This is a genomic window from Undibacterium hunanense, assembly GCF_014284335.1.
Classification (GTDB): domain Bacteria; phylum Pseudomonadota; class Gammaproteobacteria; order Burkholderiales; family Burkholderiaceae_D; genus Undibacterium; species Undibacterium hunanense.
Map to the genome: position 1 here is coordinate 382,001 of NZ_JACOGF010000002.1, position 57,671 is coordinate 439,671.

Consider the following 57,671-nt stretch of genomic DNA (forward strand, 5'->3'; position numbering starts at 1 on the left):
ATGACGTTGGTTTCATGACCATGGAGCGTGAACAGCAAAGCTGGAAAGTCCAGGCCTGGAACAAGCAGGGCAAGCTGATCACTGAATGCCGCATGCAGGGCAAGAAAACCGAATGCAAGGCCATGCCGAAATAAATCATATGCATGATTTGGGATAATTGCCGGATTAATTATTTCCATAGAGAAAAAACGGAGCGAGATGCTCCGTTTTTTTGTTGTAGTGTCACAAAACCGTCATCTGCATTACACGCTCCTGTCACACGGTCTTTCTACACTTGCGGGCTTTCTACCCACCAAGTTCACTGGAAGGCAAATGATGAATCGCAAGCAACAACAGTTCTCCATGCAGGTCATGACAGCCCAGGTTTTACTGGCACTCAGTTGCATGGCGCAACACAGCGCACAGGCACAGACCACCAATGCAACGCCGGAAACTGCGTCGGAATCTTCTTCTGCACTGGATGCAGATGCGATCAAATCCAGAGTGGTGATTACTGGTAATGCCGTTGGTAACCGCGCTCCGGTGCAGACCTCACTGAAAGCCACCCAGCCTCAGTCTGTCATTACCGCCACCTTCATAGAACAATCCGTGACGCCACTGGCTGACTTCAATGCCGTGGCGCGGATTGCACCCAGCATAGGTTCCGGCGTTTCTGCGAATGGTCCTGGCCTGGCAGAAAGCAAGGTCACGCTGCGCGGTTTTCAGGATGGTGAATACAATATGACGTATGACGGTATTCCGTTTGGCGATACCAATAATCCCACCCATCATTCGACTTCCTATTTCCCGGCACGCATTATCGGCGGCATGGTGATAGAACGCGGCCCGGGCAATGCCAGCAATCTGGGACAGGCAACATTTGGCGGCTCCATCAATCTGTTTTCCAAAGAGTTGTCGCATGATTTCAATTTCACACCGTATGCAACTTTTGGTTCGTGGAATACCAAGATGCTGGGCGTACAACTGGATAGCGGCATCTCTTCCCATTTTGGTGATACCCGTTTCATGTTCAATGGCTCGCGTCTGACGACCGATGGCTACCTGACGTATAGCGGTGTTACAGAAGATAATTACCAGTTCAAGCTGCAGCGCAGTCTGGGCAAGGACACGGTGATTACCGTGTTTTCCACCTATAACAAAATCACCAGTTATACACCGGACAAAGGCGGTGTAACCTTGAGCCAGGTTGCCCAGTTCGGAAAAAACTATGCGCTGAACAATGACCCGACCAGCCAGAATTATTTCGGCTACAACTTCAATAACAAGAGCACCGATTTCGACTATATACGCCTGCAATCCAGACTGGCTGGCTGGAACATCGACAATACGGTCTACACCTATTCCTATACCAATGACACTTACTCTGGCCAGGATGCCAGTGGCGCAACGGCAAACGGCACCAAGTCCGGCATCACCGGCAACAAGAATGTACCTGGTTATAACAAGTTGAATGCCTATCGTGTCAATGGCGATATCTTCAAGGTGACCAATCAGTTTGACGCTGGGCTGCTGCGTGCCGGCGTCTGGCTGGAAAGCGCGAACACCAATCGCCATACCTATGACCTGGACTGGACACTGGGCGTGCCCAATCCCAAAGAATCCACCGCACCAAAGAATGTATCGTATGACCAGCGTTCATCCTGGAAGCAGTACCAGCCTTTCGTTGAATTTGAATGGGCACCCATGGCTGACTGGACCATCACACCTGGCCTGAAATACATGCACTTCAAGCGTGCGCTGGATGCGACTGTGAATCAGACCACCCGCATTCCGACGACGGCAGAACAGACCTATACCTCAACCCTGCCTTTTCTGACGGCGAATTACAGCATCAACAAGGAATGGTCTACCTATGCCCAGGTTGCCAGGGGTTTCCTGGTACCGGATCTGTCCATGTTTTATGTGAATAACCCTGGCCTGAGCACACCCAAGCCACAGACTTCCACCAATTACCAGTTGGGCACCGTCCATCAGTCACGCAACCTGACACTGGATGCCGATGTCTACTACATCGACTTCGACAACAAGATTGCTTCTACCGGCACCGGCAATGACCTGGTGTATTACAACCAGGGCGGCGTGGTCTACAAGGGCGTGGAAGCGGCAGTGACGTATTACGTTGGCAGTGGTTTCTCTGTGCATGCAAATGCATCACTGAATAGCGCCAAAGCCAAGGACACCGGCTTGCAGGTGGCCAAGGCACCAGACAGCACTTCTGCTTTCGGCGTGCTGTATAAAGCCAACGGTCTGTATGGTTCGCTGATTGCCAAGACTACCGGCACCCAGTATGCGAAAGATGGTGAACCAGCCGCGTATAAAATTCCTTCTTATACAACGGCAGATCTGACCCTGGGTTATCGCTGGAAGACACCGGCTGCGATGGTTAAAAATATCAAGCTGCAGATGGGCATCAACAATCTTTTCGACAAGCAGGATGTGACTTCGGTATCTGCCAATAGCAAGGGTGTAGCCTTCGATCAGTACACCTTCCAACCGGCGCGCAGCTGGAATTTTTCTTTGAGTGCAGACTTCTAAAGAGTGCACATAAAGACGCAACTAAAGACGCAAAAAAAACGCACCAAATTGACAACGGCACGCCTCAAAAGCGTGCCGTTTTTTATTTTTTGCCATGATAAATGTCGGCATTTCGCCACGATATTTGCAAGAAATGGTCAAATCCTGCATCGCAAGTTACCTGATCACCTAATTTGAAATGGCTGATCAAAATTTCTATTTCCAGCAGGAATCTCCTAGCAAGCGCGCAAAAATCTCGCACGCAACAGATGCGGTTCCATATTTTTCAGTAAAGATATTTTGGCATTTTAGCGAGGAAGTAGTCTAAATTTGCCTCCCAAATAAAAAGTTACAATGCGGAAACTTTCAAGGAGATAGCATGAAATTGAAACCTTTTATCACTTTATTGGCGATGACATCAGCAGTGTCCGCCGCCTGGGCAGACGATACTTCCCCGATCACCATCAGCGGATTCGGTACTGCGGCACTGACACGTAGCAATACATCCGACGCAGAATTTGCCCGCCCTAATCAACTCGCTGGTGTCACCAGCAGCGCCAAGACAGGTGTTGATTCCAACTTCGGCATACAGGCCACGGCAAAAATGAATGACTGGCTGTCCTTCACTGGCCAGGGTCTGGTGCGTAAAAATGTCACGGACAATTTTGGTGCAGAACTGACCTGGGCATTTGCCAAAGCCAAGGTCAATGACAATCTGAATCTGCGTGTCGGTCGTATCGGTTTGCCGGTCTACATGATTTCGGATTATCGCAATGTTGGCTATGCCAACACCATGTTGCGCCCACCGATAGAAATGTATTCGCAAGTTACGCTGGAAAGCGTGGACGGTGTGGATGCCGTCTACCAGACCAATCTGGGTGAAACTGCGATCACCGCACAACTGGCCTATGGCGTGACTGATGCAGAACAGCGTGGCAACTTTACTGCCAAGTTCAAGAACGTATCAGGCATCAATATTGTTGCTGAAAATGGTCCTTTCACTTTCCGTTTTGGCCGCGTTGATACCAAGGTCACAGTGGACAATTCAAGCAACCTGAATACCCTGGTGAGTGGTTTGACCAAGTTCGGTTTCAAATCTGCGGCAGACGCCATTGCGGTCAGCGATACCAAGGCTTCATTTACCTCTTTGGGCCTGGGTGTGGACTGGAAGAGTTTTGTGGTTCAGGCTGAATATGGCAAACGCAAATCTGCCAGTCTGTCGATAGCCAACACTACATCCTGGTACACCATGTTTGGTTACCGCATGGGCAGTTTCCTGCCTTACGTCGTACATGCATCGGCCACACAGGATAGCGCGCGTACCGTCGCCGGCTTGCCTGCTTCCGGCCCCCTGCTGCCGTACACCCTGGGTGCAAATGGCCTGGCATCAGCATCACCGATACAGACCAGCAACAGCGTAGGCGTGCGTTGGGATTTTTATAAATCGGCTGCACTGAAACTGCAACTCGACCGTATGTCACCAGACAATGGACCAGGCGTATTCGTTAACGCCAAACCAGGTTTCAAGGGACCGGTCACCGTGTTTGCAGCAGCAGTTGATTTCGTATTTTGATGGAGGAAGCGCGATGAGTAAGTATGGAAAACAAATATTGATCGCTGCGGCAATGCTGGTCAGCATGGGGTCCACCATGGCAGGTGAAATTGTGGTGGTGGTCAACCCGCAAAATCCGGCAACAGCCATGACAGCCGCGCAGGCTTCACAATTCTTCCTGGGTAAATCAGCCATGTTCACACCGGTGGACCAGTCTGAAAATGCACCTATCCGCGCAGAGTTTTACAAGAAGGCGGCTGAGAAGGATTTGTCCGAAGTAAAAAGTATCTGGTCAAAACTGGTGTTTACCGGCAAGGGTACCGCACCAAAAGAAGTGCATTCAAATGCAGAAGTGAAAAAAGCAGTGGCAGCCAATCCTACCGGTATTGGTTATATCGACAAGTCAGCTGTCGATGCGACTGTCAAGGTTGTGACGACTTTGCCCTGATCTGTAGAAACAGGTGTTTGACAAAAAGAAAGCTGCCAGTCAGCTTTCTTTTTTTTTTGCCTTGTCGATTTTTACAACACTGCCCCTTGTCTCATTCATGCTTGATCAAGGGTGAAACCTGGCTGATCAGGAATGATCGTCGCGTCAAGGTTGCACTGATCTTTCAGAAATTTGCATTCTGCAACAATTCCAACTACAACTACGTATATAGTCAAACTATCCTGCCGCATTTTCTGTTGTCTGATCTGATGTTCTTTGCATGGACGATGATCATGTCACTCTCTTTTTTTTTCAGCCTGCACCATAAATGGGCGCTGATTCTTTCCCGGTTCTGTATGTGTTGATTTTGTTGAATTTTCGTTTCTTCATGCATTGATGGATTTTTCAAAGGAATGATGATGAGCATGTTCTATAACCTGAGAATTTCAGCCAAGCTGTTCGTCGGCTTCGGTTTCCTTTTACTGCTGACAGTTTTTCTTGGCGTCTTTTCCATCGTCATGCTGGCCAGAGTGAACCAGAATGCTTATGAACTGGGAACTAACTGGATGCCGAGTGTGAATGCAGCAATGGGTATCAAGGAAAGGGTATCGCGCATACGCTCGCAGGAAGCGCAGATGGTTTCGGCAGAAAATCCAGAAGAAGTGGACAAATACCTGGCCCGTACCAAAGAAGCAATTACAGGTCTGAGGGAAAATGAAGCCGACTATGCCCGTCTGATTTCTGATCCGGAAGAAAAAAAACAGTTTGATGAATACAGCAAATCCATGACCGCCTATTTGCAGATCACCGACAAATTGGCCGCACTTGCACGCGAAGGCAATGGCAAGGACGCGCTGGCACTGATGCGTACCGATTCATCCAAAATCAATACCAGGGTAAGGGAGCTGGTGGACAGGATGGTCAAAATCAATGTCGATGGCGGGGTGAATGCCTACAAGTCAGGCATAGAGTCATATCAGACATCGCGCATACTGATTATTTCTGTACTGGTCGTCAGCATCTTGCTGGGTATGGTGCTGGCCTATGCGATTGCACGCATTGTGTCGCGCCCCTTGCAGGATGCACTCAAAGTCGCGCAGACCGTTGCTTCCGGTGACCTGACCAGTCGTATCGAGGTAGCTACGAAGGATGAAACTGGCCTGTTGCTACAGGCCCTGAAAGAAATGAATCAAAGCCTGTTGCAGGTCGTCACCGAAGTACGTCAGGGCACGGATGAAATTGCCGCCGCTTCTACCGAAATTGCCAATGGCAATATGGACCTGTCCAACCGTACTGAAAACCAGGCCAGTTCACTGGAAGAGACCGCATCGTCGATGGAAGAGATTACCTCTACCATCCAACACAATAGTGATAATGCGCGTCAGGCCAATCAGCTATCCCATTCAGCTTCGGCAGTGGCGCAAAAGGGTGGGGATGTGGTGTCGCAGGTGGTGGATACCATGGGTTCCATCAATGCTTCATCGAAAAAAATCGTCGATATCATTGCTGTCATCGATGGCATTGCCTTCCAGACCAATATCCTGGCACTGAATGCGGCGGTGGAAGCAGCGCGGGCAGGCGAGCAGGGACGTGGTTTTGCCGTCGTGGCATCTGAAGTGCGTAACCTGGCGCAACGCTCGGCCAGTGCGGCCAAGGAAATCAAGGAACTGATTAATGACTCGGTAGAAAAAGTCGGTGAGGGCACGCGTCTGGTCGACCAGGCTGGTTCCACCATGAAAGAAGTGGTGGAAAGCGTCAAACGTGTGAGTGACATCATCAGCGAAATTACAGCGGCAGGTGCCGAACAAAGCTCGGGCATACAGCAAATCAATGAAGCGGTGACGCAGATGGACCAGATGACCCAGCAAAATGCTGCTCTGGTAGAACAGGCTGCGGCGGCTGCCGGTGCCTTGCAGGATCAGGCAGCCAATCTCAGTCGTGTGGTCAGTGTGTTCAAACTCGAACAGTCTGGTGACCACGCCCGGTCAGCCCTTAGCCGGCCTCTCGCATCAAAGACACCAAAGGCAAGCAGCACGGTGCGTGCACTGCCCAAGCCGGTAACAAAACCTGCGGCGAGGGCCAGCGCGGCCAGTCGCCCATCCAGCCCCAAGTCCAATGCTGGCAGGAAAGAGCCGGTGACAGCCGGATCCAATGACGACTGGGAAGAGTTTTAGGACGGCCAGTCAGGAGGGCCGCTCCAGGCACGGCCAGTCCAGGCGCAGTCAGTTGGCACTACAAACAACGGCAATCCTCAGCTGATGCAGCGGATTGCCTGATGCTATTTCAGCTGTGCGACACGTCAGTGCCAGTTTCAGCATGTCAGTGGCGTCGCCAGCCTTGCCCATTTTTTTCAGACTTCCTCCGGCTTGACGTGTCAATTGTGCCAATTGCGCCAATTTGCATCAGATATTTGATTTTTGTAAAAATATCAACTAAAACAAAGTAAGCAGTTCATCTGTCCCGCCTCAACTTTCCACTTAATGCATCGTGTCGTTCTTTTTTTGAGGACTCGCCATGAAATTGTTTTACGACCTGAGGATTTCAGCCAAGCTGTTCGTTGGTTTTATTTTGTTGCTGATATTGACTGCCTTTCTCGGCAGTTTTTCGATCTTCCAGTTATCTCGTGTCAATGAGACTGCACTGGAACTGGGCACGAACTGGATGCCCAGCGTGAATGCTGCCATGGGTATCAAGGAAAGGATCTCACGCCTGCGTACCCAGGAAATGCAGATCGTGTTGTCGGCAGGTGATGCAGAGAACCTCAAAAAATATGAAAAGCGCTGGCAAGACTATGTAGCCGAGTTGAAGAAGTACGAGAGTGACTATGCCAAACTGATCAATTCCAATGATGAGCTAAAAGACTTTGCAGAATACGGCAAGCTGTGGAACCTGTATGCGGTCGAAGCCAAAAAACTGACGGAGCAGGCCAGAGCAGGCAATATGGATGAAGCCCGCAAGACCCTGCGTGGCGAATCCTCCAGACTGAATGCGGAAATACTCAAACTGGCAGACAAAATGGTACAGATCAATTCAAATGGTGGTATCGCTGCCTATCAATTGGGGGAAGCCATTTATTCCCATTCCAGAGCCCTGATACTGGGCTTGATCCTGGTCACCATCGCACTGGGTTTGTTACTGGCTTACTGGATAGCCAGGGTGGTGGCGCTGCCCTTGCAGGAGGCAGTCAGAGTGGCTAAAACAGTAGCATCCGGTGACCTGACCAGTGATATCGAAGTCAAAACCAAGGATGAAACAGGTGAGTTATTGCAGGCATTGAAAGAGATGAACGGCAATTTGCTGTCCGTTGTCAGCGAAGTGCGCACCGGTACTGACCTGATAGCGACGGCATCAACAGAAATTGCCAATGGCAATATGGACTTGTCAGCCCGTACCGAAAGCCAGGCCGGTTCACTGGAAGAAACTGCTTCGTCGATGGAAGAACTGACATCGACAGTCAAACAAAACAGTGACAATGCACGTCAGGCCAATCAGTTATCCCATTCAGCCTCGGCGGTAGCGCAAAAGGGTGGTGACGTGGTATCGCAGGTGGTGGATACCATGGGTTCTATCAATGCTTCATCGAAAAAAATCGTCGATATCATCGCTGTCATCGATGGCATTGCCTTCCAGACCAATATCCTGGCATTGAATGCAGCAGTGGAAGCAGCGCGGGCAGGCGAGCAGGGCCGCGGTTTTGCCGTCGTGGCATCTGAAGTGCGCAACCTGGCGCAACGCTCGGCCAGTGCCGCCAAGGAAATCAAGGAACTGATCAATGACTCGGTAGAAAAAGTCGATCAGGGTACACGTCTGGTCGACCAGGCTGGTTCCACCATGAAAGAAGTGGTGGAAAGCGTCAAACGTGTGAGTGACATCATCAGCGAAATCACGGCAGCGGGGTCAGAACAAAGTTCTGGCATAGACCAGATCAACACCGCGATCATACAGATGGATCATGTTACCCAGCAAAATGCCGCACTGGTGGAAGAGGCCGCTGCTGCTGCTGCAGCCTTGCAGGAACAGGCTGCCAATCTGAGCCAGGTCGTGAGTATTTTCAAGCTGGATCATTCCGGCAATCAGCCCCGGCAAGCCGCTGCCATGGCCCGCGTCGCGTCGTCAGCGCTGAAACCCGCAGTCCGCACCCGCCCATCCACTGTAGCGAATACCGCTGGTGTTGGACGGAAAGAGGCGCTGCTTAGTGGTAGTGACCGCGAGAGTGGTCGTGATCGTGGTCACGGTAAGCAACATGAATGGGAAGAGTTTTAGATGGCATAAAAAAACGATCCGCATGTCAGACATGCGGATCGTTCTTTGTCGTTCAGGCAGAACCAGTCTGCCTGGTGTAGCAAGTAGTCAGCTAAATTCAGCTCAATTCCGTCTGTTTGACGATAATGCGTGAAACCAGACCGTATTCGCTGGCTTCGGTAGCACTCATCCAGTAATCACGGTCGATATCGGCAGTGACTTTTTCCAGAGTCTGGCCAGATTCTTTGGCGATCAGGGCGGCGATGCGTTCGCGTACCTTGACGATTTCACGTGCCTGGATGGCGATATCAGTTGCCTGGCCACCGCAACCACCACTAGGCTGATGAATCAGAAAGCGTGTGTTCGGTAGGCAGACGCGGCGTTCTTTAGGTACGGACAGGAAGACATTCACTGCAGCACTACCCACCCAGCCGGTACCCACCATGTTGACCGGTGCATCGATGAACTTGACGATGTCATGGATGACATCACCGGATTCAACGTGACCGCCCGGGGACGAGACCAGGATGGTGATCGGGTCTTTTGATTCTGCTGCCAGGGCGATCAGGCGCTTGCTGACTTCTGCAGCCAGTTTGTCGTTGATGGTGCCAAATACCAGCACGGTACGGGATTTAAAGGCCTTTTCTTCAAGAAAAGGGCTACGTTGCACATCGTTGTTGTCTTTGTCGTCGGCCATGGAAGTCTTAAGTTGTGTTGGGCTTGAATGATTCGTTAATAATAATGATTCTGGTGGACTAAATGGCTGCCTGAGTCGCTTTTTTCAAGTGGGCTTCGGCCAGTCTGACCCAATAAGTTGCACCTATGGGTAGCAAATCGTCATTGAAGTCATAGCTGGGGTTGTGCAGATTGCAAGGTCCCAGGCCGTGACCCATGTCGCGGTGATCGCCATCGCCATTGCCAATAAAGGCATAGCAGCCCGGTTTGGCTTGCAGCATGAAGGCAAAATCTTCAGCGCCCATGGTGGGTTCTACCTGGGCGTCAACATTATCATTGCCTACCACGCTGCGCATGACTTCGGCTGCGAAAGCGGTTTCTTTGGCATGGTTGATCAGTGGCGGGTAATTGCGTTTGAACTGAAAATCTACCTGGGCATCAAACGCCGCTGCTGTGTGTTCGGCAATGGCCTTCATGCGTTTTTCTATCAGATCGATCATGGCGGTGCTGAACGCACGCACCGTGCCTATCAGCGTGGCATCGTCAGGGATGACGTTGGTGGCACTGCCCGAATGGATCTGTGTCACCGACAATACCGCCGATTCCAGCGGGCTGGCATTGCGGCTGACGATGGTTTGCCAGCTCTGGGCGATCTGTATCGCCACGATAATCGGGTCTATGCCCTTGTGTGGCTGGGCCGCATGGGCACCTTTGCCCCTGACCACGACTTCAAATTCATTCGATGACGCCATCATGGGGCCAGCGGTGACACCAAAGGTGCCGACTGCGACGCCAGGCCAGTTATGCATGCCAAACACGGCATCCATGGGGTATTTGTCGAACAGGCCATCTTCTATCATGCGGCGGGCACCGCCACCGCCTTCTTCGGCAGGCTGGAAAATCAGGTAGACGGTGCCGTCAAAGTCCTTGTATTGCGACAGATAACGCGCTGCACCCAGCAGCATGGCGGTATGGCCATCATGCCCGCAGGCATGCATTTTTCCTGCATGTTGCGAGGTATGGGCAAAGGTATTGATTTCCTGCATGGGCAGGGCATCCATGTCGGCCCGCAAGCCTATAGCACGTTCGCTGTTGCCATTCTTTAATATGCCCAGCACGCCGGTGCCGCCCAAACCGCGCACCACCGGGATACCCCAGGCTTGCAGTTTTTGCGCCACCACTTCGGAAGTCCGGTGTTCTTCATAGCACAGCTCGGGATGCGCATGAATATCACGTCGGATTTGCTGAATTTCAGCATGGAATTGCACTATGGGATCGATCAGTTTCATAATTGTCTCCGTATTGCGTATTGTCGCCATGGACAGGCGTATGGTCGGGAATACACAAACTATTCTTGTCAGGATATCATCCCGTTGATGAAAAAGCCTAGCCAGGACCCGATTCAGGGGTCTTTCAGGGGTCTGTTTGCATGTCTTTCTCCGTACAGAGAAAGATACCAGATTCCATGCAGGCTGGCAGGCACAGACCGCATATCCATACTACGAAAATGGGTTTGCCTGCCTGATCACAGTGGTAGTAGCATTCACGGTTGCAGGCAAGAACGCCGGGTGACACGATGTCATGGCAAAGCCTGTAAAATCCTGCAAAACATGCAAGCCACCTTCTCCCCATTTAGATGAATTATCGAAGACCAGGAAAGAATACAAACCAGCAATGAAGAAGATATCCAGCTATCAGAGTCCGACCCGGACAGTGCATGCGGCAATCGCTATGCGCCCGCAGTTGCAGTTGCATTTGCACGCAGAGCAGGTCTGACCGATGCTGGTGTTTATCCTGCGCCGCCTGCTGCAAAGCCTGGCTGTCTTGCTGGTAATGTCACTGCTGGTGTTTGCCGGTGTGTATGCGATAGGCAATCCGATTGACGTGCTGATCAGCCCGGACGCGGATCAGATCGAACGCGCGCGCATTATCGCCGCCTTTGGCCTGGACCAGAGTTTGCCGCAACAATACTGGCTGTTCCTGCGCAATGCCCTGGCTGGTGACATGGGGCAGTCTTTTGCCCATGCCACACCGGCACTGGTGCTGATACTGGAACGTATGCCGGCGACGTTGGAACTTGCCGTGCTTGCGATCCTGATTTCCATCCTGCTGGGTATACCATTGGGATTGCTGGCGGGTTTGCGACCTGACAGCCTGGCTGGCAAAAGCATCATGGCTATTTCCATACTCGGGTTTTCGCTGCCTACCTTTTGGGTGGGACTGATGATGATCATGGTATTTGCCGTGCAACTGGGCTGGCTGCCTTCCAGCGGGCGCGGTGAAACTGTGCTGTTGTTGGGGGTGCCGGTCAGTTTCCTGAGCGTCGATGGCCTTAAACATCTGCTCTTGCCCGCCCTGAACCTGGCCCTGTTCAATATTGCCATGGTGATACGCCTGACACGATCTGGCGCGCAAGAAGCCTTGCTGCAGGACTATGTACGCTTTGCCCGCGCCAAGGGCTTGCGCAACAGCCGCATTATCGGCGTGCATGTGCTTAAAAACATCCTGATACCGATAGTGACGGTGATTGCCCTGCAGTTCGGCTCCATCATTGCCTTTGCGATTGTGACTGAATCGGTGTTTGCCTGGCCCGGCATGGGCAAGCTGATTATTGATTCCATACGGGTACTGGACCGGCCTGTCATCGTCGCTTATCTGTTACTGATCGTCAGCCTGTTCATCCTTATCAATCTGGTGGTGGACGTACTGTATTCCTTGCTGGACCCGCGTGTGCGCCTGTCCGATAACCAGGCCTGAAGCTCCCCCATGACATCCAACAGCCAGCCATCTGCCCCCACTGCCGACACACCATTGCGACGTTTTCTGCACGATTTTTTTGCCAGTCGCATCGCTGCCCTGGGCAGCCTGGTGCTCTTGCTGCTGGTATTGGTGGCCCTGTTTGCGCCGCTGATATCGCCACAAAATCCGTATGACCTGATGGCACTCGATGTCATGGATTCACGACTGGAACCGGGTAAACCATCTTCCGACGGCAAACATATTTTTTTACTCGGTACCGATGAACAGGGACGTGACATGCTGTCGGCGATTTTTTATGGTCTGCGGATTTCCCTCATCGTTGGTTTTTCCAGCACCGTGATTGCGCTCTTCATTGGTCTTGGCCTGGGTTTGCTGGCCGGTTATAAAGGGGGGAGGGTGGAAGTGCTGATCATGCGTGTCGCGGATATACAGTTATCCTTTCCTTCTATCCTGATCGCACTGATCTTGCTGGCCCTGACCGGGCAGGGTGTGAGCAAGATCATTCTGGCGCTGGTACTGGTGCAGTGGGCTTATTATGCGCGCACGGCACGCAGTGCAGCACTGGTAGAGCGACGCAAGGAATATATAGAGGCCGCGGTTGGTCTGGGCCTGTCGCCAGCCCGCATCATCTGGCGTCATTTATTACCGAACTGCCTGCCTCCATTGATCGTGATTGCGGCCTTGCAGGTGGCTTCGGCCATTTCGCTGGAAGCGACCCTGTCTTTCCTGGGGCTGGGTTTGCCGGTGACTGAACCTTCGCTGGGTTTGTTGATTGCCAATGGCTTCCAATATCTGCTGTCGGGTAAATACTGGATCAGTTTTTTCCCCGGCCTGGCCTTGTTGTTGACGGTGGTGTCCATCAATCTGGTGGCGGATCATTTGCGCGATGTACTTAACCCGCGCTTGCAGACGCAATAGATGGGACACACGATGACAATTGCGACACTGGAAGTACAAAATCTGCAGACGGAATTCGCCAGCCGCGCCGGTACGGTCACGGCGGTGAATAATGTCAGCTTCAGCGTGCAGCCCGGACAAATCATGGGTCTGGTCGGTGAATCCGGTTCTGGCAAATCCATGACTGCCTGTTCCATCATGGGCCTGATCGACCCGCCCGGCAAAGTCACGGCAGGCAAGGTCTTGTTCAAGGGACAGGATTTGCGTGGGCTATCGGCAGAAGCCATGCGGCAAATCCGGGGCAACCGCATTGCCATGATTTTCCAGGACCCGATGATGACCCTGAACCCGGTCTTGCGCGTCGATACCCAGATGATGGAAACCATCTTTGCCCATCAGCAGGTCAGCCGCGAAAAAGCGCGCGAAATGGCACGTGCCGCCCTGGTCAAGGTCGGTATCCCATCACCAGATGAAAGGTTGCTGGCGTATCCGCACCAGTTTTCTGGTGGCATGCGGCAAAGGGTGGCAATTGCCATTGCGCTCCTGAACGCACCAGAACTGATTATTTGCGATGAACCGACTACCGCACTGGATGTCACCATACAGGGACAGATACTGTATGAAATGCAGAAACTGTGCAGAGAATCTGGTACCGCCCTGATCTGGATTACCCATGATTTGTCAGTGGTTGCCGGCCTGGCGGATACTGTCAGCGTCATGTATGCCGGCAAGATCGTCGAAAGCGGCAGCGTCAGCCAGGTGCTGGAACAACCGCTGCATCCTTACACGCATGGCCTGATTGCTTCTTCACCCTCGCGTAACCAGCATGGACAGACCTTGCGCCAGATACCGGGTGCTACTCCTTCCCTGTTGAATCTGCCATCTGGCTGTGCTTTTCGCAATCGCTGCGAGCGCGCCACCACCGCCTGCGAGCAGGTGCCACCTGTGCAGCATCTTGATGGGCGCAGCCTGCTGTGCTTTCATCCCATGAACCCTACGGACAGTGTGACAGTTGGAGTGGTAGATGTCTGAAATAAAGCTATCCATGCCAGGCGACGGCACGCCCTTGCTTGAAATGCGCGTCGTCAGCAAGCGTTTTACCAAATCCGTGGATCTGAGCGACAGGCTGGCGCAATGGCTGGGGGCTGCGGCAGCGCCCGACATCGTGCATGCCGTGGACGATGTTGATCTGTCCCTGCATGCCGGCGAAGTGCTGGGCCTGGTTGGTGAATCCGGCTGTGGCAAATCGACGCTGGGACGTATGGCTGTGGGCCTGCATGGCTTGTCTGATGGCACGCGCTGGTGGCGTGGACAGAACCTGGCCCTGGCGGACAAGGCTACTCAACAGCAAATGAAGCTGGCCATGCAGATGATATTTCAAGACCCGTATGCCTCGCTGAATCCGCGCATGCGTGTGCTCGACATCGTCGGTGAGGCACCGGTGGTGCATGGCCTGATCAAGTCGGCAGAGCAAACGGATTATGTAGAACAGCTATTGCAAAGAGTGGGGCTGGACCCGGCGGTATTACGACGCTTCCCGCATCAGTTTTCGGGCGGTCAGCGTGCCCGTGTCGGCATTGCCCGTGCATTGGCCGTGAAGCCGGAGCTACTGGTCTGCGATGAAGCCGTGGCCGCACTCGATGTATCAATACAGGCACAGGTGCTGAACCTGTTCATACGCCTGCGTGATGAGCTCAAGCTGACTTATCTGTTCATCAGTCATGATCTGGGTGTGGTCAGGCATGTGTCTGACCGGGTCGCCATCATGTATCTGGGGCGTATCGTGGAATCTGCACCGACATCAGAAATCTTTGGACATGCCAATCACCCTTATACCCAGGCTTTGCTGGCGTCCGCCCCGAAGCTGGAAGTGCGCAAGATAGACTTTGTCGCCATCAAGGGCGAAATCCCGTCACCCCTGCATCCTCCTGCCGGTTGCCATTTTCATCCACGTTGTCCGCATGCCATGCCCAGGTGCGCAGTCGAAAAACCGCAACTGAAAGAGATTGCACCGCTGCATTTCTCCGCCTGTCATTTGAATACCTGAATTGCCTGTTTTGTCTGAAGAATGGGGATGAACTTCAGGCATGTCCATGGGGCGGCAGCATATTCTGCATGGCTAAGAAGCGTTAGCTGATGGATTTTGTCTGATATTTGCATCAGTGATGATGGGTATACAAAAAATAAAGGAGATTTATTTGCTGCACTGCGATAAAGTAGTACCTGTCTCCTCCAACACCTCCTAAGGTTTGGATTTAACCCGCAACCGCAAGGTCGCGGGTTTTTTTTTGCCCTTTTACATTTGGCCTATAAATTTAACAAAATGGCGGGTACGTGCCATTTTTATACGCAATAATTGAAAATCCCGTTCATTTATTTGATCTTGCTTAATATGCGATTTGTGAATGATTGATATGCGAAAATAGATGTTGGTGAATTTGTTGCGCTGCGATATAGTTACACCTGTCTCCTCCAACACCTCCTAAGGTTTGGATTTAAACCCGCAATCACTTGCGGGTTTTTTTTCGCCTTTTTTTCTTCATTTTGTCTTTTCAGAGGCTGCGCTATCATCTGGCCTGCGGCGATTTGCGGTGATAAATTTGTCTGCGTCAGCAAAACATACCGGCACTGCAACACCATAGCACCACAGCACCACAGCACTCGCGCAACAAAACGCGTATTTTTGGCAATCAATCTGGAATCCCTATGCGAAGACTGGCTGAATCACAAGACCTGGCTGCTGTCCATGCCATCTATATGCATGCAGATGTCATCCCTTACCTGGGTTATGACCCCATGCCCATGGAAGAATTTGCGGCCATGTTTGCTGGTCTGCTAGCAAGCGGCAGTTTTTATGTTTATCCGGTGGATGGCGTAATCGCTGGTTTTTATAAAGTCAGCCGCTTTGCCGGACGTGCAGCGCATGTCGCGCAATTGGGTACGCTAGCCGTTGCGCCATCGTTCCAGGGCAAGGGTATCGCCCAGGCCATGTTGGCAGAGGCCATGTCAGCCATGAAAAATGAAGGTGTACGCCGGCTGGAACTGATCGTCGAATCCGATAATCTGCGCGGGCTGGCTTTTTATCAAGGTCTGGGGTTTGAGACTGAAGGCAGGCTGCGTCAATTCTACAAACGCAGTGATGATGCCGACTATATTGATGATTTCATCATGGCAAAATTCCTGTATTAAGCTTTTATTTGATGCAGCGCAAAGCAAATTTACAAGAAAACAGTGTTGACCACAAAGAATTTACGACGTGTTGTAAATGAAGTGGTATTGAAAATTTTATGAGATTTACAGGTAATTTTTTATATAGTGGTATGTATGCCGATAGAGATATTCATTTTGCGTATACCGGATATATTAAGAATAAAGCATACAAATATGTTGCGGCGCATTAAAGTAGTACCTGTCTCCTCCAACACCTCCTAAGGTTTGGATTTAAGCCCGCAAACTTTGCGGGCTATTTTTTTGCCCCCCGCTTTTGCTGCGTATTCCGCGACTCATTCTGCAATATGTATATGTCGCTTGATATGCTTGAGATGGGCAACGATGGTAAAGGTCATGATCACCAGCAAAGACCAGGAACTCCATTTCCCCAGATGTACGGTAGACCAGGCACCCAGTTGATTCGGATAACGCCAGATACCAAAGAACGTTCCCATGTTTTCTGCCAGCCAGATAAAAAAGCCTATCAGTACGAAAGACAGCAACAGCGGCATACTGCGGTCGCGGTCCAGCGGGCGAAATATAACGGATGAACGTGCATATAGCCCCAGCGCACAAGCCGCCAGATACCAGCGATAGTCACCGATGTAGTGGTGAGTAAAGAAGTTCAGGTAGATCAGTATGCCTATCAGGGCTGCCATCCAGTATGGCGGGTGGTGTCGTATGCGCAAGTCAAACAGGCGCCAGGCCTGGATGATGTAACTGCCTACGCTGGCATACATGAAACCGCTGAATAATGGCACGCCCCACAGTTTGGTATAGCCAGATTCCGGATAGGCCCAGCTTTGTATCTGGCCCGACACCTTGAACACTTCCAGCGCAAAACCGACCAGATGGAACAAGGTTACGGCCTTGAGCTCATCCATGGTTTCCAGCTTGCTCCAGACCATGCCAGCCTGTATCAGGACGGCGATCAGGAACAGTACGTCATAGCGCGGCAAGCCAAACAGGCCAGCCTTGGGCACGATGAGTATGGAAGCGAAAAACAAGCCGACGAACAGGCAGGCACGCACCTCTTTGATGCCGAAATACCAGAATTCCATTAAAAAACGGGGAAAGCCCCGTAGATTTTCTGGTTGTGGAGGTTGAATCAGGAACTGGTCTATGGATTGCAGGCGCATAGCCGGTATTTTAACAAGTGCCACAGTGTATTGTGGCATTAATGATAAAAGCCATATGCATGACCAGAACGTATCTCGTCGTGTTGATGAAATGAGTTCTAATAAATTTCGAATAGAACTTATACTAAAAACAGTATAAACATAGCCATAAAATTGCTGACAATCGTGTTTCGTGAATGCACCAGGGTGGCAGGTCTTTTGATGAGTCGCAGCAACATGTCTTGGTAAGCCATTGCAGCAGCTTGGCAAGATGGCACGTCACTTGCATTCACTAATCAGGTAAACAGAATAAACACGGGGCAGGCAAGGCCGGCCCGGCATTTCCCGGAGAACACCAGCATGTCCACACCCAATGATTATCCACGCGACCTGATAGGCTATGGCCGTCATCTGCCCCATGCGCAATGGCCGCAACAGGCCAGGATAGCGGTGCAGTTTGTACTGAATTATGAAGAAGGTGGCGAGAACTGTGTTTTGCACGGTGATCGTGCATCCGAACAGTTCTTGTCCGAAATCGTTGGTGCGGCCGCTTATGAAGCGCGCCATATGTCGATGGAATCCATTTACGAATATGGGTCCCGCGCCGGGGTCTGGCGCATCTTGCGTGAATTTGAAAAGCGTCAATTGCCTCTGACCGTCTTTGGTGTGGCGATGGCTTTGCAGCGCCATCCGGAACTGACCACAGCCTTTGGCGAGCTTGGTCACGAAATCGCCTGTCATGGTCTGCGCTGGATACATTATCAGGGCATGGATGAAGTGACCGAGCGTGAGCACATGCAACAGGCAGTGCAAATCCTGCGCGAACTGACTGGCCAGGCGCCGCTGGGCTGGTATACCGGGCGCGATTCACCGAATACCCGCCGCCTGGTGGTGGAGCATGGCGGCTTTGCCTATGACGCTGATTATTATGGCGATGACCTGCCATTCTGGACCGAGGTGACCACCAGCAGCGGTGAAAGCAAGCCGCACCTGGTGGTGCCGTATACGCTCGACAGCAACGACATGCGTTTTGCCACCCCGCAAGGCTTTAATACTGGCGATCATTTCTATGATTATCTGAAAGACAGTTTTGACGTGCTGTATGCCGAAGGTGACCCGGACGGCGACAATGCACCAAAGATGCTGTCCATAGGCATGCATTGCCGCTTGTTGGGGCGGCCCGGTCGCTTCCGTGCCTTGCAGCGTTTCCTGGATTACCTGCAGGCCCATGACAAGGTCTGGATCTGCCGCCGCATCGACATCGCCCAACACTGGATGCAGGTGCACCCGTTCAACGCTACAAGACCTTGAACGATGGGAAGAGTGGGAATTCAGTTGAATCTGCAATCAAGCTTCGATATGGATGGGATTATTTATTTAACCTGATGGAAAGGAAGAAAGATGAAAATGCAAATGAAACACATGGCCCTGGCTGTTGCATCTTGCCTGCTGACCGGTAGCGCGCTGGCACAATCCAGTGTCACGGTGCAGGGGTTGGTCGATCTGTCCGTAGGTTCAGTCAAAATGAGTGGCGACAAGGCCAGCACGGCTGCCATCACACCCGGTGGCATGACCACATCATGGGTGGGCTTCAAAGGTGTGGAAGACCTGGGTGGCGGCTTGAAAGCGGAATTTGCACTGACCGCCTTCCTGCGTCCGGATACCGGTGAATCTGGCCGCTTTGGTGGTGATACGATGTTTTCGCGTGACGCGAACATCGCTTTGGCAGGCAGCTTTGGCCGTGTTTCGCTGGGCCGTGATCTGGCACCCAGCTTTTTACCGGTAGTGATTTTTAATCCCTATGGTGATTCCTTTGACGTATCACCCCTGGTCTTGCATTGGTATGTGCCGTCGGGCGGTTTTGCGGCACGTACCTGGGCCAATTCGGCAGCGGGCGATTCGGGCTGGAGTAATGAAGTCATCTATAGCACGCCTAATTTCGATGGTTTCAGTTCGAATATGCATTACCAGTTTGGTGAAAAGGCCGGTGATACCGGTACCCGCAATATCGGTTTGAATGCCCTGTACTTCAATGGCCCGTTTGCCCTGGGTGCTTTCTATCAAAAAGTGCAGGTATCCAATCCCACGGGTGGTTCTGCGATTGTCGATGCAACCGCTGCACCGGTGAGCTTTGCTTCCATCAATAACCAGACCGCATATTTTGTGGGTGCCAGTTATGACCTGACAGCGGCCAAGCTGTATGCGACCTATACCTCCAGCAAGAATGACACGGCAGCAGGCAAGCAAATGGATGACAAGATTTACAGCCTGGGTGCCAAGATACCGGCAGGCGGTGGTGACATCTTGCTGGCCTATGCCAATACCAAGCGCAACGGGTCGCTGACTGCCAATACTGAGCTTAAGCGCGATACCATGTCTGCTGGCTATGACTATAACCTGTCCAAGCGCACCGATATCTACGGGGTGCTGATGAGTGACAAGATCAGTACGGCAGACCGTGCCACCAGCGTGATTGCTGGCATACGCCACAGGTTCTGATTGTTTTCAGCATGAAAGGAAAAACCGTCATCTGAAAAAATGGCGGTTTTTTTTATTTGTCTGTCACAAACGGCTGAGCTGTTTCGTCTTATCATGATGGACATAATAAATTGTAATCATGATAAACCGCCTGCAAAGCTTTACTGACCATAAACCCCGTCTGTTCGGCATTGCCTACCGCATGCTGGCTTCACGCGCCGAGGCCGAAGACCTGGTGCAGAACACCTATCTGCGCTGGCATGCACTCAGTGAGGATGAAGTACTGCAAATCCGTGAACCGCAAGCCTGGCTGGTGACCGTCATCAGCCGTCTTTGCGTGGATAGACTGCGCGTGCTCAAGCGCGAGCGTGAAAACTATACCGGCCCCTGGTTGCCAGAACCCATGATAGAAGTCGATAGCCAGACGCCAGAACTGCTGGCTGAGTTCAGCAGCGATGTATCACTGGCCTTTTTGACCATGCTGGAACGTTTGTCGGCAGAAGAGCGGGCTGCATTTCTTTTGCATCAGGTCTTTGATGTCGATTACCCTGAGGTAGCCGGTATGCTGAACAAGACAGCAGCCGCCTGTCGTCAACTGGTACACAGGGCAAAGGAGAGGGTATTACAGGACAAGCCGCGCTTCCAGATCAGCCGCGATCACCACCGGCAATTGCTGCAGCGCTTTACCTTGGCCGCCCAGAGCGGTGACTTAAAGGCTTTGAATACCCTGTTTGCTGATGACGCACAAATGATAGGTGACGGTGGCGGCAAGGTGGCTTCGGTCAACCGCATCCTGCATGGGGTTGCACGCATATCCCGTTTATTCCATGTCATTTCCAGAACTTATCCCCAGCGCATGCAGTTTGTCGAAGTCAGCATCAATGGCGAACCTGGCTTGCTGCGTTTTATTGACGGCAAACTTGATGCCACCATTTCCATTGTCAGTGACGGTGAAAAAATCCTCGACCTGTATACTATCCGTAATCCGGATAAATTGCAGGCGTATCAGGGTATGACTTTGCCTGCCACAACTATTTAAGAAATTATTTAAGAAATTATTCAGATAATCTGTCACAAACCGATTCTCCCCAGCGTCTTATGGATGAAGAAAGCAATTTCGCTGACTCATCTTAAAACTGGAGAATTATCATGACACTCAAACTGAATTTCCCTGGCCTTGCACCGGCAGCCTATCAAGCTCTGGCTGGCGTCAATACTGTCCTCGACAGCAGTAGTCTTGGCAAGTCTCTTATCGATCTGGTTTTTTTACGGGTTTCACAAATCAATGGCTGCGCATTTTGCGTCGATAAACATGCGCATGATTTGCTCGAACATGGCGATAATTTCCAACGCCTGAACAGCCTGGTGTGCTGGCGCGAAGCGCCCTGCTTCAGCGAACGCGAAAAGGCCGCACTGGCCTGGAGTGAAGCGCTCACCGGTATCGCCGGCAAGCATGTTGATGAAGATCTTCAGCAAGAATTGCCGAAACATTTCACGGAAAAAGAACTGGTTGATCTGGCCTTTACCATTGGCCTCATGAATGCATGGAACCGGGTGGCAATTGCTTGTGGAAAAAGCTTTGCCATGCGTTGATTTATCCTGTTTTTCGTGGGATTAACTAGCCACGGCTTTGATAAATAACTTTATCAAGGCCGGGTTCGCCATACGCATCTGCATTGCTCATGAAGTCATCGAAGGGCCCGACCTTGCTGATGGTCTGCCCCTGGCGAAAGACGATTTGCAGGCCCTGTTCTGCTTCCCAGTCACAATCGCATTCGATAGACACATACACAGTCTTGTCACCATTCGGGCGCTGACATACCAGGGCTTCATCGCCAAACTGTATGTGTTGCCAGACATCGGCTGCGGTGGCAATGTGCACTACATCCAGTTTTTCGGATTTGCGGTAATTGGCCGTGTCCTGGTAATAAGCAAAAATCTCGGCTTCGGCCTTGTGCAGGATGGATGGGTCAAGCGCAATAAAGTGCGTGATAGTACTTTGATATGCTGCTTTGTTCGCTTCATCGGCCTCGTCATAGCCTTCCAGCAGGAAGGTGTAGGCTTGTTGATTCAGTGCAGGCACTACAACAGCCTGGCTGATATACCAGCCATTTTCTTCATCTTTTTCCAGTGTTCCGAGGCCGGGAATTTGCATGGTCTGTCTTCCAGTTTTCTGATGCCGTTTGTTGATGTGTCGCCGTCTGTGGCCAATTGTGACTGATTGTGGCCGGAGGCTCACATGTTACGGCAAGGGGCTGTATTGTCCCATACAAGTCTGGCAGCAGGCGCATTGCGCTGGAAGCTGATGCTAATTTTCCTTTATTGCGTCGGCTGCTGCTGGACGCCGGTGGTGTCATACAATTGGATTTCATTCAGCAGATCAAAGCAGTTGGCCTGATCCGGGTTCAGACCTATCCGGAGTTTTTTATCATTGCTGTTCAGTTGCGCATGGTTGACCAGCAGGCGCATTTTGCTGATGAGGTCGGCAGTGTGCAGCAAATGGCCGAGTGGACTCCAGTCTATGGGCTTGCTGCCACCGGCTTGCTGTTGCAGGGCCAGGACTACATGGTCGGGGAATTCCCAGCGTTGGGCAATGCGGTAAGAAAGCGTGGCTGCCACCGATGAGAAGATGGCCTGGAAGCTGGCTGAATATTTAAATTTACCCTGTTCGCAAGTCTGGTCCAGCAGGCGGAAGGCGATAATCAGACCGACGTTTTTCATCAGCCCCGTCAAGAAGGCGTGGAAGGGGTCAATATTGCGGGCCAGGGTGTGGCAGGCGACCGCGCATTTTTCTGACTGGTTCCAGATATGCGGTGCTGCACGGCGAGTAAATTGTCCGGCGTTCAGGTTGATGATGGGGCGGAAGGCGACCTTGGCAATCACCAGCCGCAAGCCTTCTTCGCCCAGGATCATGACGGCTTTTTCCAGGCTGTTGATACGGTCTGCCGGGTTGTACAGGGCACTGTTGACGGTATTGATGACTTCGCCGACTAGCACCACGTCTTTCACAATCTGACGTGACAGTTCACCGGCAGAAATGGTTTTGCTGCGCAGGCTGTTCAACAGTTGCGGCACGACGCTGGGTACGCGCGGCACGATGACGGCATCGTTCAGGTCAGACGCCAGCAATTTGTACAGCGCTTGCAGGATAACTTGTTCAGTTTCAAAGTTGCCGCCCTCACCCGGGTAACCCATGATCCAGTCAAAATAAAGACTGTCGATAGGTAGCGCCGGTTTCCAGGCAATGAGTTTCTCTGCGTGGGGTGCTGCAGTCGCAGGCGCAGGCGTAACACTGGCCAATACCGTGGCTGGCTGTGGATTGCTGTCTGCATCAGTCCCGGGCACAGCAGGTGCCGATGCTGGCGTGGCTATCGGTGTGGCTGCAGGGGTGGTCGCCCTGACCAGTGCTGCCGCTGCGCTCATCGCCGGTTCCGGCGTAGCCGCAGTCGCAGGCGGATTGGCCTGGCTGGTGCTTACCGGTACCTGATCACCACCAAACAGGCGGTTAAAGAATTTGCTCAGGGTATTCGACACGGTGTCCCTTTCACTTCAAACTAATCGGCCACGCAGGCCAGAGCTTTCAGTTTGTATATTTGCCTGGGGTGTGTCAATCCCAAGCCGGGCTTGCAAGGGCTTTCTTGCCGGCTTTTAACTTAAGTTGTCATTCTTCATCATTGAGCTGGGCATTCAATCTGGCAATTTCGGCCATGATTTCTGCCGGAAACTCTTCCCTGGCCCATTCGCGGTATTCACCGGCAGCGTAAGCCAGGCCATTTTTATAGTACATGTAGGCATTCAGGCGATTACGTACATAGAACTCATTTCATAAATAGGGATGAGTGCGAGCAAGGCGATTCGGGATGCAGTGCAAGGCGTGACGCGCAGCCAAGGCTGGTGCCTTGGCAAGTGGCACAACGCTGCAATGCGCCCGAATCGCCAGCTCCCGGAGGGTTTGCCTCATAACGTGTGCTGGACTGCGTTGGACTCGTTGTCAATAGACCCGCTATTGACTGCCTCGTCCGCCTTGCCAGCCCACGTTATGAGGCAAACGCATCTCACCCCTATTTATGAAATGAGTTCTAATTATTTTGGGTGCGTACGACTTTGCCCGGCGTACCCATGACGATGGAATTATCGGGAATGACCGTACCTTCCTTCAGGAAGCTGTGGCCGGCAATAATGCAGTTGTTCCCTATCACGCAGCCATCCATGATGGTGGAATTGATGCCTATCAGGCAGTTATCCCCTATGGTGCAGCCATGGATGGTGCAATGATGGGTAATCGAACAATGGCTGCCTATGACGGTCGGGGTCTGGTCACCGATATGCAGCATGACAAAATCCTGGATATTGGTGTACGGGCCGATGATGATTTCCTTGTGTTCGGCCCGGGCCACCACATTGATCCAGATGGAGGCATTCTGCCCCACGCTGATCTTGCCATACAGTTGTGCCGTGTCATGCACATACACGGGTTGATCAAGTGTGACATCGGGACCAATGAAAGCCATAGACACCTCTCAGTATTCAAAAAAAACAGCAAAAAAAACAGCAAAAAAAACAGCAAAAAAAACAGCAGAAAAAACAGCAAAAAAAACAGCAGGGAAAACAGCTAGTGAAATAACAGAATAGCGCTTTATGAATAAATGTGGTGAAGGTTGCCCACAGCGATCATCCAGCATACCACCATACCAGACAGATACAGCATGGCACGCCAGGGTTGCAAACCGCGTAGGTAGACGATGGTATGCAGATAGCGTATCAGCACATAGCTGCCAAACAGCCAGTTGGCGCTGGACGCATCGCCTCCCAGCAAGACATAACTGAGCGCCAGCGCCAGAAACAGCGGCAGGTTTTCAACATCATTGCGCCAGACACGGGCGCAGCGCTGCACCAGCTCGGCTTCAGCTTCTACCAGACGCAGGCCAAACATGCCGGCGTCTTCTGGCAACAGATAGCGACGGCTGCGTATGCGGCTGATGACTTGCAGGGCACTTAACAGGCTGGCTTTCAAAAACAGCGCCAGCAAAGCCAGCACAAAGCTGGACAGGGCAGGGAAGGCCATCATTTGCCGACCTCTTCTTGTGTTGTGGCACGTGCGTTTCTGAGTGCGAGAAATTGTTCGATCTGGCCGGTGGATGGGCGAAAACCACTCATGGACCAGCTTTCTGCCTCAGTCTCCTGGATATTGATCCAGACAGATTTCCTGAATTCAGGGTCACCCGCCCCCTCGATGTCCACCATGACATCGGCAATTCTTTCGAGTAATAACTGCTTTTGACCGGGGTTTAACATTCCTTTGATGGTGTGTATTTGTACGTAGGGCATGTGGGCTCCTGATTATGGTTGTGGCTATCACTGATGTACAGCGACAGCCCACAGCCGGTTAGTAAGAACCTGGATTGTGGCGGTCATGGAAAAGTTGTACCATTGGCTGAATCGACAAAAAAAGGTTTGAATTGGCCATATGACGATCGCAGACAATATGATCCGTATAGGTGTGCTGGTGTATCCCGGCTGTTTGCGCAGTGGTGCCGTGATGCCTATTGACGTATTTGCCATTGCCAATACCCTGGCTGGAATACGCCCGGCAAGCAGTCGCCCGGTACAGTTCGATGCCTTCTGGGTCAGTGCCAGGGGCGATGTCATGCAGGAAGTAGGTGGCCTGCATTTTCAGGCGCGTGACATCTCCACGCAAAAGCTGGATGCCTTGATGGTGCCCGGCATCGACCACAGGGACAGCAGGCAACTCGATACCCTGATGGCAGAACTGGGGCCGGAGCAGGCTTTGCTGCATGATTACCTGCAAGGTGACGGCCTGCTGGTTTCCAGTTGTTCCAGCACCAGCCTGCTGGCCAGGACCGGCCAGCTCGATGGTCGTCGTGCCACTACCAGTTGGTGGCTGAGTGCCTATTTCCGCAAGCACTTCCCGCAGGTCCTGCTGGAAGCCGAAGAACTGATCGTTCAGGATGGCCAACTGGTGTCATCCGGCGGTGTGACTTCGTATATCGATTTGTCACTGTGGCTGGTAGCGCATTTTGCCGGTGAAGAATTACGCCAGTTGACAGCCAAGATTCTGGTGGTGGACGCCAACCGCAATAGTCAGGCACCGTATATCGCCAAGGCCATGATGCAGGATCAGGGTCATGCGGTGATAGAGCGCGCCCGCCGCTGGCTGAACCAGCGTCTGGATCAGCGCTGGACCATGGCAGAACTGGCCAGCTATTGCCATGTCAGCCAGCGCACTCTGTTAAGACGTTTTCAGGATGCCACCAATCTCAGCCCGATACACTATGTGCAGCAACTGCGGGTGGAACGGGCCAAGGCCTTGCTGGAAACGACCCGCCTGTCGCTGGAAGACATCACCGCGCGTTGCGGTTATGAAGATGTCTCCAGTTTCAGTAAAATCTTCAAACAGTGGGCGCAGGTGACGCCGAAGGATTACCGGCGCAGATTTGGATTGAGATTCTGAGGATAACAATGGACAACAATGGACAACAATGAATAACAGGCACGTAGTGATCGTTGGTGGTGGCGTCATTGGCAGTGCCGTTGCTTATTTTGTGGCCGCGCACCCACGCTTTCAGGGCAGAATCACTGTGTTGGAACGTGACCCCACTTATACCCATGCTTCTTCAGCCCTGTCGGCCAGTTCCATACGCCAGCAATTCAGCACCCCACTGAATATACAGATGTCGCAGTTCGGCATCACGTTCCTGCGTGAACTGCATCAGCATCTGGCAGTGGATGGCGAGGTGCCGGAACTGGGTTTGACTGAACAAGGCTACCTGTATCTGGCGACGGCTGCCGGTGCTACCACGCTACGGGAAAATCATCAGATACAAAAGGCAGAGCAGGTTGATGTTGCCCTGCTTGATCCGGATGCATTGCAACGCCGGTTCCCGTGGTTGAATATAGATGATCTGGCTGTCGGATCGCTGGGCCTCAGTGGTGAAGGCTGGTTCGACGGCTATGCTTTGTTGATGGCGTTTCGCCGCAAGGCGCGCAGCCTCGGTGTTAATTATATTCAGGCTGATGCACTGGGATTTGAACAAGGTCATGGCAAAGTGCAGGGTGTGCGCTTGCGTGATGGTAGCGTCATCCCTTGTGATGTGGCAGTGAACGCGGCTGGTGCCTGGGCGCGCCCCTTGCTGACCGGTACCGGTTTTGATTTGCCTGTAGTTGGTCGCAGGCGCACGGTATTTGTGGTGTCCAGCCCGGCCCAGACACCTGCCTGCCCGCTCATCATTGACCCATCGGGTTTGTGGTTACGTCCCGAAGGGCAGCAGTGGATATGCGGCTTGCCGCCGGAGGATGATCCTGACGATGCGCCGCTGGAAGCTGATTACGGACAGTTTGATACGGTCTGGCAGATCATGGCGAACCGCGTTCCTGCTTTTGAAGCGCTGCGCATGCAAAGAGCCTGGGCTGGCTACTATGAATACAATGTGTTTGACCAGAATGCCGTCATTGGTACGCATCCGCAATTATCGAATGTGATACTGGCCAATGGTTTCAGCGGCCATGGCATGCAGCACGCACCCGCAGCCGGGCGCGGCATTGCAGAATTGCTGGTGGACGGTGCTTACAGCAGCCTGGATCTGTCGCCTTTGTCAGCGCAACGTTTGCTGGATGGCAGGCCGCTGCTGGAAAAAAATGTGATTTGAATTTGATACTTATACCGCTTTTTTTGCATACGCATCCAGCTCATCCAGCCAGACCTGTTTTTGCTCAGGCGTGACAAACGAAGCTTCAAATGCGTTGCGTGCCAGTTGCAGCAATTCTTCCTTGCCGAGTTGCAGCGCGTCGGCGGTGGCGATGTAATTCGCATTCATGTAACCACCGAAATACGCGGGGTCATCTGAATTGATGGTGACGCATAAACCGGCACGCAGCATGCGCGCCAGGTTGTGATCACGCATATCCTTGACCACACACAGTTTCAGATTCGATAGCGGGCAGACTGTCAGCGGCATGCGGCTTTGCTGCAGCTTTGCCATCAGGGCCGGGTCTTCTTCTGCACGTACACCGTGGTCTATACGTTCGACCTGCAATACATCCAGGGCGCTATGAATATATGCCGGTGGACCTTCTTCACCTGCATGGGCGACCAGGCGAAAACCCATGGCCTGGGCAATCGCAAAGACATGGGCAAATTTTTCTGGCGGGTTGCCGACTTCGGCAGAATCCAGCCCTATACCTGTCCACAGGTCGGCATATTGATCTCGTAATGGTAGCGCTGCTTCCAGTGTAGTGATGGCATCTTCTTCACTCAGGTGGCGCAGGAAGCACAGTATCATCCCGCCAGAAAAACCATGGCTGGTACGTGCCTCACGCAAGGCGCGGGCGATACCGGCAAACACAGTGGCGATGGGGATGCCGCGCGCAGTGTGGGTTTGCGGATCAAAAAACAATTCCACATGGCGTACATTGTCAGCCAGTGCACGCTGGATATAGGCGTGGGTCAGGTCAAAGAAATCCTGCTCGGTCTGCAAAACGGCAGCGCCGGCGTAATACAGGTTCAGGAATGACTGCAAGTCTTCAAAGTCGTAGGCAGCGCGCACTTCATCCACCGTGGCATAGGGCAGTTGCACGCCATTTTTTTGTGCCAGGGCGAACATCAGTTCCGGTTCCAGCGAACCTTCTATGTGCAGATGTAATTCGGCTTTTGGCAGGCCGCGAATAAAATCATGGTGCGTAGTACTCATAAGTCAGACCTGGATCAAGAATTTAAAATAGGGGGATCATGCTTATTGGCCAGTGTAGTGCAAACGCCGCTCTGGTGAACTGTTACAGTCCATTAGTATCAGCGAAAGATGCATCATTCATGCCAGCCAAGTATTGATGAAATGAATTCTAAAATAACATTGTGACAGCGATGCAGATATCAGGTGCACATGATGTCCTGTATCGTTGGCGGCATATCGAGAGTCCCTGTTGAATGCCGTGTGCCGGATCACGGCATGCAAGGAATAAGGACAGATGCAGGAAAGAAGGAAAACAGGCTGCCATGCAGCCGTGTTATGGAAGTGAAGGGCTGTACAGACTTGTATTCAGTGCAGCAGGACGCTTTGGCCCATATAGCCATCATATTGGCCAAGAAAATCGTCGATTTCTTCTATGCTGGGTTCGGATGCGATGAGGTCGGTGACGTCCTTGCGGAAGTTGATTGCCAGTGGGCCGCCAATGAACCATTCACGGCGTACGGCCTTGTCGGTGATTTCATAACCGCCGAAGCGCAATGCTTCGTGATCAGTATCAGCACCATATTCGATGACGCTGTATTGTTCGCTGTTATAAATAAGATTCATTTTGTGCATCCTTTCTGGCTGGAGGAAATTTTCCTCTGGTTACCGTACATAGAGCAGACATGGTGCTGACGACAGCGAATTTCAAGAATAGTACCCGATGAAGCTACTGAGTAACGCAATTTTGAGCCTGCGATGCTCGCCGTAGCTTCGTGCGGTTGCGCTTCTTAAGCCAAACTGGCACCGCTCGCTACACTTCCTCAGACACTCTTCTTTTTATGTGATGCTAACTTACATTAAGTATTACGGCACGGCAACCCCTCAACTTTAGGGACACTTAACATTGGTTCACAAGCGAGACTGGCTGCTGATCTCCAGCAAGTTGGCATAGGCCGGCTCTTGCAAGGTAAGTGTTAGCTGGTCCAGATGGGCATCGCTGGCGACACCCAGGAAGATATGGGCGGGTTTTTGGCGCAGGGCGCGATTCAGGGTGACGCGCAGACTGAGGTTGCCTATACAGCAAAAGCAGCCGGGGGCAATGCGGCTGATGTGCAGATTGTCGCCAGGAAGCAGGATATCTTGCCCATCGGGCAAGCCTTCAAGGATGACGACATTGCTCAATGCGGCAGGTAAACGGGAAAGGGAGGCCGCAATCGCCGCCTCCCTTTGAGTATAACTACCGCCGTGTATCAGATGTAATTGTGCTTTCGCAGTGTTCAAACTTACTTTCACACTTATTACCAAACTTATTTTTTTACTTATTTTTAAACTTACTCACCACGCTTGGCGTATTTCATCGACTCTACGCCCAGTTGCTTGAGCTTGCGATACAGATGGGTACGTTCCAGACCTGTTTTTTCAGCAACGCGTGTCATGCTGCCGCCTTCACGATTCAGGTGGTATTCAAAATAGATGCGTTCAAAGGCATCGCGTGCTTCACGCAACGGCAAGTCAAAGGACAGGCTGGCAAACTGGTTGTTTGGTGTTGCCGCTACCGGTTGTGCTGCCGAGAAATGACGTGCTTCATATGCCGGGGCCGCATTGCCAAAACTGCCAGATATGGCTGGCGCTGCCGTATTGTCATTGCTGATGACGCGCAAGGCCGGTGCTGCCGGTTTGGGCGCTTCTGAACTACGGGTCAGACCCTGTTGTACTGCTTTCAGCAGTTTTTGCAGTGCAATAGGTTTCTCCAGGAAATTCAGGGCACCGATACGGGTTGCTTCCACCGCAGTATCGATGGTGGCATGGCCAGACATCATGATGACTGGCATGGTCAGCAAGCCATCGCGCTGCCATTCTTTCAACAGTGTCACGCCGTCGGTATCCGGCATCCAGATATCGAGCAAGACCAGATCTGGTCGCGCTTCCTGTCGTGCCTGTCGTGCCTGCTGTGCATTTTCAGCCAGCTGGACCACATGTCCTTCATCCCCAAGAATTTCAGACAACAATTCCCGGATCCCCATTTCATCATCTACGACCAATATGTTTGCCATAAATCTACCCTATTACTGCCTCTATGTTTTCTTGGGTGCTTCTTGTCGTTCATTTCCTGCATGGTCTGCCACCATCCCGTTTCCGGGAAATGCTGCCTACTGTCTGCCGGATAAAAATTTCAAAATGACCCGAAGCTTTTTGTCCGTATTCCTCTTTTGGGAACATCAGAAGAATGGCTCGCTCAAATACAAGTTTTCTGGAATCTGCTTACGATCTTGGTGCGCTGCTCTTCATCACCGCTGACGCTCGCTACAGATCGTAAACAGGTTCTTACGCTGTATTTGAATCCGGTGCTAACTTTAACAGCAAAATCGCTACTTTTGCACCGTTTGTATCGCTGCGATTTTGAATATCAATTCTACCGCCATGTTCATCAATGATTTTCTTCACCATCGGCAGCCCCAGGCCGGTGCCTCTGGGTTTGGAGGTGGCATAAGGTTCAAACGCACGACCCAGAATTTTGCTCGAAAATCCCGGGCCGTTATCGATAATTGACAGCCGTACCGCAGAATGGGTGATCTGGTCGGTTCCCGTGTAACGCACCACATCGGTGATGACGTCGATACGAGGCACAAAATCGGGATTTGTATTGTCGGCGACTGCGTCCTGGGCATTTTGTAAAAGATTGTGAATTACCTGCCGCAACTGAGTGGCGTCGCCCATTATCTGCGGCAAATCGGGAGCCAGCGTCAGGCGTATCGCATCCCTGCCGTCGCCAGCGATGTACAAATGCAGCACTTCATCGATCAAACCAGCCAGGTTCAAGGGCATCAGAACCGCTGGCGGTGTGCGTGCATAATCGCGGAAATCATCCACCATGCGCTTCATGGAAGTGACCTGATTGACAATCGTGGTGGTGCTCTTGTTCAGGATCAGGACATCGCTGTCGCTGAGCTTGTCCTGCAGTTTCATTTGCAGGCGCTCGGCAGACAATTGTATCGGCGTCAGCGGATTCTTGATTTCATGCGCCAGGCGGCGTGCCACTTCGCCCCAGGCGATAGAGCGTTGGGCAGAGATAATATTGCTGATATCATCAAATACCACCACATAGCCGCTGCCAGATGCCACCGGTAAATGTGAACCGCGCGCCAGCAGGGTAATGCTTTGTTCTTCTTCGGCGACGACGTTGTCACCGCCTGTTGCCGTTTGTTTACCTTTGTTGGGACGGGGTACTTCTATCTGTTGTTGCCAGTGCTGCTCGCGTTCGTTTTCTCCACCCGCAGCCGATTGTGCGTGCTGCTCGGAAAACGCCTTGGATATGGCAAACGCAAATGCCTGCATGCCTTCGATGGTAGCCAGTGGTTTGTTGATTTCGCTTTCCAGCCTGCGTTGCAGTATGCGCTCTACCGATTCATTACAGGTGACCAGGTTGCCGCTCTGGTCCAGCACCATCACCCCGGCGGACATATTTGCCAGCACCGATTCCAGGTAAGCCTTGGCGTTTTCCAGTTCGCTGCGGTTTTTTTCCACCGCCGCACGGGCATCAAACAGTTGCCTGGTCATGGTGTTGAAGGATTTGGTCAGGCTACCCAGTTCATCGGCGCTGGTGACGATAGGGCGGGGCGAGAAGTTACCCTCGGTCACCGCCTTGGTGCCTTCGGCCAGCAAGAGCAGGGGGCGGGCCAGCTCGCCGGAAATCAGAAAGGCACTGGTAATGGCGGCCACAATGGCTAGCAACAGGGTCAGTGTCAGGGTGATGATGTACATCTTTTTCAGGTTGACCCTGCCGATGGAGCGCACCTGGTATTCGCGTGAGGCACTGCTCAGTGCTTCGGCATGCATGGCCAGATTGGCGGGCACGGGTTGTATCAGTTGCAGGTACAGGGATTCATTTTGCAGCGAAATCCAGCTGCTGCTACGTATCGGCACCACCACCCGCGAGCGCAGTATCCTGGCCGGTTCTGCCGCCAGTGTGGGGTGGCTGGCACCACGGTTGGCGTTGGCAGCACTGGCGGTTTCCGAATCGGCAGGAGCGATTTTTTCATCCCGGGCAGCGTAATAACGCGACAATTTGACCTGACGTATCATTTCCCCGGTAGGCAGTTCTGGTAACAGGCTAAGGCTGCCCATATTTTCATTGGCGGTTGCGATGAGGCGCCCCTTGCCGTTGACGATGGTGGCTTCCTGTATCTGCATTCTTTCACGCAGGCGCGACAGATGGATGGACATCGAACTTTCGGTCGGGTCGGACAGTTCCGACGCCATGTCGCGGGCCTTGGTTTGTAAATCGGCCAGTAAAAAATCCAGCGCCGTCAGGCCCAGGTTCTTACCGGAATCGAGAGCAGACTCAACCTTGACGTCAAACCAGGATTCGATAGACAGTGATACAAAGCGTACCGATACCACATAAATGACCGTGCCGGGCAAAATACCGACCAGCGCAAACAGGACCACCAGCCGCGTCATCAGGCGTGAGCCGAATTCCCGCGTGCGGAAGCGCCGGAACAAACGCCATACCAGAGTCAGAACCAGGATCAGCAGTGCCAAGGCAACAATGGCGTTGGCGTCCAGCAGCCATTCATAATAGCGTTCGAAGCGCGAGGAGTTTTCTGAAACGGTGGTCAGAAAGAAAAGCAGTATGCTCATCAGAGCACCGCCGATAATCAGGGCATACCGCAAAAATCGTGTCACTTGTCGTCAGCCTTGAAGGAAAAGCGCTTCCACTCCGTTTTCTGGCTCCAGTTACTGTCGTTGAAAGTCGGAATCTGGAAATGCATCGGTATCTTGGACAGGCCCATGCGCAACTGCACTGCCACGTTATAAGTGGCACCATTGGTCAGCAGGGATTTTTCAGCGATCAGCCAGCGACTGGGCCTGAGCACCAGGTTCAGGGCGCTATCGAGGGAAGGAAAAGTCTGTTGCAGGCCATTATTGACGATGACGGTGTATTGCTGGGTCCATTCATTAAAGGCGATTTTGACCGTGTTTTCACTGCGCACGACTTTTTCATCGACCCAATACCAGCGTGAACGCGTCAGTTCGATCTCGGTCGTGAAGGATACCGGGATGCCTTCCTTGATGGCTTTACGCAAACCATCGCTGAGTTCTATGGAAAACACGGCTGCCAGCCGGTAGCCTTCCTCACTGGATTCTATTTTGGCAGATTTGACTTCCACATCGGCTGCATGGCTGACGGATGTGCCTGCCAATGCCAACAAGGCTAACAAAAATGTCAGCATCAGTTGGCGCAGCAGGGAAGTTGAACGTCGGATCATGCAATCAATACGAAATCAAAAGTCTGCTAATGATAGCTTGAACTTGTTGGCATTCGTTAATTTTGCAGTGGTTTTTGAAACAATGCATAAAACAAACCGTCATGTTCGTTGTTAGCAGCGGACGCTGTCGGCAGCACAGGCAGCATTTGACCCGGTGCATCAAGCCGTATGGCTCCGTGCCTGGTGACAAAGGCGGCGGCCTGGGCTTCCGATTCCAGCGGCCAGATCGAACAGGTGACCATCAGCATCTTGCCACCCGGCTTCAGCATGCGCCACAGATTGTCCAGGATACGGGCAGACAGGGCGGCCAGCTGGGCCGCATCTGTCTTGCGGCGTAGCCAGCGGCTGTCCGGGTGGCGTCTTACTACGCCAGAAGCGGTACAGGGCACATCGGCCAGGATACGGTCATAGGGCTTGGTATCCCACCAGCCAGTGCGGCTGGCATCACCTTCCTTGACGGTAGCGAACAACTTTAATCTTGCTAAATTATCATGTATCCGTTGCAGACGGGCCGGATCGGAGTCCAGGGCCAGCAGTTCAATATCGGCCAGCTCCAGCAAATGCCCGGTTTTGCCACCGGGGGCGGCACAGGCGTCCAGTACGCGCATGCCGTCTTGCACATCCAGCAATGGTGCTGCCAGCTGGGCGGCGGCATCCTGCACCGACGCCATGCCTTCTTCAAAGCCGGGGATATGCTGTACCGGCATGGGCCGTACCAGCCGGATGGCAGACGGGCCGATTTGGCTGGCTGCAATTTGCTTCGAGGCCAGCAGTTCCAGATAGGCGGCTACCGTGGTGGCGCGACGGTTGACCCGTAAAGTCATGGGTGGCGCATGGTTGCCGGCAGTAAGTATGGCTTGCCAGTCTTGCGGATACGCTGCCTTGCACTGGTCTACCCACCATTGCGGATAATTCCAGGTGGCGGCAGGCTGTTTCATGACCAGTTTCAGCAACTCGTCCTTTTCGCGCAGGTAGCGGCGCAGCACGGCATTGACCATGCCCTTGGCAAACACCATATGCGGGCTGGAGGTAGCGGCGGTAACAGCCTGGTCGACCACGACAAATTCTTCATAGGCAGGTTGCTCTTCTCCTTCGTTGCCAATCAGTAAAGTCAGGGAACAGCACAACAGGCTGTACAACAGGGCAGGTTCCGGGGTTTTGCTGGCCATGATTTTGATCAGGGCATCTACCCGCCCAACCTGGCGCATGGTGCGATAAGCTATATCCTGTATAGCGCCACGTGCCTGTGGCAGTGCATTGGTCTGGGTAAATACGCGCGACAATGCCATGGGCAAGGCCGTACCTTCCAGCACGTAGCTGACAGCCTGCGCAGCACCCACCAGGCAAAATGCCAGGGAATCAGGCTTGATGTCGACAGGCTGGAATTCCGGGACTGTCGCTGGTGGACGAGCATCCGTGCGCACATTCGGGGAGGTATTTGAGCCTGACCCTGAGCGCACACCAGAGCTTACCCCAGAGCCTGCATTTTTGCGTGCATCCGGACGTGCAGGTTTTTGGGGTTTCCCCAGTGTTTTTCTTGTATTTTCTTGCATATTTTGAATTGGCTAGGTGTAAACCGACACGTAAGTGTAACAGCCCGTGGGTACAAACCCTGTTTCTGTGGCTTTTGCCGCAGTTGAAACCTGGCCGCGCAGGTAGCACGTAAGTAGCCTGCAGGTAGGCACGCAGGTATTAATTACGCAGCAATTACCCTTCGCTATGCAGGCTTATGCTGCCTTTTGGCTCATTTCCAGCGGTGTGAATTGCTGTATTTCCAGCCAGGTACGCAAATCATCAAAAACCCGGGTGGCATCGAGTTCATTGAAAATTTCATGGTAAAAGCCGGTGTAGAAATGGCTGCCAAGCCAGGTTTCATTGACTTTTTGTGCAAAACGCCGGCTACCATCGGGGTCGACCAGATGGTCATCATCAGCCACCATCAGCAATGTGGGTAGCTGCAGTTCTGCGGCATGTTCATGGCAATAGGCCATGGCCGTCAGCATACTGGTAAGCAGCCGTGCACTGAGCCTGCCATGTACCAGGGCGTCATTTTTATAGGCTTGCACCACTTCCGCATCATGTGACAGGTAACGGGTTTGCAAGCCGTTCGGCAAGCCAACGCCAGGTATCAGGCGGAAGGCGGTTTTCAACAGACCCTGCTGGAAACCCGTCATACGTATTGCCAGCGCCGGCGAAGACAGAATCAAAGCCTGCAACTGACTTTGGTGTTCCAGCGCAAAGCGGGCCGCGAACAGGCCGCCCATGCTGTGTCCCAGCAAAATCGGCGGGCCAGCCAATTGCTGGCGGAAGTCGGCAAGCACCATCCGGGCATCGTCCAGCATGGCATGGTTATCCGGTACGTCACCAAGGGCACCGCCAGACTTGCCATGCCCACGGTGGTCATAGGTTCTGACGACAAAACCCAGGGCATTGAAAAAGCGTGCCACGTGGGTATAGCGCCCGCAGTGTTCGCCCAGGCCATGCATGATCAGCACACCTTGCTGGGATGGTGATGCGGCATTTTCCTGGCCGGTCAGGGGCCAGTCGCGTACAAAGATGGGAGTGCCGTCGGCGGCCTCCAGATCGAATTCCCGGGTATTTTCTACATGGGAAGTCATGGGTTTATACGCCCCACATCACATCACGCTGCATCTTGTTGGCAGCATGCAGCATTTCCAGCACCGGGAAGGCGCGGGTGGCAAAACTGACCGTTTCCGGCGCTTCATGTTCGTTGTCATCACCGTTTTCATTGTGATGGGCATTGACATCGCGATTGACTTCGTCCGAGATCGGATGGGCTTTGCTGTCCGCAACCGCTGCTTCTATCTTTTGTATGGCTTGTGGCAATTCTTGCGGTGTAATCACGCCGCGTTCCACATCTTTCTGTATCAGATCCAGGATGCGACGCGCATGTTCTTTATACATGGTGATTTCTGTAGCAGCTTTGGATTTGAATGTGATCAGCATGGACATCTCTCCTCTTTGTGGGTAGCTATGATGTAGAAATGCATATCGGCTAAAGATATGCATACGTATAACTACATCATAATCCTAAATTAACCTGGTGTTGTTTCAGTTTGCTTTGAATGATGTCATAAACGTATCAATCACATCACGGCTGACGGTTTTTTCCGGCCCCAGTATGACGATTTGATAGACCCAGGGGCCACGTATAAGAAAACGGCCTACCATCAGGACCGGCACGTCGTTGCGCAATTTACCACGGACTTCCACGTCCCCGCCTGGCGTGATGCGGGTATTGTCGGCATTGCCCTGGACGTTACGTATCATGCCCTTCTTCATTGCTTCCATGATAAGGCCTGCATTGCCAGCATCGACTGCTTTGGTGCTGCCGACGGCAAAACTGACGCCACCCGCTTCACCGGCCAGCATAGTCATTTTCACATCTATGCCTTCCAGCTGCATGTTCTTGGTATCGCTGACTGCCTTGCCGGGCATCAGGATGGAAAACGGGGCGTCATTGCTGCGGGTTTCGCGCCAGTCAAACTGGGGACTGCATGCGGCCAGACCGATGGCTGCACTTAAGATAATGCTTTTAATCAAGATTTTCATGAGGCTTGCGGTTTCTGGTAAAGCGTAAATTCTGATGTAGGTGAAGCAAATGCTGGCTAGCCAGTCTGACCGGCGATTCAGCCCACATGATAATGCTTTGCCCAGGCTTACGCCGGTTTTTTAAGTATGGGCCAGAATGGCCGTAAACACTGTCAGTATGCAATATTCTGACTTTGTAACCATGATCACTGCTGTCAAAGCATCCATACACTGGGGTATCATGGCGGCAAGTCTGAGTTCGACCATGGTTTTTTAGAACTTGCGCAAAAATTCATTTTTCTGGTGCCACGATGCCACTACGCCAATCACTTGGAATTTCACTACTGCTATTGATCTCGCTGAGTGCCTGCGACCGTCTGGGCCTGCCTGATCCCGCCAGAGATGCGGCGGCCAAGGAATCGGATGCCAGAGCCACCGGCAGCGCCTGCCGTCATGCCGGACGCGCCATCGAAGATTGTTACGCCCTGAACCCGGATGCGGCGCGTGCTGCGGTGTACGCCGGGTGGAAGGAAATGAATGACTACATGCGCGAAAACAAGATCGATGTCGTCAAGCCAGAACTGGCCAAATCAGACGCGTCCTCCAAGTCAGAAGATGCCAGTGCTTCTGCCAGTGCAAAAGCAGAAAAGTAAAAGAAGTCGACAGACATGAGCTTGCAGGTGCGCAGCATGCTGCCGCAGGATCTGGCGGCAGTGTTTGATATACAGTCTTTGGCCTATGTGTCCGACATGGTGGAAACCTTGCCCCTGCTGGCGGCCCGCCTGCAAAGTGCGCCTGACACGGCCTGGGTGGCAGAGCAGGATGGTTGCATCATGGCGTATCTGGCCGCTTATCCCAGCATCGGCGGTCGTGTGTCTGCACTTGGGCAGGCATTCAGTCCGGCCAGCACACCCAACGCCCTGTATTTGCATGATCTTGCGGTGGATCCGGCGCAAGCCGGCAAAGGTGTGGCGCAAGCCATGATAGCGCATGCCTTTGCCTATGCTCAGCGGCAAAACTGGCAATATATCTGTCTGGTGTCAGTACAAAGTACCAGTGCATTTTGGCAGCGGCTTGGATTTGTAGTACAAGCAGAACTTGATCAGCAGCAGACTGACAAGCTGGCCAGTTATAGCGGCGCGGCGTTTTATATGATCAAAGACCTGCGCGCCGGCGTCTGATGCGCAAGCAAAAAATCAAACGCATTGCACTTTTGAAAGTGCAATGCGTTTTTATTTGCAATTGTGATTACGGCAGGCAGCCGCTATTACTTATTTGTTTTTTTATTTATTCTTCTGCCTTTGCGCCCGCTTTTTCCTTTTTGTAAATGATCTTTTTCTTGTCTCCTTCGCAGGAACCGACAACGCGGTACTTAGTCTCAGTGTCTTTCGACACGACTTGCAGGGTGTAGTTATCGACACCCTTGCCTTCCAGCTTGGTCGCGATTTTTTCCTTCAAGGCTTCGCAACTGAGTATGCCTGCTTCCGCATGGGCTGATGCACTGATGAGCAGCAAACCGCCTACCAAGGTATTTATCAACGCGTTTCTTTTCATTTTGCTGGCTCCTTTTCCTTGATCGGATATTGTGCAGACCTGTTCCGTGCCTGATGCGGCATTTTCAGGTCATGCTGATTGTTTGTATGGGTTCGGTTCTACAGGTGGTAAAACGTAACATTTCTTGCCAGGTTTTAACAGAAATACGTTCGTTTCTTTCAGGAAAGTGTCGCAAATCATCCGCAATGCTGACCTGTGGTGGGAATTGCCCATCATTTTCATGTGACAGGTATCGTATTTTCACGACAGTCTCAAGCTTGAAAAACAAGATTATTTTTTTACAAAAATAGGCCGTTGCTGTTGTTGAGTTCATAATTAATGCACATTTTTCGCGTACAGTAGCAGGGGCAGTAGCATTGACAGTAGTGTTGCAAATACAGCGAGCAGTCATACCAGTATGCGGACTTCAGGCTGTGAAGACTGGACGGGCAGGGCATCGCGGCCTGTCTGGACAAGTTGCGCAGGCATTCCCCCAAACGTAAAAATCAGGCAACATGTCTGTGCGGCAAAATTTACCAACACTATATTGCGGATAACATGGCGTATTTATCGCCACTGGACAGACAGAGATGAAGCAAACAGGATTACCCACCAGTCGTTTGGCCATCGCGCTTGCCGCGTGTCTGGTGCTGGCAATTATCCTGGGTGCAGCCAGTGCGGTCTGGATGCTGCGGGCGCAGGAAGTCGGCAAATGGGAAAAGCAGACTGAAACCTTCAGTGTCGTGCTGACCGAAACCGTCAGCCAGCAAATGGATTTCGCGTATACGGCGCTGGACAGTATTTCCGAACGCATACAGGATCGCTGGAGCGTCAGTGCCGATTACCTGTCTTCCAAACTATCGACCTACGACTTCCATCAGTTCCTGCGCGAAAAAGCCAGCCTGTCACCGGCCGTAGAAGTGATTTCCGTACTGGATGTGAACGGCAATGTGATCAATACATCGCGCAATTTCCCGGCACCAACCTACAGCCTGGCTGATCGCGATTATTTCATTGCCCAGCGCGACAATCCTGTACAGGGGATTTATCTGAGTTCTTCGGTGCGCAGCAAGACCACCGGGAAATGGATGTTTTTCCTCAGTCACAGGCTGACCGGCAGTGATGGTGAATTCATCGGTGTGGTTATCCTGGGCATGTCGCCCTCGTTTTACTCACAGTTTTATGAAAAACTCAGTGCTGATGGACATGCATCCATCGCTTTGCTGAGAAATGATTTCACCTACCTCGCACGCTGGCCGGAGCGCGGTGAAATCATGGGTATGAAAAACCTGACTGGCAGCACTTATGAGCTGGTGCACAATCAAAACAAAAAATCCGGCGTCATCATCACCAACAGTTCACGGATGGGGGATGGGGGCAAACATGTGACGCGCATGTCGGCCGTACAATCGCTGCAAAAATACCCGCTGATCATCAATTTCACGGTAGATGAAGAGTTATACCTGTCTGACTGGCGCAAGATCACGACCGGCATTGTGGTGGTGGCCATGAGCGGCATCCTGGCACTGGTGGCAGCATTCAGCGTGCTGGTCAGTCTGCTGGAAAAACGCGAGCAGGATTTGCTCGCCACCACAGAATTGAAGCAGCAGGCGGAAATCATTAACCGCAACCAGGCCCATCTGCTCAAAAATCTGACCGAACAGCAGATCGCCCTGAAAGATTCATCCGAGCGCCTGCAAGCCATCTTCCAGAATGCTGCGGACGGTATCGTCATGATTGATGATACCGGCAAGATAGAGGCTTTGAACCCTGCTGCCGTGGCCATTTATGGGCATCCAGCCAGTGAAGTGGTGGGCAAGAACGGGCGATTTTTCTCACCACCGGGCCAGCCTGATTTGCTGGGCCTGGCCATGAGCCGCAGCGAGTTCCTGGAAACCGGCTGCCTGCGTACCGAGGTGGAAAGAATGCGCAAGGATGGCAGCCTGTTCCCCGCAGAACTGGCCATCAGTGAGTACTACCATGCAGGCCGGCGCAAGCTGATCGTTATCGTCAGGGATATTTCCGAGCGACGCAAGATGGAACGCATGAAGAGCGAATTCATCTCTACCGTCAGTCACGAATTGCGTACCCCGCTCACCGCCATACGTGGTGCCTTGGGCCTGGTTGTGGGTGGTGCCGTTGGTGCGGTACCAGACAAGATTGCGCCGTTGCTTGGCATGGCCCACAAGAACAGCGAAAGCCTGACCCGGCTCATCAATGATTTGCTGGATATCCAGAAAATCGAAGCGGGCAAGATGGACTTTGTGTTTGAACACCTGAACCTGCATTCACTATTGCAAATTGCCGTGAATAATAATCAGGCCTTTGCCCATAGCGTAGGGACAGAAATCGTCTTTGATGCACAAAGCATGGATGCCCATGTGATGGTGGATGCCGGGCGTTTCCAGCAAGTCATGGCGAATCTGTTATCGAATGCCTGCAAGTATTCGCCTGAAGGGTCTGCCGTACGCGTCCTGGCCGAAGTGCGTTCGGGCAAGAGCGTGCGTATAGAGGTGATCGATCAGGGCAGCGGTATCCCGGAAAATTTCCGCGAACGTCTGTTCCAGAAATTTTCACAGGCAGATTCTTCAGATACCCGCGCCAAAGGGGGAACCGGATTAGGCCTGGCAATTTCCCAGGCCATCATCCGGCAAATGCATGGTGATATCGGCTATTACATGGAATCCGCCCATGAAGCGCTGGGCACCCATTTTTATATCGACTTACCCCTGCATGAAGAAGTGATTACCGACATCGGCACCATTACACCAAAGACAGATCCCGTGCTTTGACACCGGTAAAGATCTGGTCTACCTGGTTGGTATTGAGCCCGTAGATATTGGTAAACAGGCCACCCAGTACGGCGCGGTATTCGTTCAGCACAGGGTAATCACGGTTCTGGAACAGCTTGCCTTGCTCCAGCGCGATCTGCTCACCGGCAATGCGTCCACCCTTGACACCGCCACCCAGCACCCAGTACACGCTGCCATGACCATGATCGGTACCGCGCTTGCCGTTCTCGCGGAAGGTGCGGCCAAATTCACTGATAACCACCACGGTCGTATTGCGCCAGGCGCTACCCATTTCGGTACGGTAAGCAGCCAGGCCGCGTCCCAGTTCTTCAAACTTGACCGCCAGTGTGCCGTTGACGCCGCCCTGGTTCACATGGGTGTCCCAACCGCCGACATCGATGAAACCCAGTGCATATTTTTCCCGCATCAGCTTGGCGATTCTTTGTGCTTCCAGCTCAAAGCCCTTGGTGGAAATGGCGTTGCGGTTGGCGCTGTTCATTTCCTCCTGCAAGTCACGGGCCACTTCTTCACGCATGGCAAAGCCATCCTTGACGGCCTGCGACAGACTGGTATCGCCATACATCTGCAAGATCATGTCACGCTGACGCTGATCGACATTGAGTTTGCTGACGTTGCGTAAGGCAGTATTGGAGATGCGTGCCGAACCCTGCATGGCGATAGGCAACTGATCAGTGAAGGACATCGCGGCAACTTTGCTGTTGTTGCTTAATACCTTGGCCAGACGGTTCATGAAGCCGGAATGGAAGTTCCGGCTGGCTGTCAGCGGTTGTCCCAGTTCTATACTGTCCTGGGTTTCAAAATGGCTACGCGACAGGTCATCAATACCGGCAAACGGGATAAAGCTGGCTTCCCCATTCTGAAACATGGGGTAGACAGTGTCCTTCAGTGCCGGGTGCAGGCCCCAGTCGGCGGTCAGTTCCAGCGCCGAATCCGGTGCTGAACCTGGCCGGGCAATGGCGATGTTTGGCCTGGCTTCGTAATAAAAATTGCTGGAGGTAGGGATCAGCAAATTGCTGGCATCATAGCCACCCCGCAAAAACACAAGCAGCAGGCGGTTTTGGGTGGCGGGTGCGGCCATTACATGGCTGCTCATACCCAGCATGGCGGTGGATGGCAACAAGGCCATCGCTTTCAACAGGTCACGGCGGTTCATATCCTTGATCTTTCTATGAAAAGATTAACGACGCATCATTTCGGGGGAGGCAAGAAACAAGGTATTCCATTCCTGTGTTGTATTTGCCTGGCTCAGGACCGTCTGGGTAGACGGGCTGAATTGCTTGGTCCAGCTTTTGACATAATTGGATACCGCCAGTGCTGGCTGTGGCGGTTTTTCCTGTGGTGCAGGCTGGTTGTCTACCTTGAACAGGGCCGGGTTGCCGCCGGCGATGGACTTGGCAATATCGATACGCACCGTCATCTGGCCAGAACTGGCCCAGGCACTTTCATTCAGGGCATAGCCGTCAGGGGTCTGGCGTCCGTTCAATTGCTGACCCATCATGTTCAGCCAGTTCAGCATGGGGCCGGTATTGACGATGGTGGTGCCATCATACGCCAGGCGTACCGATGCCAGCATGTAGTGCATGGGGTCTTTGAACTTCTTGCCCAGTGAAGCGATAAATTCAGGCGAATCAAACATGGCCCGCAAGGTCGAAGGAATATCCCCATCCGTTTGCAGAAAACGGCCTGCCATCTTGTCTATGAGTGCCTTGGAAGGCGCATCCGAGACAAAGAAGGTCGCCAGTTTCTGGCTGACATAGTTGGCAGTGGCAGGTTGCCTGCACAGCATCGTCAATACTTCATCTAGTTCTGCCATGCCACGACCCTTGATGGTTTTACCCAGGATCTGCTTTTCGCCAAAGTCATGGCGCTGCGGCTGAAATTCAAACAGGCCCTGGCGGTAATACAGCTTTTCCAGTTCCGGCTTCATGCGTGGCGCATCTTTATTCAGGCTGATGCCGACACCGGTTAGCACGCGTGCCAGTTCCTGCACATCTTTTTGGGTATAGCCGCTGTTGACGCCCATGGTATGCAATTCCATCAGCTCGCGCGCATAGTTTTCATTGATGCGGTTGACGGCATTGTGCTCATTGTCCAGGTACCTGAGCATGGCAGGGTGCATGACCGTGGCACGCAGCAAGTCGCGGAAATTGCCGAGTGCATTCGGGCGTATCGCCTGTTCTTCAAAATCACCGAGCATGGCGCGTACATTCGCTTTGCCGCTATGGATATTGAAATGGTTCATCCAGAACCAGCTCATCTGTTCCTGCAACTGATTGGATGAATATACATCGCGCAACAGTGAGCGAGTAGCCGCTTCGCGTGCCAGGCGCGTCAGTTCTTGCTGGTATTGTTTGGCCAGCGTATCGTCCGTGCCTTTTTGCTGGTCTGACGCGATACGGCGCGCTTCCAGATCGCGCATGATTTCTTCGAATGGCTTGCTGGAAATGGTCAGGGTATCAATCTGTGCCTGGATAGGCGCAGGCAAGGCTGCGTTGCGGCCACGCAATTGTTGATCCAGGTAATGATCCGGGCCAACCGCCTGTAAGGCTTGCAGGGTGGTAGGAGTGCTACCCCAGGTGATGCGGTTCAGTAATTGTTCGGGTGGGATCGCCGCTTGTGTCAGGGTCTTGCCTACGGCTGGCTGGCTTTTACTACTGCCTGTATTGCTAGCCTGCTGTTGCGGGTTGGTGCTACATGCTGCCAGCAAGACTATCAGGCTGGCACTCAGCAAGTGCTGCATGGTCTGTTGAATTCTCATTTTTTTACCTCTTCCGTATTGCACAAAAGAATAGGGGTGCCACCCGATTATGGAATGACATCAGCCATTAACGCACCGACCGGCGAATTGTGATACGCGAAAGTCAAAATTTTAAGGAAAATTGGTAACGCGCTGTAACAACGCAGATCTGGCGATATCTTTCAACAGAAAGTTGCCATTGGGATAAATATTGCCAGGCAGGCGGCTGGACCAATCCGCACACTGCCCGCAAACGCTGTACCAGCATACCTGTGCATTAAAGCCTTGCGCAAAGCTTTGCAAAGCGGCAAGACTGCAAATCTACTGAGATAAGGGTAAGCGTGTTGTTATGCGGCTCTGAACTACCGAAGTTGTTACAGCGCCGTAATCAATTCACAAGCTTTGTTACTTATGGGGTTGCGGACGACAATGGAAGCATCTGGCAAGAACCAGGAAAGCCTTATCGTTAAGCCAGACTTCAGGAAAAATCCGCCATGTCGTCACCAAAATCATCTGTCAGGCTAGCTGACTGGGAGTCGTCTGCGGGGGCAGTCTCATGTGCGGTCTCATGTGCGGTTTCATGCGCTTCTGGCGCTTTGTCAAAATAGCCGGGTAACAAATCACTGCCGCCCTGGTTCAATTGCGCTGCACCACTACCGCTGTCAGCCACCTGCTGATGTGACTGGTTGCCCATCAAATGACCTATACCCTGGAACAGAAAGGCACCTGCCGCCACGCCAGCGGCAGTAGCTGCCACCGTGCCCAGCATGCTGCCGCCAGTGCCACCAAAAAAACTGGAACCTGGGGCTGCCGCCATGGCGCTGGCAGGCAACGGAGGTGGTTGCATGCCGCCATAGCTCGGCAAAGGTGTGCCTGTGACTGATGTTGCTGTCGTCGCTACTGTTTGTGCGGGGCGGCTGCTGGAGCTGTTACCCCAGGCACTGGTCGCCGGATCCAGAAAATTGCCAGCAGTATTGCCGTAGCCATTATTCTTACCCGCCTGCAATTCACGCACCTCTGCCTGCAAACTGGTGATCTGGGTATTGGCCTGGGTCAGTGCCTGATCCAGCAACAAAGCCCTTTGCACCAGCAGATAACTGGCATCAGGCTGTTTGCTGACAGCATCACTAATCAGGCTTTGCGCCTGCGCATCCTTGCTGATGCCTTGTACTTTCACCAACTGATCGAGAAAATTCTGTAAAACCTGGGTTTCCTGTGGGGACATGGTCATCTCCTGATGTAGCTCTAACTACTCCCTATCTGGTTACGTAGATGGGGATTTCAATGGATCTGTCTAATTTACGCTGGTAAGAATGGAATTTATTCTCTTCATACCAACAAATAAATTAGGTACTAAATGTGTCCCAAACTTAAATCATGGCAATAGGCCAATCGTTCTGATAAGCTCATTTGATTATCAGAACGCAAATGAAAGAAAAGGTTTATGAATGTCGTTGAATTTTTTGCTGGTGCTGGTGGACTAGCGCAAGGATTGGAAAGTGCTGGTTTCCGACATTTAATCGCGCTCGATTTCAATTCTGATGCATGCGAGACGTTGAAAAAAAATTACAACTGCAATGTCATTCTTAAAGATGTCCGGGAATTTCAGTTCGAAGGACTTCGTATTGAGCCCACTTTATTTGCTGGGGGGCCGCCTTGTCAGCCATTTTCTACAGCGGGCAGGCATGCAGCGGAAAGTGATCACAGAAATGGTTTTCCTGACGCTATTCGAGCAGTTCGCCATTTGAAGCCAAATGCATTTATTTTTGAAAATGTGAATGGATTGCTACGAAAAAATTGGGAAGAATATGTCACGTACCTCGTACGACAATTGCAAGAGCCGGAGTTGACAATTAAACCGAAGGAGACTTGGTATAAACATAGTGAACGCCTCAATACAGCTTATCTTCGTAAGGTTTCAAATCAACGAACAAGATATCAAGTGCAAATGCATTTGGTCAATGCTGCTAACTATGGGGTTCCACAAAAGCGCCTGCGAGTGATTTTTGTTGGATTTCGTGAAGATTTGTCTGTGCGCTGGTCTCTGCCATTGCCAACTTATTCTGAGGAATCTTTGCTACATTCGAAGTGGATTACTGGTGAGTATTGGGATGAGCATGGAATTACAGCGCCAATTTGCTCAGATATTGAGAGGAAAAAAGTGTCGAGGGTATTGGAGCAACCTGAGTTGTTGATTCGAAAACGATGGAGAACCGTTCGCGATGCTCTGAAAGATCTACAAGACCCTGAAGTCTATATCGGCAATAAGCAGGACAACATACACGCTTTTATTCCTGGTGCACGATCATATAAAGGACATACAGGGAGTGACTTTGATCAGCCAGCGAAAACTATTAAATCAGGTGTGAATGGCATTGGAGGGGGTGAAAATATGCTACGACGAGAAAATGGATCTGTTCGTTACTTTACAATTCTGGAACTGCTTCGTCTTCAATCATTTCCAGATAATTATCAGTTATTTGGAACTAGGTCGTCTGTCATTAAACAAATTGGAAATGCCGTACCACCACTGCTGGCATACGTAATTGCAAATAGCATTAAGCTCGCGCTTCAGCGAAGAGGTAATTGATTTTCTTGATCACTAGAATACCTGGCAAAGTATTCACTTGGTAAATGATATAACTCTAATTCTTCTCGGCTCCATAGTAGATGATCACGAGGAATTTTTTGCCCAATGGCTGATATTGCTTTAACTACGTACAAGTCTGATAGTGCGGAGAATTCTCCAGGAAGTTTATCCCAGTCAGGTTGAAATGGACTATTCATCCATGAGTCAATTTCAAACTGGAAATCTGTTTTTTGTACGAGAGCATGCCGTAATGGTTCGGAACGATTGTCATCTACTAATGTTGCTGGTTGTAGCCAATTTTGATTAGGCAGTGCAAGTGTTGTATGAGTTGTGATTGTGGTTATCTTACGAGATCTTAATGCACTGTATATTTGTGGCCAAAATAGGCTGTATTTTTCAATTTCTGGAAATTGAAGAAATACATTGTGAATGCCGTCAATAACTACACATGTATAGGGATCTGCATTTAATTCGCCTGCATCTAGTTCCCAATCAATTCTGTTAAATAAATCGTTTGGACGTAAATGCCCTGGATACAGATGAATAACTTCCAGTCTGGGTTGACCTATAAAAGGTTTCTTTTCTGTTCGATATTCATTCCCTTGTTGCAGTTTTAGTCGACGAATCAAATTCTCATAGTAATCTGCGGGATATAAGAACGACACAACCAACACTCTCTGTTGGGACGGGACTGCCTTTATTTTATTGTCCGGCAAAAGTGTAAAGAGCGGCGATATCGCGAGTTTCATTGCCAAGGCTGCCTTCCCTCCAGAACCCTGGCCATTTAGAAATATATGTGATCCCTCGTCTATTTTTACTGAACTCGCGCTATCAATGTACGAAGCATTTTTACCAGATTCGAAAATATCTGAAGCACTAGCCAATTTCGCCAGCTCCCCAATACTTTTCAACGCACGAGCTCTGCAAAGCCCAGTTCTTATTTGTGTTTTATCTGGCAGTCGAGGTCGCCAATGTGATAACTTTTCTAATTGGTAATTAATTTGTGGAGATAAGCGTACTCCTTTTATTCCGCCAATTTGAAGTCCATGTACACCGCTTGCGCAGAGCTGATGCCTTGCTTTAGTTAATATAAATCTTCTGTCCGGCTTTTTTGCATATTCGTCAGTCGATTCGTGAGATAGTTTTATGGCCACATCTACTAGGTAGTCAAGTGTCGAATCTCCTGCCCAAGCAGTACCAGTAGTCAAAATAACAAGAGCGTGTAGGTCTTTTAGTTTTTCAATTAATTGGTATAGTCTTTCTAACTGTGTTGTCTTTTGACTTGCCCCGGATTCGGTCTTTTGAAATCCAACCGCAAATAAGTCATGAAGGCCATCAAGAATAATTATCGCTTTGCAAGGCTGAGGTAACCGAAATATTTCTTTTGACGAAACTTCACCTTCATCGTTGATACTGTTCATTACGATTTCAAGTTGCTCAAGTCCTTCTTCTATTTCATTTAGCGCACTTGTTCCGTAACCACTTCTTAGTTTATATTTCGTAAATTTGATAAAATTGCGAAGATCTTTTGGGAAGAAACTTAACCTTGAGATTTGATCAGGTATTAAACCATTCATGCGATCTATCAAATCTTTTTCGTATTCCTCTGCGGAAAGAAACCAGCTAGAAATGCCAAAGGGAATGACATGTGCGGCAAGAGCCAAAGCAAAAGATGTTTTGCCTGCGCCTGGGCCACCGTGAATCGCCATTATTAATCCTTGTCGGCCAGAGAATTTTAATCCCCCTTTAAAAATGATATCCGCTCCGCGAAACGGTATGGGTAGTCCCCACAATTCATTAACGATCTCGCCAGCATCTGGTAGGCTATCAAGTCGTTTTGAACGTGTAAATTCGAAAATATAACTTCGCTTCTTATTTGCTAGTTCATTTTCAGACGTGTTGTAAAAAATATTTGCAGGAACTAGTTCCGCATCTCCAAGATACCCAATACATTTTTCAATTGACTGGAACCGCAGATACAACATTTCTCTCAAGGCTAAATGATGTCGAATCAGTCCATCAATTTTACCGCGACTGCCAGGGGGTAATTTATCTTCTCCGCGAGACAGGTAACGCTCACGGAACGATGTCCAAATATGTGACAAAGACTTCTCAATTTCTAAAACAGAGAAGGTTTCAGACCCACCCAGGCCATTTAAATCTGGAATAAGCCGAAATGCACGAAATAGAAAATTTCTGCATGCGAGTAACGAATATGCTCTAGTTCCTTGCGCATTTGGCACTGTAAGAAAGTCATAAATAATAGATAAAGGTGATCTGATATGAATAGGCCTGGCGTCAGTACCGGATTCTGAAAGTGCATTTATGTCAGATAACTCGCGAAACGAATTTATTATTAAGTTACTTATTCGGGTTGGTTCCTCTTGGATGTATTTTTTGATCTCTTGCGGAATAATGTTAGCGCCATTCGCATCAACTTCTAAATCAACAAACTTACATTCTTTAAATGCATTGCGTAGCGCTGAAGGCATACTAGTTTTGTTCCGTAACCACTTGTTTCCAAGTGGACTCATTCCATCAGGAGCTTCAACTAAGTGGCGATTTTCTCCAGCCTTCGTCGCAAAGCTCAGCCAACAGAAGTGAAGATTAATTTGTCGATGGTCAAATTTCGAAAGAGAATTTTCTAGCTTGTAGTGAATGACTACAGCGCGTTGAGCGAGCATGACGCTAGAAACTAATCCATCAAGGATATCTGAATATGGAAAAGTCTTATTCGATTCATTGGACATTGAAAGCCTCTTAAGTCGTTTCAAGCTAGAAGAGAAGAGTCTTATGCTGCGGCGTAGCTATTTCGACTTTCATTACGCAAACCATGCCCAAAACTTATTGCGTCAGTAACAACACTAGTTTCGGGAGTTTTGGACGAAGGAGTTTTACCAATTGCAAGATGGTGGCTACTACTATAGGGGGGGCTTTGATTCTCTACTTTTGCATTTCTCTTTTTTTCCTTTATGAATAAACTTTTTGTTGACTCATCTTCTCGCAACCGAATTGCAATCTCTGGTTTTCTGACGAAATCATATAGGCTAGCTAATGTAAATGGATATTCGCTTAGTCGCTCATTCATTTGTTCTTCGAATAATGCCAAGGTATGCAGGGATAAGAAATAATCCTGAGTTCCGATATAGACATTTTTTAAATCAGTAAATGCATGAATGGCATCCGAATTTATACCTAAGCTCAAGGGATTTTCAGTTTTAATTATATTTAATGCTGAAGTTAATTCTAAAGTTTGAAAGTCAAGGGATAACTCATTATCAAAGACGCGCTTAAATTTAATTATTTTATTAGAGCTTCCAATATATTGAATGTATCTTTTGTTCGCAAGTCCAAATACGGGGATTATAAAACCGGGAAGCAATTCCCCTGCTGGCAAACCAAGCGAAACTAATTTAGTTAAAATCATTATAAAAACTTTCTTATTATTTCTATAGATTTGCTGATTAAAACTCCATCGCACTCTGTTGTTGAACCGCGAGTTTGTTGATAAGGGGTTCGTATGGTGTTAAAGGATGTCAGAAGAGTTTCGATTTTTTTACTCGACATTTGTGTGTCGGGAATTATTGCACCAAGTATTTTGGTTTTTTTTAATTCAATTGTGCCGTCAATTTGAATCTCAATCGATGATTTCCGATTATCAACCGATGTGTTTGCTGTATTTTTTAACATGTGGTGATAATTGATAATTTCAAAGTCAGCAGCATCACAAACGACTTTCATTAAAGCCTTGTCAATGATGTAATTCTTATTTGTTCCAAAAAATTTTGCTACATGCTTTTGAGCAATATCTATATCTTTACCTAGGAAAAAATCCATTACAGTAAAGCGACTATCTAACCATGGTTTGTAATATTTTTGGAAGCATGCACCAGTATCAAATGGAAAAATTCTTTTTACAGAGTGCACAGCTTCATCTAACTGGATAATTAAGGCAGCAGGCAACTGAGTGTCATTGTTAGCTGGGGTGCCAGCTTTTGACCGATAGCTCGCTTTACCATAAAAGAAAAAGCTAAGTGGCTCATCTTGTTTTAGTAGCTTACTAAAATGTTTACATGTCTTAGGCTCAATTTTCCCTGCTTCTAAAATCTTTCTTAGATTCAAGCAGTCTGTCATGTGGACTAAAGGAAGAATTTTAGGGAGCTTCTGAGTTGTTGTCTCAACAAAGGACTTGAAAACAGTGGGGGGTATATCCGGGTTCATACCCGGATTTATTTTGCAAGTTTGCGGCGGTTTAGATGACAAAGCAGTACCCCATGTTTCATGAAGCTAGGTCAATGAAAGGCAGTCTATTGTTTTTTTATTATTGCATATTAATTATGTTGACTGGAATATTTTTTCATATGCTTTTTAATAGTTACTTAGAGTAATAAATATTATTTGAGAAACTCTTCAATACTCTTTAAGCGCCCGCCGGTACTGTATGGCTTCAGCCACATGGGCAGCCGTGATTTGTCCGGCGCCTGCCAGGTCGGCGATGGTGCGGGCCACTTTTAATACACGGTGATAGGCGCGTGCAGACCAGCTGAACTTGTTCATCGCGTTGCGCAGTAACTGTTCGGCACTGCTGTCGGGGCGGCAGTATTCGTCGATTTCTGTGGTGGACAGCAGGTTATTGGCTTTGCCCTGGCGTTGCTGCTGGTGGGCAAAAGCAGCTTCCACGCGGGCGTGTATATCCTGGCTGGCTTCGCCATCTGCCTGTTTCAGCAAATCTGCGTGGGGCAGGGCGCCGACTTGTATCTGCAAGTCTATGCGGTCCAGCAGAGGGCCGGATATTCTGTCCTGATAGCGGGCGATGTTGTCCGGTGTGCAGCGGCATTTGCCATTGCTGTGCCCAAAATAACCGCAAGGGCAGGGGTTCATGGCGGCAATCAGCTGAAAGCTGGCCGGGAAATCCGCCTGCCGCGCTGCTCTTGAAATGGTAATGTGGCCCGATTCCAGCGGCTCACGCAAGACTTCCAGTACTTTTCTGTCAAATTCGGGAAGCTCGTCGAGGAACAGCACGCCGCGATGCGCCAAGGAAATTTCTCCCGGGCGTGGCGTGCCACCGCCACCAACCAGTGCTACGGCAGATGCTGTATGGTGTGGTGAACGGTAAGGTCTGGCCTTCCAGCGCTCTATTGCAAAGCCGGATGTCAGCGATAGTACGGCGGCTGATTCCAGTGCTTCCTGATCGGTCATGGTTGGCAGAATACCGGGGAAACGGGCTGCCAACATCGATTTGCCGGTACCCGGCGGGCCTACCATGATCACCGAATGAGAACCCGCTGCCGCCACTTCCAGTGCCCGCTTGGCCTGCAATTGCCCTTTGACTTCGGCAAAGTCGGCATAACGCGGGCGCTGTACCTGCGAATGCGCACGGTGACGTGCCAGCTTGCTGTCATTACCCAGCGCAGCAAAGTGAGCACACACCTGCAGCAATGAATCTGCGGGATAAATGGCGGCTTCACTGACCAGTGCCGCCTCATCGGCATTGGCGCGCGGCAGGATGAAGGCGGGTTCTTGTTTACTGTGCTGCTGGCTTTTACAGATGGCAAAGGTCATCGCCAGCGCGCCGCGTATCGGTCTTAATTCACCCGACAGTGATAACTCACCGGCAAATTCATACTGGTCCAGTGCATCTGCCGGGATTTGTCCAGAAGCGGCAAGTATGCCCAGCGCGATGGGTAAATCAAAACGGCCAGATTCTTTCGGCAAGTCAGCCGGCGCCAGGTTGACGGTAATCCGCTTGGCCGGGAAATCAAAGCGCGCGTTTTGTAGCGCTGCCCTGACCCTATCCTTGGATTCCTTCACTTCGGTCTCTGGCAGTCCGACGATGGTAAAGGCCGGCAAGCCATTGGCCAGATGCACTTCCACGGTAACTTGTGGTGCATTCATGCCATTCAGGGCGCGGCTTTTGAGGACGGCGAGGGACATCGGCTGGCGTTTATTGTTTACTTGCCGTTTTGCTGTGCTTCGAGGGCAGCGACCCGTGCTTCCAGTGCTTCCAGTCTGGCGCGGGTCTTGGCCAGTACCTGCGCCTGTATATCAAATTCTTCTCTGGTCACCAGATCCAGTTTGGAAAACCCCTGGCTCATCATGGCCTTGACGTTTTTCTCGATATCTTTGGCAGGCGAGTTTTCCAGAACCTGGCTGACTTTGGCCTGCATGTCATTAAAGAAATTTTGCTTATTCATTTTCTATCCTCTATCTTGATTTTGCACTTACATGGTGCAAATTTTCTGACGCCACTTTTTTGTGCAGAAAAATCGGTGCATTTTATTGGTGCGGCAAGGTATTACAGTTCGCTTGCCATTTTACCCATAAGGGAATGATAACGCATCTGACCCTGATGGTTATTGGTATTGCCAGAGGTATTTCGGGTACTACGTAGAAAATTGCGCAGTTGGCACGACTCCTGCTAACAGGGATATGAAAAGAAAATTCATGCGTTCATGCAGTGGTATTTGCAAGTAGGTGATGAATGCACCAAGGTTTAATTCGATTCAAATCTTAATCAACTAGGGGGAAGCGCAATGAAAAAATTAGTAATCGCCGCTGCTGTAGCCACATCATTCTTCGGTGGTTTTGCCCAGGCAGAAGATGCCAAGCCAGACAATGAAGTCAGCTTCAACGTCGGCGTAGTCAGTGAATACCGTTATCGTGCCATTTCGCAATCCCGTCTTGATCCTGCCTTGCAGGGCGGTGCTGACTATGTGAACAACCCTAGCGGTTTTTACGCTGGCACCTGGTTGTCAACCATCAAATGGACCAAGGATGCAGGTGGTAGTGGCGATATCGAATGGGATATCTATGCCGGTAAAAAAGGTGAGATCGTCAAGGACGTTTCTTATGACGTTGGTGTACTGAGCTACATCTACCCATCCAATGGCCTGAACAAAGTGGCAGGTTTTGCTGATGCCAATACGACAGAAATCTATGGCCAGATCGGTACCGGTCCTGTGTATGCAAAATATTCGCATTCCGTGACTAACCTGTTCGGCTTCGTCAACAGTAAAAACAGCGGTTACCTGGATCTGGGCGCGAATATTGAACTGCCTGAAGGTTACACACTGGGTCTGCATGTAGGTCGCCAAACGGTCAAGAACAATGGCGCATCGTCCTACTCTGACTGGAAAATCGGCATCAACAAGGAATTTTTCGGTGTCAACTTTGGCCTGGCAGCACTGGGTACCAATGCAGACAAAAAGCTGTACGTAACACCGGCAGGCAAGTTCACAGGCAAAACCACACTGGTATTGTCTGCAGTCAAAACCTTTTAAACATTTGAGGCTAGCATGAAACTGATTACTGCAATTATCAAGCCTTTCAAGCTCGATGAAGTCCGCGAGGCGCTGTCCACCATTGGTGTACAGGGGATCACTGTGACTGAGGTGAAGGGCTTTGGCCGTCAAAAAGGCCATACCGAGCTGTACCGTGGCGCAGAGTATGTTGTTGACTTCCTGCCGAAGACAAAAATTGAAGCAGCCGTGGACGATGCCATCGTTGACCGTGCGATCGAAGCGATAGAAACCGCTGCGCGCACCGGAAAAATCGGCGATGGCAAGATTTTCGTCTACGACTTGCAACAAGTTGTGCGTATTCGTACCGGTGAAACCGGCAACGACGCACTCTGATCGGCTACCAGGGAGTTCACATGAAAAAACTATTAAAAAATGTAGTGGCAGGGACAGCCATACTGGTCAGTCTGGGGTTCGCATCAATGGCAATCGCCGAAGATGCACCAGCCAAACCAGAAGCTGCTGCAGCATCCAGCGTCGCCGTATCGGCAAGCGCATCAGCACCTGCCGCTTCGGTAGCAGCACCGGCCTCTACGGCAATGGCAGCGCCTGCATCGGCACCCGTTGCACCCGCAGCTGCGGCTGACCCCGCTGCAGCTTCTGCCGCGGCAGCACCGGCACCCACACCTAATAAAGGCGACACCGCCTGGATGATGGTTGCCACCTTGCTGGTCATCCTGATGACTATCCCCGGCCTGGCCCTGTTCTACGGTGGTCTGGTTCGTTCCAAGAACATGTTGTCCATCCTGATGCAGGTCTTCATGATCTTTGCAGTGATTGTTGTGCTGTGGTGTATCTACGGTTACTCACTGGCATTCACCGAAGGTGGCAAGTTCATCGGTTCGTTTGACCGTCTGTTCCTGAAAGGGATATGGGATCCGGCCAAGGCGACTTTTGGTACCGCAGCGACATTCAGCAAAGGCGTGGTCATTCCTGAATTTGCCTATGTGGCATTCCAGGCGACATTTGCAGCCATCACTTGCGGCCTGATCATCGGCGCATTTGCTGAACGTGCAAAATTCACTGCTGTGCTGTTGTTCGTGGTTTTGTGGTTCACATTCAGCTACCTGCCGATTGCCCACATGGTCTGGTTCTGGACTGGTCCTGATGCCATCAAAGATGCGGCAACACTGGCGACAGAAACTGCCAAGGCTGGTTTCCTGTTCCAAAAAGGCGCGCTTGATTTTGCTGGTGGTACTGTCGTTCATATCAATGCGGCGGTCGCTGGTCTGGTTGGCGCCTATCTGATTGGCAAACGTGTTGGCTACGGTAAAGAATCGATGGCTCCTCACTCCCTGACGATGACGATGATTGGTGCATCTCTGTTGTGGGTGGGCTGGTTTGGTTTCAATGCAGGTTCTGCGCTGGAAGCTGGCGACGTTGCTGCACTGGCATTCATCAACACCTTGCTGGCAACTGCTGCGGCCACTGTTTCCTGGGTATTTGGTGAATGGATGTCCAAAGGCAAACCTTCCATGCTGGGTGGCGCATCCGGTGCGGTAGCTGGTCTGGTCGCTATTACACCAGCTTGCGGTTTCGTCGGTCCTATGGGTGCACTGATCATCGGTCTGCTGGCAGGTATCATCTGCCTGTGGGGTGTCAATGGTCTGAAACGCCTGCTGGGTGCAGATGATTCGCTCGACGTATTTGGTGTGCACGGCGTTGGCGGTATCTTGGGTGCCCTGCTGACTGGTGTGTTTGCTGCACCATCCCTCGGCGGTCAAGGCATTTTTGATTATGTCACCAACAAAATGTCTGCAGATCCGTATGACATTCTGGGTCAGGTCACTACACAGGCAACTGCGGTTGGCACGACCATCATATGGTCAGGTATCGTTTCTCTGGTTGCTTACAAACTGGTTGACCTGGTGGTTGGCTTGCGTGTACCAGAAGATGAAGAACGTGAAGGTCTGGACATCACCAGCCACGGTGAATCCGCCTATCACTCTTGATCAGATTCATTACAATAATTTGAAGATATACTAGTTTCCAAAGGTGTGTCAGTACCGTAATCAGAGCTTGCAGTACTGAATTTAACAGGCTGTTCTGTCCTCCGCAGAGCAGCCTTTTTTTATGCATGCGGCACTACAGCATCGGGTTTGTTTCATATCGCTAAAGACGTGGATGCTGTTGATGGGTTGATTTTGACGGAACATCTGGTGCTGACTGCGACATGCAGCATGATGATTTTGCCGTTTCTGTGCATTCGTGTTGAAGTTGTGACGTACATAAAAAAACGCGTTGACCCTTGATGGGCAACGCGTTTTTTTTATGGCTGCATGGCAGCCATCAGCCTTTGTCTACTGCTTATTTTGCAGGTGCAGCGGCTGGTTTGCTGCCGTCTTCCGGTACCAGCAACCACAGGCGGGCCATATCGGCTGCTCCGTCTGTGCTCTGTATGGATTTGAAGATTTCTTTGGCTTTTTCACGATTTTTTGCTTGCAGATAAGCCATGCCCAAATGCAGCTTGCCTTCGTCAACAGACTTCAGGCCGCCTTTTGCCAGACCTTGTTCCATCAGCGCGATACCTTTTTCTTGCTGGCCATTGATGACATAGTTGTAGCCTATGTTGAGCAGGCCGATACCGGTTTTTGCTGACTTGGCAGACGCTTCACCCGCATCCAGGGTTTTGATATCGTCAGCAGCCTGTTTGTTGACGCGGTCACGCAATTGCTTGTGCTTGGCAGCTTCCTTGCCGGTACCCAGGATATTGGCAGCAAAGCCGGCATCCACGGTTTTCTTGGCTTCTGCGGGCAAACCAGCCAGCAATGCCAGTTCAGCCATTTCCACATATTGCGAACCATCGTCCAGATTATCTGTGATCAGCAGCAGGCGGTACATGTCCAGACGCAGACGGTCTGCGAAACCTGGCCTGTGTTCTACACGGTACAGCAGGTCACCCCAGTATTCTTTTTGTGGATACGTACCCAGCAGGCGTTCCAGCACCATGGCATAGCCATTATTGTCTTTCAACTGCTGATAAGCTCCGCCCAGCAGACGCAGGTTTTCCTGGGTAGGCTTGCGACCAGCTTTGTCATCTTCAGCCAGTTGTGCGTTCAATACCTTGATGGTGTTGGCATAATCGTTTTCCAGATAATAGGAACGGGCAACCAGATTGTTCATGCCAACGTTACCTGGTTCTTTGTCCAGATAACGGGTGGCCCAGGATCTGGCCTGCGCATATTTCTTTTCATTGAACATGGTGCCAGCCATGGCTTCGATCAGGCGCAGTTTTTCTGGTTCTTTCAGAAAATCTGTACTGATCATGTTTTCAAACGACGTGGCCATCATGGCTGAATCATTGATACCGGAAGCAAC

At 51.2% G+C, this 57,671-nt stretch carries 55 protein-coding genes (2 of these 55 running past the window's edge); 25 read left to right on the forward strand and 30 right to left on the reverse strand.

Features of this window, described 5'->3' with window-relative positions:
* The 6 genes from H8L32_RS04835 to H8L32_RS04860 all read left to right on the forward strand — a co-directional run.
* On the forward strand, positions 1–134 hold the end of the coding sequence (locus tag H8L32_RS04835) for a metallophosphoesterase family protein (RefSeq protein ID WP_186946027.1). Its footprint begins 1,294 nt before the window's first position; the window shows 134 of its 1,428 coding nt (coding positions 1,295–1,428); the start codon falls outside the window, past its left edge; the stop codon is at positions 132–134.
* 181 nt (positions 135–315) lie between these two features.
* Complete coding sequence (locus H8L32_RS04840) at positions 316–2,535, forward strand: TonB-dependent receptor (RefSeq protein ID WP_186946028.1); 2,220 nt, start codon at positions 316–318, stop codon at positions 2,533–2,535.
* Between the two features lie 358 nt (positions 2,536–2,893).
* On the forward strand, positions 2,894–4,087 hold the full coding sequence (locus H8L32_RS04845) for a hypothetical protein (RefSeq protein ID WP_186946029.1): 1,194 nt from the start codon (positions 2,894–2,896) through the stop codon (positions 4,085–4,087).
* A gap of 13 nt (positions 4,088–4,100) precedes the next feature.
* Positions 4,101–4,514, forward strand: a complete 414-nt coding sequence (locus H8L32_RS04850; protein WP_230412059.1) for a type 2 periplasmic-binding domain-containing protein — start codon at positions 4,101–4,103, stop codon at positions 4,512–4,514.
* A gap of 398 nt (positions 4,515–4,912) precedes the next feature.
* Entirely contained in the window at positions 4,913–6,667 is a 1,755-nt protein-coding gene (locus H8L32_RS04855) for a methyl-accepting chemotaxis protein (RefSeq protein WP_186946030.1), read from the forward strand.
* 340 nt (positions 6,668–7,007) lie between these two features.
* On the forward strand, positions 7,008–8,756 hold the full coding sequence (locus tag H8L32_RS04860) for a methyl-accepting chemotaxis protein (RefSeq protein WP_186946031.1): 1,749 nt from the start codon (positions 7,008–7,010) through the stop codon (positions 8,754–8,756).
* A gap of 97 nt (positions 8,757–8,853) precedes the next feature.
* Here the strand turns inward: H8L32_RS04860 and H8L32_RS04865 are convergent, their stop codons facing one another.
* Together H8L32_RS04865 and H8L32_RS04870 are read right to left on the reverse strand one after the other, a co-directional pair.
* Entirely contained in the window at positions 8,854–9,432 is a 579-nt protein-coding gene (locus H8L32_RS04865) for an ATP-dependent Clp protease proteolytic subunit (protein ID WP_186946032.1), read from the reverse strand.
* Between the two features lie 58 nt (positions 9,433–9,490).
* Complete coding sequence (locus H8L32_RS04870) at positions 9,491–10,699, reverse strand: M20 aminoacylase family protein (RefSeq protein WP_186946033.1); 1,209 nt, start codon at positions 10,697–10,699, stop codon at positions 9,491–9,493.
* Between the two features lie 490 nt (positions 10,700–11,189).
* Here H8L32_RS04870 and H8L32_RS04875 point away from each other — a divergent pair, with 490 nt between their 5' ends.
* The 5 genes from H8L32_RS04875 to H8L32_RS04895 all read left to right on the forward strand — a co-directional run bounded on the left by H8L32_RS04875 (position 11,190) and on the right by H8L32_RS04895 (position 16,256).
* Entirely contained in the window at positions 11,190–12,167 is a 978-nt protein-coding gene (locus H8L32_RS04875) for an ABC transporter permease (RefSeq protein WP_186946034.1), read from the forward strand.
* Between the two features lie 9 nt (positions 12,168–12,176).
* Entirely contained in the window at positions 12,177–13,088 is a 912-nt protein-coding gene (locus H8L32_RS04880) for an ABC transporter permease (RefSeq protein WP_186946035.1), read from the forward strand.
* A gap of 12 nt (positions 13,089–13,100) precedes the next feature.
* Positions 13,101–14,099 carry an ABC transporter ATP-binding protein gene (locus H8L32_RS04885; protein ID WP_186946036.1) on the forward strand — a complete coding sequence of 333 codons (999 nt, stop codon included), beginning with the start codon at positions 13,101–13,103 and terminating at the stop codon, positions 14,097–14,099.
* Positions 14,092–15,114, forward strand: a complete 1,023-nt coding sequence (locus tag H8L32_RS04890; protein ID WP_186946037.1) for an ABC transporter ATP-binding protein — start codon at positions 14,092–14,094, stop codon at positions 15,112–15,114. The genes H8L32_RS04885 and H8L32_RS04890 overlap by 8 nt, the downstream gene beginning before the upstream one ends.
* Positions 15,115–15,773: 659 nt before the next feature.
* Positions 15,774–16,256, forward strand: a complete 483-nt coding sequence (locus H8L32_RS04895) for a GNAT family N-acetyltransferase (protein ID WP_186946038.1) — start codon at positions 15,774–15,776, stop codon at positions 16,254–16,256.
* A gap of 314 nt (positions 16,257–16,570) precedes the next feature.
* On the opposite strand, the gene H8L32_RS04900 is transcribed toward H8L32_RS04895, so the two are convergent.
* Entirely contained in the window at positions 16,571–17,416 is an 846-nt protein-coding gene (locus H8L32_RS04900; protein ID WP_186946307.1) for a DUF817 domain-containing protein, read from the reverse strand.
* Positions 17,417–17,755: 339 nt separating this feature from the next.
* Between H8L32_RS04900 and puuE the strand changes: the two genes are divergently transcribed.
* The 4 genes from puuE (at position 17,756) to H8L32_RS04920 (ending at position 21,466) form a co-directional block, all read left to right on the forward strand.
* Complete coding sequence (gene puuE, locus H8L32_RS04905; protein ID WP_186946039.1) at positions 17,756–18,706, forward strand: allantoinase PuuE; 951 nt, start codon at positions 17,756–17,758, stop codon at positions 18,704–18,706.
* Between the two features lie 96 nt (positions 18,707–18,802).
* On the forward strand, positions 18,803–19,894 hold the full coding sequence (locus H8L32_RS04910) for a porin (RefSeq protein ID WP_186946040.1): 1,092 nt from the start codon (positions 18,803–18,805) through the stop codon (positions 19,892–19,894).
* A 118-nt stretch (positions 19,895–20,012) separates the two neighbouring features.
* Positions 20,013–20,912: an RNA polymerase sigma factor SigJ gene (gene sigJ / locus H8L32_RS04915; RefSeq protein WP_186946041.1), complete on the forward strand. Its 900-nt coding sequence runs from the start codon at positions 20,013–20,015 to the stop codon at positions 20,910–20,912.
* A gap of 110 nt (positions 20,913–21,022) precedes the next feature.
* Entirely contained in the window at positions 21,023–21,466 is a 444-nt protein-coding gene (locus H8L32_RS04920) for a carboxymuconolactone decarboxylase family protein (RefSeq protein ID WP_186946042.1), read from the forward strand.
* A 25-nt stretch (positions 21,467–21,491) separates the two neighbouring features.
* On the opposite strand, the gene H8L32_RS04925 is transcribed toward H8L32_RS04920, so the two are convergent.
* The 4 genes from H8L32_RS04925 to H8L32_RS04935 form a co-directional block, all read right to left on the reverse strand.
* On the reverse strand, positions 21,492–22,028 hold the full coding sequence (locus H8L32_RS04925; protein ID WP_186946043.1) for a DUF6985 domain-containing protein: 537 nt from the start codon (positions 22,026–22,028) through the stop codon (positions 21,492–21,494).
* Between the two features lie 164 nt (positions 22,029–22,192).
* Complete coding sequence (locus tag H8L32_RS04930) at positions 22,193–23,407, reverse strand: HDOD domain-containing protein (RefSeq protein ID WP_186946044.1); 1,215 nt, start codon at positions 23,405–23,407, stop codon at positions 22,193–22,195.
* Between the two features lie 127 nt (positions 23,408–23,534).
* On the reverse strand, positions 23,535–23,660 hold the full coding sequence (locus tag H8L32_RS27950) for a hypothetical protein (protein ID WP_268977612.1): 126 nt from the start codon (positions 23,658–23,660) through the stop codon (positions 23,535–23,537).
* A 292-nt stretch (positions 23,661–23,952) separates the two neighbouring features.
* Positions 23,953–24,384, reverse strand: a complete 432-nt coding sequence (locus H8L32_RS04935) for a gamma carbonic anhydrase family protein (protein WP_186946045.1) — start codon at positions 24,382–24,384, stop codon at positions 23,953–23,955.
* Between H8L32_RS04935 and H8L32_RS27955 the strand changes: the two genes are divergently transcribed.
* Positions 24,374–24,505, forward strand: coding sequence for a hypothetical protein (locus tag H8L32_RS27955; RefSeq protein ID WP_268977613.1), 132 nt, complete (start codon positions 24,374–24,376; stop codon positions 24,503–24,505). The genes H8L32_RS04935 and H8L32_RS27955 overlap by 11 nt on opposite strands.
* A gap of 4 nt (positions 24,506–24,509) precedes the next feature.
* On the opposite strand, the gene H8L32_RS04940 is transcribed toward H8L32_RS27955, so the two are convergent.
* Positions 24,510–24,941: an MAPEG family protein gene (locus H8L32_RS04940; protein ID WP_186946046.1), complete on the reverse strand. Its 432-nt coding sequence runs from the start codon at positions 24,939–24,941 to the stop codon at positions 24,510–24,512.
* On the reverse strand, positions 24,938–25,201 hold the full coding sequence (locus H8L32_RS04945; protein WP_186946047.1) for a tautomerase family protein: 264 nt from the start codon (positions 25,199–25,201) through the stop codon (positions 24,938–24,940). Before H8L32_RS04945 ends, H8L32_RS04940 begins: the two co-directional genes overlap by 4 nt.
* Positions 25,202–25,340: 139 nt before the next feature.
* Between H8L32_RS04945 and H8L32_RS04950 the strand changes: the two genes are divergently transcribed.
* Together H8L32_RS04950 and H8L32_RS04955 are read left to right on the forward strand one after the other, a co-directional pair.
* Positions 25,341–26,345, forward strand: coding sequence for a GlxA family transcriptional regulator (locus H8L32_RS04950; protein WP_186946048.1), 1,005 nt, complete (start codon positions 25,341–25,343; stop codon positions 26,343–26,345).
* Between the two features lie 28 nt (positions 26,346–26,373).
* A complete protein-coding gene (locus tag H8L32_RS04955) occupies positions 26,374–27,540 on the forward strand; it encodes an NAD(P)/FAD-dependent oxidoreductase (protein WP_186946049.1) in 1,167 nt (388 codons plus the stop codon).
* 9 nt (positions 27,541–27,549) lie between these two features.
* Here H8L32_RS04955 and H8L32_RS04960 read toward each other — a convergent pair whose 3' ends face one another.
* The 10 genes from H8L32_RS04960 to H8L32_RS05005 all read right to left on the reverse strand — a co-directional run bounded on the left by H8L32_RS04960 (position 27,550) and on the right by H8L32_RS05005 (position 37,403).
* Positions 27,550–28,581 (reverse strand): adenosine deaminase, encoded by a 1,032-nt coding sequence (locus H8L32_RS04960; RefSeq protein ID WP_186946050.1) that lies wholly within the window; start codon positions 28,579–28,581, stop codon positions 27,550–27,552.
* 345 nt (positions 28,582–28,926) lie between these two features.
* Complete coding sequence (locus H8L32_RS04965; protein WP_186946051.1) at positions 28,927–29,184, reverse strand: BTH_I0359 family protein; 258 nt, start codon at positions 29,182–29,184, stop codon at positions 28,927–28,929.
* 285 nt (positions 29,185–29,469) lie between these two features.
* Positions 29,470–29,841: a GTPase gene (locus H8L32_RS04970; RefSeq protein ID WP_186946052.1), complete on the reverse strand. Its 372-nt coding sequence runs from the start codon at positions 29,839–29,841 to the stop codon at positions 29,470–29,472.
* A 50-nt stretch (positions 29,842–29,891) separates the two neighbouring features.
* Complete coding sequence (locus H8L32_RS04975; protein WP_186946053.1) at positions 29,892–30,614, reverse strand: response regulator; 723 nt, start codon at positions 30,612–30,614, stop codon at positions 29,892–29,894.
* Between the two features lie 271 nt (positions 30,615–30,885).
* A complete protein-coding gene (locus tag H8L32_RS04980; RefSeq protein ID WP_186946054.1) occupies positions 30,886–33,246 on the reverse strand; it encodes a sensor histidine kinase in 2,361 nt (786 codons plus the stop codon).
* Positions 33,243–33,830, reverse strand: coding sequence for a DUF4390 domain-containing protein (locus tag H8L32_RS04985; RefSeq protein WP_186946055.1), 588 nt, complete (start codon positions 33,828–33,830; stop codon positions 33,243–33,245). Before H8L32_RS04985 ends, H8L32_RS04980 begins: the two co-directional genes overlap by 4 nt.
* 56 nt (positions 33,831–33,886) lie before the next feature.
* A complete protein-coding gene (gene rsmB, locus H8L32_RS04990; protein WP_186946056.1) occupies positions 33,887–35,383 on the reverse strand; it encodes a 16S rRNA (cytosine(967)-C(5))-methyltransferase RsmB in 1,497 nt (498 codons plus the stop codon).
* A 174-nt stretch (positions 35,384–35,557) separates the two neighbouring features.
* Positions 35,558–36,448: an alpha/beta hydrolase gene (locus H8L32_RS04995; protein ID WP_186946057.1), complete on the reverse strand. Its 891-nt coding sequence runs from the start codon at positions 36,446–36,448 to the stop codon at positions 35,558–35,560.
* A 4-nt stretch (positions 36,449–36,452) separates the two neighbouring features.
* Positions 36,453–36,797 (reverse strand): DUF1840 domain-containing protein, encoded by a 345-nt coding sequence (locus tag H8L32_RS05000; RefSeq protein WP_186946058.1) that lies wholly within the window; start codon positions 36,795–36,797, stop codon positions 36,453–36,455.
* Between the two features lie 105 nt (positions 36,798–36,902).
* On the reverse strand, positions 36,903–37,403 hold the full coding sequence (locus tag H8L32_RS05005; protein ID WP_186946059.1) for a hypothetical protein: 501 nt from the start codon (positions 37,401–37,403) through the stop codon (positions 36,903–36,905).
* Between the two features lie 290 nt (positions 37,404–37,693).
* Here H8L32_RS05005 and H8L32_RS05010 point away from each other — a divergent pair, with 290 nt between their 5' ends.
* Both H8L32_RS05010 and H8L32_RS05015 read left to right on the forward strand, forming a co-directional pair.
* Positions 37,694–38,035 (forward strand): hypothetical protein, encoded by a 342-nt coding sequence (locus H8L32_RS05010; RefSeq protein WP_186946060.1) that lies wholly within the window; start codon positions 37,694–37,696, stop codon positions 38,033–38,035.
* A 15-nt stretch (positions 38,036–38,050) separates the two neighbouring features.
* Positions 38,051–38,563: a GNAT family N-acetyltransferase gene (locus H8L32_RS05015; RefSeq protein WP_186946061.1), complete on the forward strand. Its 513-nt coding sequence runs from the start codon at positions 38,051–38,053 to the stop codon at positions 38,561–38,563.
* Positions 38,564–38,669: 106 nt separating this feature from the next.
* On the opposite strand, the gene H8L32_RS05020 is transcribed toward H8L32_RS05015, so the two are convergent.
* The gene (locus H8L32_RS05020; RefSeq protein WP_222619200.1) at positions 38,670–38,921 is read right to left on the reverse strand and encodes a DUF1161 domain-containing protein; all 252 of its coding nucleotides are present in this window, start codon (positions 38,919–38,921) and stop codon (positions 38,670–38,672) included.
* A gap of 79 nt (positions 38,922–39,000) precedes the next feature.
* On the reverse strand, positions 39,001–39,327 hold the full coding sequence (locus H8L32_RS05025; RefSeq protein ID WP_186946063.1) for a hypothetical protein: 327 nt from the start codon (positions 39,325–39,327) through the stop codon (positions 39,001–39,003).
* A gap of 178 nt (positions 39,328–39,505) precedes the next feature.
* Between H8L32_RS05025 and H8L32_RS05030 the strand changes: the two genes are divergently transcribed.
* Complete coding sequence (locus H8L32_RS05030) at positions 39,506–41,707, forward strand: ATP-binding protein (RefSeq protein ID WP_186946064.1); 2,202 nt, start codon at positions 39,506–39,508, stop codon at positions 41,705–41,707.
* On the opposite strand, the gene H8L32_RS05035 is transcribed toward H8L32_RS05030, so the two are convergent.
* The 3 genes from H8L32_RS05035 to H8L32_RS05045 form a co-directional block, all read right to left on the reverse strand.
* Complete coding sequence (locus H8L32_RS05035) at positions 41,679–42,881, reverse strand: DUF1501 domain-containing protein (protein WP_186946065.1); 1,203 nt, start codon at positions 42,879–42,881, stop codon at positions 41,679–41,681. The genes H8L32_RS05030 and H8L32_RS05035 overlap by 29 nt on opposite strands.
* Before the next feature lie 24 nt (positions 42,882–42,905).
* Positions 42,906–44,486 carry a DUF1800 domain-containing protein gene (locus H8L32_RS05040; RefSeq protein ID WP_230412060.1) on the reverse strand — a complete coding sequence of 527 codons (1,581 nt, stop codon included), beginning with the start codon at positions 44,484–44,486 and terminating at the stop codon, positions 42,906–42,908.
* A 457-nt stretch (positions 44,487–44,943) separates the two neighbouring features.
* A complete protein-coding gene (locus tag H8L32_RS05045; RefSeq protein ID WP_186946066.1) occupies positions 44,944–45,690 on the reverse strand; it encodes a DUF2076 domain-containing protein in 747 nt (248 codons plus the stop codon).
* 219 nt (positions 45,691–45,909) lie between these two features.
* On the opposite strand from H8L32_RS05045, the gene H8L32_RS05050 reads away from it, so the two are divergent.
* Positions 45,910–47,055, forward strand: coding sequence for a DNA cytosine methyltransferase (locus H8L32_RS05050; protein WP_186946067.1), 1,146 nt, complete (start codon positions 45,910–45,912; stop codon positions 47,053–47,055).
* Here H8L32_RS05050 and H8L32_RS05055 read toward each other — a convergent pair.
* From H8L32_RS05055 to H8L32_RS05075, 5 genes are all read right to left on the reverse strand, one after another.
* Complete coding sequence (locus H8L32_RS05055; RefSeq protein ID WP_186946068.1) at positions 47,037–49,805, reverse strand: RAD55 family ATPase; 2,769 nt, start codon at positions 49,803–49,805, stop codon at positions 47,037–47,039. The genes H8L32_RS05050 and H8L32_RS05055 overlap by 19 nt on opposite strands.
* 41 nt (positions 49,806–49,846) lie before the next feature.
* Entirely contained in the window at positions 49,847–50,482 is a 636-nt protein-coding gene (locus tag H8L32_RS05060; protein ID WP_186946069.1) for a hypothetical protein, read from the reverse strand.
* The gene (locus H8L32_RS05065) at positions 50,482–51,276 is read right to left on the reverse strand and encodes a hypothetical protein (protein WP_186946070.1); all 795 of its coding nucleotides are present in this window, start codon (positions 51,274–51,276) and stop codon (positions 50,482–50,484) included. The genes H8L32_RS05060 and H8L32_RS05065 overlap by 1 nt, the downstream gene beginning before the upstream one ends.
* Before the next feature lie 189 nt (positions 51,277–51,465).
* Entirely contained in the window at positions 51,466–52,989 is a 1,524-nt protein-coding gene (locus H8L32_RS05070; RefSeq protein ID WP_186946071.1) for a YifB family Mg chelatase-like AAA ATPase, read from the reverse strand.
* A gap of 17 nt (positions 52,990–53,006) precedes the next feature.
* Positions 53,007–53,249 carry an accessory factor UbiK family protein gene (locus H8L32_RS05075; protein ID WP_186946072.1) on the reverse strand — a complete coding sequence of 81 codons (243 nt, stop codon included), beginning with the start codon at positions 53,247–53,249 and terminating at the stop codon, positions 53,007–53,009.
* Positions 53,250–53,588: 339 nt separating this feature from the next.
* Between H8L32_RS05075 and H8L32_RS05080 the strand changes: the two genes are divergently transcribed.
* From H8L32_RS05080 to H8L32_RS05090, 3 genes are read left to right on the forward strand one after another with little or no spacing between them, the layout of a single operon-like run.
* A complete protein-coding gene (locus H8L32_RS05080; RefSeq protein WP_186946073.1) occupies positions 53,589–54,335 on the forward strand; it encodes a TorF family putative porin in 747 nt (248 codons plus the stop codon).
* A 15-nt stretch (positions 54,336–54,350) separates the two neighbouring features.
* Positions 54,351–54,689: a P-II family nitrogen regulator gene (locus H8L32_RS05085; RefSeq protein WP_110254759.1), complete on the forward strand. Its 339-nt coding sequence runs from the start codon at positions 54,351–54,353 to the stop codon at positions 54,687–54,689.
* Between the two features lie 20 nt (positions 54,690–54,709).
* Positions 54,710–56,305, forward strand: coding sequence for an ammonium transporter (locus H8L32_RS05090; RefSeq protein ID WP_186946074.1), 1,596 nt, complete (start codon positions 54,710–54,712; stop codon positions 56,303–56,305).
* 355 nt (positions 56,306–56,660) lie between these two features.
* Here the strand turns inward: H8L32_RS05090 and H8L32_RS05095 are convergent, their stop codons facing one another.
* A protein-coding gene (locus H8L32_RS05095; RefSeq protein ID WP_186946075.1) for a tetratricopeptide repeat protein crosses the window boundary here: on the reverse strand, positions 56,661–57,671 show its 3' portion. Its footprint extends 282 nt past the window's final position; 1,011 of the gene's 1,293 nt are visible here — the last part of the coding sequence; the start codon falls outside the window, past its right edge; the stop codon is at positions 56,661–56,663.

Excerpts from the sequence above, each read along its gene's own strand:
- H8L32_RS04840 (WP_186946028.1), top strand. The coding sequence starts at position 316 with ATGAATCGCAAGCAACAACAGTTCTCCATGCAGGTCATGACAGCCCAG.
- H8L32_RS04845 (WP_186946029.1), top strand. The coding sequence starts at position 2,894 with ATGAAATTGAAACCTTTTATCACTTTATTGGCGATGACATCAGCAGTG.
- H8L32_RS04850 (WP_230412059.1), top strand. The coding sequence starts at position 4,101 with ATGAGTAAGTATGGAAAACAAATATTGATCGCTGCGGCAATGCTGGTC.
- H8L32_RS04855 (WP_186946030.1), top strand. The coding sequence starts at position 4,913 with ATGAGCATGTTCTATAACCTGAGAATTTCAGCCAAGCTGTTCGTCGGC.
- H8L32_RS04860 (WP_186946031.1), top strand. The coding sequence starts at position 7,008 with ATGAAATTGTTTTACGACCTGAGGATTTCAGCCAAGCTGTTCGTTGGT.
- H8L32_RS04865 (WP_186946032.1), bottom strand. The coding sequence starts at position 9,432 with ATGGCCGACGACAAAGACAACAACGATGTGCAACGTAGCCCTTTTCTT.
- H8L32_RS04870 (WP_186946033.1), bottom strand. The coding sequence starts at position 10,699 with ATGAAACTGATCGATCCCATAGTGCAATTCCATGCTGAAATTCAGCAA.
- H8L32_RS04875 (WP_186946034.1), top strand. The coding sequence starts at position 11,190 with ATGCTGGTGTTTATCCTGCGCCGCCTGCTGCAAAGCCTGGCTGTCTTG.
- H8L32_RS04880 (WP_186946035.1), top strand. The coding sequence starts at position 12,177 with ATGACATCCAACAGCCAGCCATCTGCCCCCACTGCCGACACACCATTG.
- H8L32_RS04885 (WP_186946036.1), top strand. The coding sequence starts at position 13,101 with ATGACAATTGCGACACTGGAAGTACAAAATCTGCAGACGGAATTCGCC.
- H8L32_RS04890 (WP_186946037.1), top strand. The coding sequence starts at position 14,092 with ATGTCTGAAATAAAGCTATCCATGCCAGGCGACGGCACGCCCTTGCTT.
- H8L32_RS04895 (WP_186946038.1), top strand. The coding sequence starts at position 15,774 with ATGCGAAGACTGGCTGAATCACAAGACCTGGCTGCTGTCCATGCCATC.
- H8L32_RS04900 (WP_186946307.1), bottom strand. The coding sequence starts at position 17,416 with ATGCGCCTGCAATCCATAGACCAGTTCCTGATTCAACCTCCACAACCA.
- puuE (WP_186946039.1), top strand. The coding sequence starts at position 17,756 with ATGTCCACACCCAATGATTATCCACGCGACCTGATAGGCTATGGCCGT.
- H8L32_RS04910 (WP_186946040.1), top strand. The coding sequence starts at position 18,803 with ATGCAAATGAAACACATGGCCCTGGCTGTTGCATCTTGCCTGCTGACC.
- sigJ (WP_186946041.1), top strand. The coding sequence starts at position 20,013 with ATGATAAACCGCCTGCAAAGCTTTACTGACCATAAACCCCGTCTGTTC.
- H8L32_RS04920 (WP_186946042.1), top strand. The coding sequence starts at position 21,023 with ATGACACTCAAACTGAATTTCCCTGGCCTTGCACCGGCAGCCTATCAA.
- H8L32_RS04925 (WP_186946043.1), bottom strand. The coding sequence starts at position 22,028 with ATGCAAATTCCCGGCCTCGGAACACTGGAAAAAGATGAAGAAAATGGC.
- H8L32_RS27950 (WP_268977612.1), bottom strand. The coding sequence starts at position 23,660 with ATGTACTATAAAAATGGCCTGGCTTACGCTGCCGGTGAATACCGCGAA.
- H8L32_RS27955 (WP_268977613.1), top strand. The coding sequence starts at position 24,374 with ATGAAAGCCATAGACACCTCTCAGTATTCAAAAAAAACAGCAAAAAAA.
- H8L32_RS04935 (WP_186946045.1), bottom strand. The coding sequence starts at position 24,384 with ATGGCTTTCATTGGTCCCGATGTCACACTTGATCAACCCGTGTATGTG.
- H8L32_RS04940 (WP_186946046.1), bottom strand. The coding sequence starts at position 24,941 with ATGATGGCCTTCCCTGCCCTGTCCAGCTTTGTGCTGGCTTTGCTGGCG.
- H8L32_RS04945 (WP_186946047.1), bottom strand. The coding sequence starts at position 25,201 with ATGCCCTACGTACAAATACACACCATCAAAGGAATGTTAAACCCCGGT.
- H8L32_RS04950 (WP_186946048.1), top strand. The coding sequence starts at position 25,341 with ATGACGATCGCAGACAATATGATCCGTATAGGTGTGCTGGTGTATCCC.
- H8L32_RS04955 (WP_186946049.1), top strand. The coding sequence starts at position 26,374 with ATGAATAACAGGCACGTAGTGATCGTTGGTGGTGGCGTCATTGGCAGT.
- H8L32_RS04960 (WP_186946050.1), bottom strand. The coding sequence starts at position 28,581 with ATGAGTACTACGCACCATGATTTTATTCGCGGCCTGCCAAAAGCCGAA.
- H8L32_RS04965 (WP_186946051.1), bottom strand. The coding sequence starts at position 29,184 with ATGAATCTTATTTATAACAGCGAACAATACAGCGTCATCGAATATGGT.
- H8L32_RS04975 (WP_186946053.1), bottom strand. The coding sequence starts at position 30,614 with ATGGCAAACATATTGGTCGTAGATGATGAAATGGGGATCCGGGAATTG.
- H8L32_RS04985 (WP_186946055.1), bottom strand. The coding sequence starts at position 33,830 with ATGATCCGACGTTCAACTTCCCTGCTGCGCCAACTGATGCTGACATTT.
- rsmB (WP_186946056.1), bottom strand. The coding sequence starts at position 35,383 with ATGCAAGAAAATACAAGAAAAACACTGGGGAAACCCCAAAAACCTGCA.
- H8L32_RS04995 (WP_186946057.1), bottom strand. The coding sequence starts at position 36,448 with ATGACTTCCCATGTAGAAAATACCCGGGAATTCGATCTGGAGGCCGCC.
- H8L32_RS05000 (WP_186946058.1), bottom strand. The coding sequence starts at position 36,797 with ATGCTGATCACATTCAAATCCAAAGCTGCTACAGAAATCACCATGTAT.
- H8L32_RS05005 (WP_186946059.1), bottom strand. The coding sequence starts at position 37,403 with ATGAAAATCTTGATTAAAAGCATTATCTTAAGTGCAGCCATCGGTCTG.
- H8L32_RS05010 (WP_186946060.1), top strand. The coding sequence starts at position 37,694 with ATGCCACTACGCCAATCACTTGGAATTTCACTACTGCTATTGATCTCG.
- H8L32_RS05015 (WP_186946061.1), top strand. The coding sequence starts at position 38,051 with ATGAGCTTGCAGGTGCGCAGCATGCTGCCGCAGGATCTGGCGGCAGTG.
- H8L32_RS05025 (WP_186946063.1), bottom strand. The coding sequence starts at position 39,327 with ATGACTGCTCGCTGTATTTGCAACACTACTGTCAATGCTACTGCCCCT.
- H8L32_RS05030 (WP_186946064.1), top strand. The coding sequence starts at position 39,506 with ATGAAGCAAACAGGATTACCCACCAGTCGTTTGGCCATCGCGCTTGCC.
- H8L32_RS05035 (WP_186946065.1), bottom strand. The coding sequence starts at position 42,881 with ATGAACCGCCGTGACCTGTTGAAAGCGATGGCCTTGTTGCCATCCACC.
- H8L32_RS05040 (WP_230412060.1), bottom strand. The coding sequence starts at position 44,486 with ATGAGAATTCAACAGACCATGCAGCACTTGCTGAGTGCCAGCCTGATA.
- H8L32_RS05045 (WP_186946066.1), bottom strand. The coding sequence starts at position 45,690 with ATGTCCCCACAGGAAACCCAGGTTTTACAGAATTTTCTCGATCAGTTG.
- H8L32_RS05050 (WP_186946067.1), top strand. The coding sequence starts at position 45,910 with ATGAATGTCGTTGAATTTTTTGCTGGTGCTGGTGGACTAGCGCAAGGA.
- H8L32_RS05055 (WP_186946068.1), bottom strand. The coding sequence starts at position 49,805 with ATGTCCAATGAATCGAATAAGACTTTTCCATATTCAGATATCCTTGAT.
- H8L32_RS05060 (WP_186946069.1), bottom strand. The coding sequence starts at position 50,482 with ATGATTTTAACTAAATTAGTTTCGCTTGGTTTGCCAGCAGGGGAATTG.
- H8L32_RS05065 (WP_186946070.1), bottom strand. The coding sequence starts at position 51,276 with ATGAACCCGGATATACCCCCCACTGTTTTCAAGTCCTTTGTTGAGACA.
- H8L32_RS05070 (WP_186946071.1), bottom strand. The coding sequence starts at position 52,989 with ATGTCCCTCGCCGTCCTCAAAAGCCGCGCCCTGAATGGCATGAATGCA.
- H8L32_RS05075 (WP_186946072.1), bottom strand. The coding sequence starts at position 53,249 with ATGAATAAGCAAAATTTCTTTAATGACATGCAGGCCAAAGTCAGCCAG.
- H8L32_RS05080 (WP_186946073.1), top strand. The coding sequence starts at position 53,589 with ATGAAAAAATTAGTAATCGCCGCTGCTGTAGCCACATCATTCTTCGGT.
- H8L32_RS05085 (WP_110254759.1), top strand. The coding sequence starts at position 54,351 with ATGAAACTGATTACTGCAATTATCAAGCCTTTCAAGCTCGATGAAGTC.
- H8L32_RS05090 (WP_186946074.1), top strand. The coding sequence starts at position 54,710 with ATGAAAAAACTATTAAAAAATGTAGTGGCAGGGACAGCCATACTGGTC.